Annotated in this window: 33 protein-coding genes and 1 tRNA gene; 29 read left to right on the top strand and 5 right to left on the bottom strand. The window is 35.7% G+C overall.

Annotated features, from left to right (window positions below; translation table 11 throughout):
- Positions 1-34: 34 nt before the first annotated feature.
- Together BD847_RS19780 and BD847_RS19775 are read right to left on the bottom strand one after the other, a co-directional pair.
- A complete protein-coding gene (locus BD847_RS19780; protein ID WP_208641818.1) occupies positions 35-1,366 on the bottom strand; it encodes an alpha-L-fucosidase in 1,332 nt (443 codons plus the stop codon).
- A gap of 282 nt (positions 1,367-1,648) precedes the next feature.
- The gene (locus BD847_RS19775; RefSeq protein WP_115890027.1) at positions 1,649-3,319 is read right to left on the bottom strand and encodes a GLPGLI family protein; all 1,671 of its coding nucleotides are present in this window, start codon (positions 3,317-3,319) and stop codon (positions 1,649-1,651) included.
- 430 nt (positions 3,320-3,749) lie between these two features.
- On the opposite strand from BD847_RS19775, the gene BD847_RS19770 reads away from it, so the two are divergent.
- From BD847_RS19770 to BD847_RS19665, 22 genes are all read left to right on the top strand, one after another.
- Positions 3,750-4,490 (top strand): GntR family transcriptional regulator, encoded by a 741-nt coding sequence (locus BD847_RS19770; protein WP_115890026.1) that lies wholly within the window; start codon positions 3,750-3,752, stop codon positions 4,488-4,490.
- 5 nt (positions 4,491-4,495) lie between these two features.
- Positions 4,496-7,159 (top strand): ROK family protein, encoded by a 2,664-nt coding sequence (locus tag BD847_RS19765; protein WP_115889974.1) that lies wholly within the window; start codon positions 4,496-4,498, stop codon positions 7,157-7,159.
- 103 nt (positions 7,160-7,262) lie between these two features.
- On the top strand, positions 7,263-8,693 hold the full coding sequence (locus tag BD847_RS19760) for a sugar porter family MFS transporter (protein WP_115889973.1): 1,431 nt from the start codon (positions 7,263-7,265) through the stop codon (positions 8,691-8,693).
- A gap of 42 nt (positions 8,694-8,735) precedes the next feature.
- Positions 8,736-10,250, top strand: coding sequence for a sulfatase family protein (locus BD847_RS19755; RefSeq protein ID WP_115889972.1), 1,515 nt, complete (start codon positions 8,736-8,738; stop codon positions 10,248-10,250).
- A 13-nt stretch (positions 10,251-10,263) separates the two neighbouring features.
- Positions 10,264-13,608, top strand: coding sequence for a glycoside hydrolase family 38 N-terminal domain-containing protein (locus BD847_RS19750; protein ID WP_115889971.1), 3,345 nt, complete (start codon positions 10,264-10,266; stop codon positions 13,606-13,608).
- 12 nt (positions 13,609-13,620) lie between these two features.
- The gene (locus BD847_RS19745) at positions 13,621-16,020 is read left to right on the top strand and encodes a GH92 family glycosyl hydrolase (protein ID WP_244201645.1); all 2,400 of its coding nucleotides are present in this window, start codon (positions 13,621-13,623) and stop codon (positions 16,018-16,020) included.
- An 85-nt stretch (positions 16,021-16,105) separates the two neighbouring features.
- Positions 16,106-17,395 carry a glucosidase family protein gene (locus tag BD847_RS19740; protein ID WP_115889970.1) on the top strand — a complete coding sequence of 430 codons (1,290 nt, stop codon included), beginning with the start codon at positions 16,106-16,108 and terminating at the stop codon, positions 17,393-17,395.
- Between the two features lie 127 nt (positions 17,396-17,522).
- A complete protein-coding gene (locus tag BD847_RS19735; RefSeq protein WP_115889969.1) occupies positions 17,523-20,699 on the top strand; it encodes a GH92 family glycosyl hydrolase in 3,177 nt (1,058 codons plus the stop codon).
- 337 nt (positions 20,700-21,036) lie between these two features.
- Positions 21,037-23,220: a glycoside hydrolase family 3 N-terminal domain-containing protein gene (locus BD847_RS19730; protein WP_208641817.1), complete on the top strand. Its 2,184-nt coding sequence runs from the start codon at positions 21,037-21,039 to the stop codon at positions 23,218-23,220.
- 71 nt (positions 23,221-23,291) lie between these two features.
- Positions 23,292-25,547 (top strand): GH92 family glycosyl hydrolase, encoded by a 2,256-nt coding sequence (locus tag BD847_RS19725; protein WP_115889967.1) that lies wholly within the window; start codon positions 23,292-23,294, stop codon positions 25,545-25,547.
- Positions 25,548-25,758: 211 nt separating this feature from the next.
- Positions 25,759-26,664 (top strand): metallophosphoesterase family protein, encoded by a 906-nt coding sequence (locus BD847_RS19720; RefSeq protein ID WP_115889966.1) that lies wholly within the window; start codon positions 25,759-25,761, stop codon positions 26,662-26,664.
- A 135-nt stretch (positions 26,665-26,799) separates the two neighbouring features.
- Complete coding sequence (gene fucP / locus BD847_RS19715) at positions 26,800-28,089, top strand: L-fucose:H+ symporter permease (RefSeq protein ID WP_115889965.1); 1,290 nt, start codon at positions 26,800-26,802, stop codon at positions 28,087-28,089.
- A gap of 52 nt (positions 28,090-28,141) precedes the next feature.
- Entirely contained in the window at positions 28,142-29,761 is a 1,620-nt protein-coding gene (locus BD847_RS19710) for a UxaA family hydrolase (protein WP_244201644.1), read from the top strand.
- 57 nt (positions 29,762-29,818) lie between these two features.
- Positions 29,819-30,583 carry an SDR family NAD(P)-dependent oxidoreductase gene (locus BD847_RS19705; protein ID WP_115889963.1) on the top strand — a complete coding sequence of 255 codons (765 nt, stop codon included), beginning with the start codon at positions 29,819-29,821 and terminating at the stop codon, positions 30,581-30,583.
- Between the two features lie 6 nt (positions 30,584-30,589).
- The gene (locus tag BD847_RS19700) at positions 30,590-31,330 is read left to right on the top strand and encodes a (Fe-S)-binding protein (RefSeq protein ID WP_115889962.1); all 741 of its coding nucleotides are present in this window, start codon (positions 30,590-30,592) and stop codon (positions 31,328-31,330) included.
- A 69-nt stretch (positions 31,331-31,399) separates the two neighbouring features.
- Positions 31,400-33,655: a glycoside hydrolase family 95 protein gene (locus BD847_RS19695; RefSeq protein ID WP_115889961.1), complete on the top strand. Its 2,256-nt coding sequence runs from the start codon at positions 31,400-31,402 to the stop codon at positions 33,653-33,655.
- Between the two features lie 2 nt (positions 33,656-33,657).
- Positions 33,658-35,031, top strand: a complete 1,374-nt coding sequence (locus BD847_RS19690; RefSeq protein WP_115889960.1) for a lactate utilization protein B — start codon at positions 33,658-33,660, stop codon at positions 35,029-35,031.
- Between the two features lie 20 nt (positions 35,032-35,051).
- Positions 35,052-35,636, top strand: a complete 585-nt coding sequence (locus BD847_RS19685; protein ID WP_115889959.1) for a LutC/YkgG family protein — start codon at positions 35,052-35,054, stop codon at positions 35,634-35,636.
- Between the two features lie 60 nt (positions 35,637-35,696).
- Complete coding sequence (locus BD847_RS19680) at positions 35,697-36,551, top strand: fumarylacetoacetate hydrolase family protein (protein WP_115889958.1); 855 nt, start codon at positions 35,697-35,699, stop codon at positions 36,549-36,551.
- A gap of 228 nt (positions 36,552-36,779) precedes the next feature.
- Positions 36,780-38,414: a beta-N-acetylhexosaminidase gene (locus BD847_RS19675; protein ID WP_115889957.1), complete on the top strand. Its 1,635-nt coding sequence runs from the start codon at positions 36,780-36,782 to the stop codon at positions 38,412-38,414.
- Between the two features lie 107 nt (positions 38,415-38,521).
- On the top strand, positions 38,522-40,837 hold the full coding sequence (locus BD847_RS19670) for a glycoside hydrolase family 20 protein (RefSeq protein ID WP_115889956.1): 2,316 nt from the start codon (positions 38,522-38,524) through the stop codon (positions 40,835-40,837).
- A 117-nt stretch (positions 40,838-40,954) separates the two neighbouring features.
- A complete protein-coding gene (locus BD847_RS19665) occupies positions 40,955-42,502 on the top strand; it encodes a sulfatase family protein (RefSeq protein WP_115889955.1) in 1,548 nt (515 codons plus the stop codon).
- A gap of 201 nt (positions 42,503-42,703) precedes the next feature.
- Here the strand turns inward: BD847_RS19665 and BD847_RS19660 are convergent, their stop codons facing one another.
- On the bottom strand, positions 42,704-43,333 hold the full coding sequence (locus BD847_RS19660) for a hypothetical protein (RefSeq protein ID WP_115889954.1): 630 nt from the start codon (positions 43,331-43,333) through the stop codon (positions 42,704-42,706).
- 605 nt (positions 43,334-43,938) lie between these two features.
- On the opposite strand from BD847_RS19660, the gene BD847_RS19650 reads away from it, so the two are divergent.
- The gene (locus BD847_RS19650; protein ID WP_115889952.1) at positions 43,939-45,663 is read left to right on the top strand and encodes a tetratricopeptide repeat protein; all 1,725 of its coding nucleotides are present in this window, start codon (positions 43,939-43,941) and stop codon (positions 45,661-45,663) included.
- 114 nt (positions 45,664-45,777) lie between these two features.
- Here BD847_RS19650 and BD847_RS19645 read toward each other — a convergent pair whose 3' ends face one another.
- Positions 45,778-46,701, bottom strand: a complete 924-nt coding sequence (locus tag BD847_RS19645) for a bifunctional helix-turn-helix transcriptional regulator/GNAT family N-acetyltransferase (RefSeq protein WP_115889951.1) — start codon at positions 46,699-46,701, stop codon at positions 45,778-45,780.
- Between the two features lie 471 nt (positions 46,702-47,172).
- Between BD847_RS19645 and BD847_RS19640 the strand changes: the two genes are divergently transcribed.
- The 5 genes from BD847_RS19640 to BD847_RS19620 all read left to right on the top strand — a co-directional run bounded on the left by BD847_RS19640 (position 47,173) and on the right by BD847_RS19620 (position 55,728).
- Positions 47,173-47,730 carry an RNA polymerase sigma-70 factor gene (locus tag BD847_RS19640; RefSeq protein WP_115889950.1) on the top strand — a complete coding sequence of 186 codons (558 nt, stop codon included), beginning with the start codon at positions 47,173-47,175 and terminating at the stop codon, positions 47,728-47,730.
- A gap of 113 nt (positions 47,731-47,843) precedes the next feature.
- Positions 47,844-48,764: a FecR family protein gene (locus tag BD847_RS19635; protein ID WP_115889949.1), complete on the top strand. Its 921-nt coding sequence runs from the start codon at positions 47,844-47,846 to the stop codon at positions 48,762-48,764.
- A 129-nt stretch (positions 48,765-48,893) separates the two neighbouring features.
- Entirely contained in the window at positions 48,894-52,211 is a 3,318-nt protein-coding gene (locus tag BD847_RS19630; protein ID WP_244201643.1) for a TonB-dependent receptor, read from the top strand.
- Positions 52,212-52,233: 22 nt separating this feature from the next.
- On the top strand, positions 52,234-53,769 hold the full coding sequence (locus BD847_RS19625) for a RagB/SusD family nutrient uptake outer membrane protein (RefSeq protein WP_115890024.1): 1,536 nt from the start codon (positions 52,234-52,236) through the stop codon (positions 53,767-53,769).
- Positions 53,770-53,910: 141 nt separating this feature from the next.
- Positions 53,911-55,728: an alkaline phosphatase gene (locus BD847_RS19620; RefSeq protein ID WP_115889947.1), complete on the top strand. Its 1,818-nt coding sequence runs from the start codon at positions 53,911-53,913 to the stop codon at positions 55,726-55,728.
- A gap of 155 nt (positions 55,729-55,883) precedes the next feature.
- On the opposite strand, the gene BD847_RS19615 is transcribed toward BD847_RS19620, so the two are convergent.
- A tRNA-Ser gene (locus BD847_RS19615) sits at positions 55,884-55,971 on the bottom strand.
- 650 nt (positions 55,972-56,621) lie between these two features.
- On the opposite strand from BD847_RS19615, the gene BD847_RS19610 reads away from it, so the two are divergent.
- Entirely contained in the window at positions 56,622-57,581 is a 960-nt protein-coding gene (locus BD847_RS19610) for a helix-turn-helix domain-containing protein (RefSeq protein WP_115889946.1), read from the top strand.
- Positions 57,582-57,671: the final 90 nt, after the last annotated feature.

The raw sequence follows: 57,671 nt of genomic DNA, 5'->3' as shown, positions 1-57,671 counted from the left end.
AATGAAAAGCCATAAAAATATGGCTTTTCAAAAATTATTGTATTTGCATTTCTATTATGGTGTCGATTTCGTCGATTTTTATCCCATTCAAATAAACAAAAGTTCCTTCTGGCTGTTGTTTGAATTTGACTTCTTTTTTGCTGTCCATCAAATAACATTTTTTGATTTTTTGCTTCATTTCAGGAATAAAAATATAGTCGGTTTGTGCTGGAGTTTTAATTATGTGTGCAAATAAAGTTTTGTCTTTTGCTGTAAATACACCCCAATCTTGTGGTTTTATTACGTTTCCTCTAGTTCCGTAAATACTGTTTCCGTTTTTATCCATCCAGGTTCCCATTTCTTTTAGGGTTTGAACAAATTCAGGTTGAATTGTTCCGTCTGCCATTGGACCAACATTCAATAAGAAATTAGCATTTAGACTTGCTGCATTTATCAAATAATGTAATAAATCTTTTGTCGATTTGTATTTTCGGTCATTGATATCGAATCCCCAGGAATTATTCATTGTTTCACAAGTTTCCAAAGGCAATTGAGAAACAGACTGTCCTCCAAATCCTGTGGTATTTCCGCCTGGCAAATCTTTTTCAAAAGCTTGAAAATCTTCTCCCTGAATTGGTAATAAATGATGATTATTCGAAATCAGACAGTCTGGCTGAAGCGAATGAATCAAAGTGTAAATTTCATCATAATGCCAGTTTACTTTTGAAGTTAATGTTTTATCAGTATCATTGTCCAATTGATCCCAATGACCGTCAAACCAAATTCCGCTGATTTTTCCATAATTGGTAAGCAATTCAGTCAATTGTCCTTTCATGAAACGAACGTAGCTGTTCCAGTCACTTTTTTGAGTTCTTCCGGTTCCTTTTCCTGTTTTTCCCGTTTCGTACTGATAGTCTGTTCTTGTCCAGTCTAAAAGTGAATAATAGCAGAATAATTTGATGCCTTCTTTATGACATTCGTCAGCCAATTCTTTTAGCAAATCTCTTTTGAAATGTGTATTTGTAATTTTCCAATCCGATAATTTGGTGTCAAAATTACTAAAGCCATCATGGTGACGCGTAGTAAAAGTAATGTACTTCATGCCGGCTGCTTTTGCGATTCCAACCCATTTTTTTGCGTCAAAATCCTGCGGATTAAAAACATTAATTAATCTTCCGTATTCTGTTACTTTGATGTTTTCGTTGTTCATGATCCATTCGCCATTACCAAGAACACTGTACGGTCCAAAGTGAATGAACATTCCGAATTTATCATCCTGAAATTCTTTACGACTTTTTAGATTTCCTTCAGTTGGAGTGTAGGTTTGAGCAATTATTGTCGTTAAGCTCATGGTGAAAAACAAAAGACAAAATGTGATTTTTTTCATTTTTTTTGATGTTTGATGGTTTGATAGTTAGTTTTTAATAGTGAAAAAATAAAATTAATTTGTTGAGTAAAATTTTTAGCACATAAAAACATAGTTCATGACTATTTTAAAAAGGCGTTTCTTTTTGTCTCCTTTTTTTGATATAAAATCGATGTTTCTATGTGTTTGTTTTTTTGTGAATTACATATAATCAACAAGTTAATTTTAGTTTTTTCAGAAATTTAAATATAGAAAGACTTCTGCTGAATCAATAAGTCGATTTTATCTAAATTTAATTATCAATTACCTTTCTCCAATCAAAAATCCCGAAACATTCCATGCGCTGCTGCTCGTTCCTTCCGGTTTCCCCATCGGGATAGAAACGCGAATAGTATGTTTTCCCGGGGAAAGATTTCCTAAATCAATTAAATTTGGATTAGTTGTCGTTCCCGGACACCAGTTAGAACGGCTCAAATCAGATGATGATAAACCATTGCCAAAGTTACCCGAAGCCGGATTACTCAAACGGTAAGAACCGCAATCAGTGCGCCATGGCGTAAATCCGAAAACTTCTTTTCCGTCAATATAAATGGTGTTTTTTTTCTGCAAAAATTCATCGCCATTTTCCCAGCCGCCGTGACCGGTTGTGGTATAACTTAGTTTGAAGTTTTTGTAACCTTCAGGAACTTCAAAAGATAGTTCAATTCCTTTCTCATTATCGAACATAGTGCCGTATTCCTGTCCGGCCATTTCCATCACATTCAGCGTGTTGAAAAGAGGCAGAATATAATCTGCTTTTGTATTGTTGTCTTCACCTTCGTGAATGCTTATGTTTAAACTTGCTTTATGTCCGCCAGCGTCATAATTTCCAATAAACATTCCGATATAAATTTCCTGATTACTCAATTTTGGTTGCAACAACGAAATATCCTGACGATAAAAAACGCTATCCTGCCAAACCTTATTTTTTAATTGCAGATAGTTGAAATGCTTTACACCAAAAGGAGTAAAAAAGCGCATCAATTCCAATAAAGGAGTATAGTCGTTTGTTGCTGCTACGCCCTGATATTTTTTGCCATTTCCATTTTCGTACACAGGTAATGTATTTGCACCATTTTTTAATCCGTCAAGAAAAGAAGTTTTTTTATCCATCGGAATCATAAATACCGATCCCGTTCTGTCATAGGCATCACCATTCGATTGTTGTGTAACATCAGCAAAAATGGCGCTTCCTTTTTTAATTTCCGGAAATTTTACTTTTCGGACAATAACTGTTCCGCTGGCAAATCTTAAGATGCTGTCGTTTGATTTTGCATCAGATATAAAGTGAATTTCTTCTTTGTTGAAAACAGGAATATTGATAAAACGGCTTTTCCACAATAAATCTTTATATGTTAATTGGTCAACAGTTTGTACAGCCGGAATTTTTAGAACGTAAGGAACGGTTTTTAAAATTTCGATTTTTGATGCCGTAACAACGCTGTTTCCGTTACGAATCGTTTCCAGCACTAAACCTAAATCTTGTCCTAAAGCTGCAGGTCCGCCTTTTAATCCTAAATCATTGGTGTACCAGATTTCGATTTTATTTGAGTTTACCGAAGTCGTGGCTTTTTTGCAGACATAATTCAGGATTTTTTTAGTCTCATTGCTAAACTCAAATTTTTGTTTTCCTAATGCTTCAGTGTCATTAGTAAGTATCGATTTGTTTTTAAGCTGTGCCCATTGCGAAATGGTTTTGGTGTTGAAATCAATAAAAGTTTGTTCGTACGGAAGTTCCGCTTTTTGCTGTAAAATTTTATCGGTTGTTGTCAGACTCAAATCTTTAGAAGCGTACAAAAGTAGCGGATCCGGATTTTCGACAAGTTTTCCGTTGTAACTTCTTTGGTAAGTAACTTTAATGGCTTTGGGATTTTTCTGGCCGAAAGATTGCGTGATTAAGCAAAAAGCAAGAAAGGCAAATAAAATTTTTTTCATGTTTGATTTGGTTTTGCTGTCACTCCAAAAATAGAATAACATAAAGTATTAAGTTAAAAGAATATATGATTTTGAATCAGTAGCTAAATCGATTTAATAAAAAACAATCGAGAAAGGGTAGAAACAATCAGAAAGTGTTTTTCATTAGTTATTTTAAAAATTTAAAAATGAGATTTATACTGGAGTTTCAGTATGATTTTGTAAAAAGCTAATATAGAAAATTTTCAGCTGTTATAGGAACATACGATTGTCTTTTTAATGTTAAAAATCAAATTTTAGATTTCATCTGCTGATAATCAGTGCTTTTTTCTATAACGTTTTAGTACTAAATAATTTTAGTAAAAATGTTTAGTAATCAGTATTTTATATTTTTTTGAAAATTGTTTTGTTCATTAATAAAAAAAACTACATTTGTCATATGTATGAACATATGAACAAAATACCGTTATTGGATCACGACAGTAAAATACCGTTGCATAAACAGGTAGAGGATTTGTTGCGTGAACTAATTAAACATCCCGATTTTAAAAGTGGGGAATTGTTTCCAAAGGAAGTTGATTTGGCAAAACGTTGGGGAATTTCCCGTAATACACTTCGTCAGGCAATTGCTGTTTTGGTAAATGAAAAATTACTGGTTCGAAAAAAAGGATCTGGAACTCGTGTTTCTCAAAATCGAATTACGACAAACCTGAATAACTGGATGAGTTTTACGCACGAAATGGAGGATATGGGTTTAGAGTTTAAAAACCTGTATCTGAATGTCGAAATTGTTCAGGCCAATGCCAAAATAGCCAAACATTTGCAAATAAATGAAGGTGATGATGTGCTTCTTTTACAGCGTACAAGAAGTATTGATGACAGTCCGATGGTGTATTTCGAATCGTATTTTCATCCGAGAATTGGTCTTTCAATTGATGAAAATTTCGAAGCGCCTTTATATGAAATTCTTGGAAACAAATACAATGTTGTTCCGGTTTACTCTCAGGAAGAACTTAAAGCTATTGCAGCCAGCAAACGAATTGCAGGAACTTTAAAAATCGAAAAAAATCAACCGGTTTTAGAAAGAAAAAGGGTAGTTCTGGATACTGCAAGAAGGCCAATCGAATACAATATTTGTTATTACCGAAACGACTGGTTTACCTATACAATTGAAATAAAACGCACGATTTAAAGAAGATGAAAATAGGAATTGATGTGGGCGGAAGTCACGTCACAGTGAGCGTTATTGAAAATAATGCAGTAAATGAAATACCGAAAAGGCTTCTTAGAAAGGAAATTAATTCAGAAGAAAAAGCAACAGCTATTATTGCGGCAATTGGAAGTTGTATCAATGAAATAGTGAACGAAAATGAAAGTGTTGAAGCAGTAGGAATTGCTTTTCCCGGCCCTTTCAATTATGATAAAGGTGTGAGTGAAATTGTGGGAGTTGGAGGGAAATTTGAAACCACTTTTGGAGTTCATTTGCAGCAGTCACTTCAGGATTTTACAAATCTGAAAAACGTGCCTTTTGTTTTTGCCAATGATGCCGATTGTTTTGCTGAAGGCGCATATTTCCGTCACAAATTAAAAAGTAAAAGAGCAGTTTTCCTGACTTTAGGAACTGGATTTGGTTCTGCTTTTATGGTAGACGGAAATGTTGTCAAACAGCATCTTGATATTCCGGAAACGGGCGCTTTTTACAATCAGCCTTTTCAGGGAAACCTTGCAGATGATTGTTTCTCTGTGCGATGGCTTTTGGCAGAATATAAGCATCTTTCTGGCGAAAAGGCTACTTCGGTTAAAGAAATTGCAAATTTAAATACTGAAGTTTCCAAAACTGTTTTTTACAATTTTGGTGCAAATATGGGCGAATTTCTTTTTCCCTGGTTGGAGAAATTTGGTTGTGAAGAATTGGTAATTGGCGGAAATATTTCTAAAGCAAAAGCTTTGTTTATGCCGGCTTTGGAAGAGAGATTAAAAGAATTAAAAAGAAATGTAAAAGTTATTTTCTGCGATGATGCCGAGCTCAGCATTCTTAGAGGAGCGGCAATTATTGCGGAAAAGAAAAATAAAATACAAATGGAAAAAGAGATTCATTCGAAAAGAAAAACTACACAGCCATTATTGCCTGTACAAGCAGTTGTAAAAGAGAATGGCGAATACAATGTGTTCCCGTCGTTTTCTGTTGCATCAGAAGTTTTTGTTGGGTTTGATGCTTTAGCGGATCAAATTGCAGGTCATAAAACTGTTGTTATTGATGGATTTGGAGGTGTTCTTTGGGAAAATTTCAGACAGTATCTGAATTCAGCTTTGCTGGAAAAAAACAAAAATGTGCTTTGGTACGATATTGATTCTTGTCTGAAATCTTCTGACGAAATCAACAAAATGATTGAGCCTAATTTAAACGGAGATGATCCGGTTTTCGGAAAGAAATATTTAGGCGAGCTTTCAGATTTTTTCGATGCTAAAAAATTAAAAATGCTTCAGCCTGACACTGACGCAGATATTTGTATTGTCTATGGAACAGGAGCTTCTTTAGCAAACTGGCAAGGACATTTGGTTTATGTGGATGTTCCTAAAAACGAAATCCAGTATCGTATGAGAGCGGGTTCAACCAAAAACTTGGGTTCTGCAGAAACTTTGCCTTATTCGCAAATTTACAAAAGAATGTATTTTATCGAATGGCCAATTTTGAATCTTCATAAAGAACGTTTGTTGCCAAAATTGGATGTGATTATAGACGAACAACGTATTGACGAAATTACCTGGATGAAGGGTTCGGATTTTAGAACTGCATTAGATTTAATGCTCGAAAGTCCGCTTCGTGCACGTCCTTGGTTTGAAGCCGGAGTTTGGGGCGGCGACTGGATGAAAAATCATATTCAGGATCTGAATCAGGATGAAGTAAATTATGCATGGTCTTTTGAATTGATAAGCCCTGAAAACGGAATTGTATTTGAAGGAAATAACCATTTATTGGAAGTTTCTTTTGACTTTCTGCTATTTCACAATAATAAAAAAGTGCTAGGTAAAGCTGCAAATCGTTTTGGAAATTATTTCCCGATTCGTTTTGATTATCTGGACACTTTCGACGGAGGAAATCTTTCGGTGCAATGTCATCCGCGACCTGATTATATCATGGAAAATTTTGGAGAACCTTTTACACAGGATGAAACCTATTATATTCTGGATTGTGAAGATGATGCAGAAGTATATCTTGGTTTCCAGGATGACATTAATCCCGATGAATTCAAAAATGCATTAATTGAATCTCAGGAAAAAGCAGAGGAAATTGACATTGTAAAATATGTTCAGAAATTCAAAGCAAACAAACACGATTTGTTTTTGATTCCAAACGGGACTATTCATGCTTCGGGCAAGAACAATATGGTTTTAGAAATTAGCAGTACGCCCTATATTTTCACTTTTAAAATGTACGATTGGGTACGCCCGGGATTAGATGGAAAACCGCGTCCGATAAACGTAGAACACGGATTTAAAAACGTTTATTTTGACAGAAAAGGCGAAAGAGTTGAAAAAGAGTTTATTTCGAAACCAAGCGTAAATAAAGAATTCAGCAACGGAAGAAAAATAAATTTGCCTACTCACGAAGAACATTTTTATGCCGTTGATCGCTATGAATTTACAGGCGAAATCGAAATTGAAACGCTTGGTCAATGTCATATTTGTATGTTGGTAGAAGGCGATATAGCTGAAGTTAGCGCAGGACAAAATTCTCAAAAATTCAAATACGCAGAAACTTTTGTAATTCCGGCAAATGTTCCGAAATACAAAATCAATCATATCGGCAGCAAAAAAGCTTTTGTAGTCGTTTCGTATGTAAAAGATAACTGGTGTTAAAACTATAGGGCAGCAAACTAAATGAACCACCATTTTGCCCTTTAGTTTTAGAACTAAAAGAATAAAGATTTACTATAACTACTATCTAAGACTCAAAAATATTATGAAAACCAAGGGAACAAATTATTTTATATCGCTCATAACGCTAATAGCAGCATTAGGAGGCTTTTTATTCGGTTTCGATATGGCCGTTGTCAGCGGTATTATTGAACCATTAAAATTGCAATATGGGTTATCATCGGCACAAGAAGGATTATTTGTTTCTTGCGCTTTACTAGGTTGTATTGTGGGTGTCGCTTTTTCAGGTTATTTAAGTGACAAAATTGGACGAAAAAAAGTATTGTTCGTCTCCGCTATTTTGTTTTTAATCAGCGCTGTAGGTTTTGCATTTTCAGAAGATTATTCGATACTCATCTTATTCCGTGTTCTTGCCGGAATGGGAGTGGGCGTAGCCTCGAATGTTTCACCGCTTTATATTTCAGAAGTAGCGCCTTCGCACAAACGCGGACAGTTGGTTGTGTTTTATCAACTTGCTATAACTATTGGAGTTTTGGCAGCTTATATTAGTAATTTTTTCCTTCAAAAATATGCAGTATCACATTCCGCAACAGGCCAAGGTTTGCTTCACTGGTTGTTTGTTGAAAATGTTTGGCGCGGAATGTTTATTGTTGGGGTAATTCCCGCAGCGGCATTTTGTTTGTTGTTGCTAATCGTTCCGGAAAGCCCGCGTTGGTTGGTGCAATTCGGACGCGATGAAGAGGCTTATGGAATATTAAATAAAATTAATGGAAGCGAAAAAGCGCAATCAGAATTGCATTCTATTAAAGAAATGGCAAGTCAACAATCAGGTGGCATACAAGAATTGCTTCGTTTGCCTTTACGAAAACTGCTGATTTTGGCGATGGTGCTTACGGCTTTGTCACAATTTAGCGGAATAAATGGTGTTATTTTTTACGGCCCGACAATTTTGAAATCGGCTGGAATTGTGACCAGTGATGCTTTGTTTTATCAGGTCATTTTAGGATCTGCTAATGTACTTTTTACCTTTATCGCAATTTCAAAAGTAGATACCTGGGGACGAAGACCGTTGTATATAATCGGTTCGTTATGTGCAGCTTTCGCATTGGCTTTAACCGGTTTCTGTTTCCTTATGAACATAACAGGTTGGTTAATGTTGTTTTGCATTATCTTATTTCTTTTGTTTTTTGCCTTCTCTCTTGGGCCATTAAAATTTGTTATTTCAACTGAAATTTTTCCAACACACATACGAGGAACTGCTTTATCTATCTGTATTATGACGATGTGGGTTTCAGACTGGCTGGTGAATTTGCTTTTTCCTATAATGAGAGATGGATTAGGAATCGCTGTCACATTTTTTATCTTCTCCTTTTTCTGTATTCTTTCTTTTGCCTACGCAAAAAAGAAATTATTTGAAACCAAAGGAAAAAGCCTTGAAGAAATTGAAAGATCTTGGAATTTAGATCTTGCGGCAGCAACAGAAAAAGAAACACTCAAAGAAACTGAAAAAGTATAAATCAGGAATGTTTTTATACGCTCATTTTATATTCTCAATAATATGAAAAAGATTTTCTTCCTGTCCGTAGCTTTCGTTTTTAACCTTGCGGTTTGGGCGCAGCAAAAGCCTAATATTATTATAATTTACGCAGATGACTTGGGTTATGGTGATTTAAGTTGCTACGGAATGTCCAAAATAAGTACTCCCAATATTGATAAATTGGCAAAGCAAGGATTGCAGTTTTCAAATGCACATTCTACTTCTGCTACATGTACGCCCTCACGATATGGATTACTCACAGGTAAATATCCGTGGAAACAAAAAGGAACCGGAATTGCTCCGGGCGATGCCTCATTGATTATCCCAACAAATAAAGCAACTCTTCCTTCAATGTTGCAAAAGGTGGGTTATACGACTGCAGTAATAGGAAAATGGCATTTAGGATTAGGAACCAATAGCATTGATTGGAATACTGAAATAAAGCCTGGTCCAAAAGAAGTCGGCTTCGATTATTCGTTTATTATGCCAGCAACTTTAGATAGAGTTCCGTGTGTGTATGTAGAAAACGGAAGGGTTGTAAATCTTGATCCAAAAGATCCAATTACAGTTAGTTATAAAGAAAAAGTAGGCAATGATCCAACGGGTCACGAAAATCCGGAGCAGTTGCGAATGAAACCTTATCCAAATCAAGGACATAATGAAACAATTGTAGACAGCATTAGCCGAATTGGATATATGAGCGGAGGTCATAGTGCTTATTGGAAAGATGCTGATATCGCTGGTGATATTACCAAAAAGGCCATCAGTTTTATATCAAAAAACACTTCAAATCCATTTTTCTTGTACTTCGCAACAGGCGATATTCATGTACCACGTTATCCGCACAGTAAATTTCGAGGTAAAAGCGGAATGGGCCTTAGAGGCGATGCCATTTTACAACTCGATTGGACAGTAGGCGAAATAGTAAAAGCATTAGATAGTCTAAAGCTTTCCAAAAATACACTAATAGTTTTTAGCAGTGATAACGGGCCAGTGGTGAATGACGGTTATATGGATAAAGCGGTTGAAATGTTAGGAAATCATAAACCGGCAGGATCATTTCGAGGAGGAAAATACAGTGCTTTTGAAGCAGGAACCAGAGTTCCATTTATTGTAAAATGGCCTGCAAATATTCAGCCGAATAAAAAGACATCCGTATTGTTGAGTCATGTCGATCTGTTTTCATCTTTTGCACAACTAACCGGACAATCATTGCAAAATGATGATGCTCCGGACAGTTTCAATATGTTACCGCAACTAACAGGTAAATCTAAAAAAGATCGCGAATATTTGATAGAGCAAGGCGGGCCATTATCTATTATTCAGGGAAAATGGAAATACATTGAACCATCAAAAGGACCGCGTATCGATCATGACGTAAATGTCGAATTAGGAAATGATCTGCAACCGCAATTATACGATTTGAGTAAAGATACAGGAGAGAAAATCAACCTTGCATCGCAAAATCCTGATGTTGTAGCAAATCTGTCAGCGTTGCTTAAATCCAGTAAAGAATTGGAAATCACAAGACCATAATTGATTAAAATATATGTACTTAAAAAAACAAAATATCAGCAAGTTATTCTTTTACTTTTCGATGCTTCTTATAACACAATCACTTTTTGCTCAAAAAGAAGTTCCTTTTTTTGGAAAAATAAATTGGATTAATGGTTTCGAAAAAGAAATTACAGGAGAAAATATCACGTATAATTCGGCTTTTCAGGATTATGCGACAACGGCGCTTTTAACCAGAACGACAGACGGAAATAAAGTTATTGAGTGGGAAACGGCTTCTGTGCCTAAAGTGGTAAAAGGCGATTATGTTTATTTCAGTTGGGTTGCAGGACATTCTACTGGCACAAGCAGCGGAGACAGAAATTTTGATTTATATGTGGATGATCAAAAGCTTTTGACTTTTACTACGGTTCCAAAAAATCAAAAACCGAATTGGATTTTCAAGGCTGAAGACGGATCGGCATTAGCTTTTCAGCAAATAAAATTAGATGGCGCAAATGATTCGCAAGGATATGCTTTTTTGCGTCTTCCTGCATCAAAGGTAAAATCGGGACAAAAACTTCGAATTGAAATTGTAGGTCAGAAACAAAATAGCAACGACTGGTTTATGACTTTTAAATTTGGATTTGAAGAAAATGTAAAAGTAACGCCAATGCCTTTTCTTTTAAAAAACGGAACACAGCCGATTGCGCTTACCGTTTTGCATTTTGGTAAAGATGTTACCGTAAATGTCAAAATTAATGATAAAGAAAACTTTACTTACACAGCCAAAGACGGAATAAATAGTTTTGATATTCCGGTTGCTGCGGTTCAAAAAGAAGAGAAAATAAAAGTCGAAGCGTCTATTGCAGGGAAGAAATATGTTGACGATTATTTTATTATAAAACCAGTTGTTTACAGAGAATTTCATTTGTTGCATCATTCGCATACTGATATTGGTTATTCGCATTTACAGCCTGAAGTTGTAAAAATTCACAATAAGAATATTGATGATGCACTCGAAATGATTGAGAAAACGAAGTCATATCCGCAAGAAGCAAAATTCAAATGGAATGTCGAATCGATCTGGGCAGTCGAAAATTATCTTAAAGAAGCTTCAGACGTTCAAAAAAAGAAATTTGTAGCCGCTGTAAAAAATGGCGATATTTTACTTTCGGCATTATATGTAAATATGTTAACGGGTTTGAGCCAGGCAGAAGAAATGTTTCATTACACAGATTACGCAGCCAAACTTCGCAAAGAATTCGGTTTCAATATCAATAGCGCCATGATTTCGGATGTTCCGGGATTTGCGTGGTCTACAGTTACTGCACTTTCAAAAGGTGGTGTAAAATATTTTTCGATTGGTTCTAATTTTATGGGAATAGATCATCCGTACAGAGGCGACAGAGCGGGGCATTTCTTGAAAAATTGGGGAGATAAACCGGTTTGGTGGACATCACCTTCAGGACAGGAAAAAGTATTGTTTTGGGCTGGAGCTAAAGGATATTCGTCGTGGCACGGAATGCAGCCGGGAAATATCTATGAAAGAGGAGCCAAGAAAATTGCCGATTATTTAAACGAATTGGCAGAAAACAATTATCCATACGATATGGTGCAATGGCGTTTTAATATTGTGGCAGACAATGCGCCAATTGAACCAAACGCTCCTGATTTTATAAAAAAATGGAATGAAAAATATGCTTCGCCAAAATTGATTCTCAATACAGCAGATAAAATGTTTGAAGCTTTTGAGAAAAAATACGGCTCTGTAATTCCGACTGTAAAAGGCGATTTGACTCCTTATTGGGAAGATGGAGCGGTTTCGACAGCTGCAGAAGAAGGAAAAAACAGAGAAAACAGTTTGCGTCTTCAGCAATTGACAACGCTTTACACCATGTTGAATCCGAAGAAATACGATCAGCAAAATTTTTATGATGCCTGGAGAAATATTATCATGTTTCATGAACATACTTGGGGAGCGCATAATAGTATAAGCGATCCAGATGCTTCGTTTGTAACGGAACAATGGAGAATTAAAAAACAGTTTATGCTTGATGCTGACCAAGAGATTAATGCTTTAGAGAAAAATTTATTTGGAAGTTGGAAGACTTCAAAATCGAATAAAATTGCGGTTTTCAATACTTCTTCATGGGCAAGAACAGGATTGGTTATTGTAGATGCAGAGGTGAATGGAAAATCGGTAAAAGATGCAAAAGGAAAAGTATATCCGCTACAGAAATTAAGCAACGGAAAATATGCTTTCATTGCTACGGAAGTACCTGCTTTTGGTGCTGCTGTTTATGAAATTAAAACAAAAGATGCTCCAAAAACTGCAAACTCATTTACTTTTTCGGATAATTCCTTATCAAATGGTAAAATTGAATTTAGCTGGGATAAAAGCAACGGAAGTATAACAAAACTGAATGCTGTTTCAGATTTCAATTATGCCGGAGATTTCAAAAAGCAAGGTTTAAATAGTTATTGGTATGTGCCGGGACTTAATCCGGAAGAAGCACAAACGAATGCAAATGTTGAGGTTAAAATTATAGAAAACGGTTCAGTGGTAACGGCAATTTCAATTGGTTCGAATGCTCCGGGAGCAAATAAATTAGAAAGAATTATTTCGCTTTATAGCGGAGGAAATACAGTTTTGATTCAAAATATTCTGGACAAGAAAGCAGTTCGAAATAAAGAAGCTGTTCATTTCGGATTCCCTTTCAACTCTCAATTTAAACAAACAACGCTTGATGCTGGATATGGAACGATAACGTTTTTAAAAGACCAATTACCTGGGTCAAACATGGATTTCTTGTACGGAAGAAGATGGGTAAATGTGTCCGATGGAAATAAAGGAATGCAGTGGATGCTGCTTGAAGCTCCTTTAGTTGAACCAAATAGTCTGGTTGACGAAAGAAAAGAGGTTGTGCCGAATCATAAGGAATGGAAAAAAACAGAACAACCTACTTCGACATGGTTTTCTTATGTGATGAACAATTATTGGCATACGAATTATAAAGCGGATCAGGAAGGAATCGTGAATTTTAAATACGCGCTTCGTCCTTATGCATCAACAAACAGCATTGATATCGAAAAAGAATCTCAGGAGTTTACGCAGCCATTAATCGGAATGATGATAAATGACGATGTAAAATTACCGTCAGGACTTTTCGAATTAAGCAATTCAAAAGTTGTAGTGACCAGTTTAACACCAACAGAAGGCGGCTCAATTTTGATGCGTCTGTTCAATCCGGAGCAATCAGAACAGCAAGTGAAATTTTTATGGAAATCTTTACAGCCAAAATCAATTATTGATAAAACAACGGGCGTTGAAAAAGCAAATTCAGCTGAAATAAAAATGGCAGCAATTGGTGTTTCAGAATATCTATTGAAATTCTAAAGAAAAAATCAAATGAGAACAAACAGTTATATGAAAACAGTTTTGAAAAAAATAATTCTTTTTGTGGCGGTATTGTCAATCTTTTCCTGTTCAGAGAAAAAAGACAATTTTAATCCGGCTGCCTGGGTTGATCCGCAAATCGGTTCGGTACACGGACGCTGGTTTTTTTACACGCCGGCTTCATTACCTTTCGGAATGGCAAAATTAGCACCGCATACAAATGCATACGGAAGCGGCGGAAGCTGGGCGCCATGCGGTTTTGACGACAGACATAATTCTATTGAAGGTTTTGGTCATTTTCATGAATTTCAAATTGGAGGTTTGGTTGCGATGCCAGTTACAGGAAAATTGCAAACTACTCCGGGAACTTTAGAAAAACCTGAAACGGGATACCGATCAACATTTGATAAAAAAGACGAGCATGCAGAACCAGGTTATTATTCGGTTTTCTTAAAAGAATATAGAATAAAAGCTGAATTAACAGCAACAGAAAGAGTTGGTTTTCACCGATATACTTTTCCAGAATCGGCAGAATCACGTATTATTTTCGACATCGGACATCGTCAGGGCGAAAGCAGTGGCGTTATCGAAGCAACAATGAAACTTTCTGGCAAAAACACTTTAGAAGGAACTATAGAAACCTATCCGGAATATTTGAAATTCTGCGATCCTGAAAAACGTGTAAAAATGTATTTCGTCATTCAATTGGGGAAAACTCCTGTGTCTTACGGTTCTTTTGTTGAGGATAAAACTTCTGACGGACAATCGGAAACAAAAGGAATTGGAAACGGAATGTATATCAATTTTGCTACTAAAAAAGGAGAAATTGTAGAAATGCAGGTAGGGCTTTCGTACACCAGTATTGAAAATGCAAAACTGAATTTAAAGACAGAAGCTACAGGACAAACTTTTGATGCAGTAAGAGCTGCAGCGCATGAAAAATGGAATGAAAAGTTGGGCCGAATCAAAGTGGAAACAAAAGATAGTATCAACAAAGTAAAATTCTACACGGGACTTTATCATGCTCTTTTAGGCCGCGGATTAGCGAGCGACGTAAACGGAAAATATCCAAGACATGATGGAAAAATTGGTCAAATTGCATTAGACGGCAACGGAAAACCAAAATACAATCATTACAATACAGACGGAATTTGGGGCGGATTTTGGAATTTAGGACAACTTTGGGCTTTAGCTTATCCGGATTATTTAAGCGAATATATTCAGTCGAATCTTGATTTTGCAAAAGAAACAGGCTGGTTGCATGACGGAGTAGCGGCCGGAGCACATTCAAACGGAGTACAAACAAATTGTTTCGGTTTAATGATTGCGGCGACGTACAATTCTGGAATTCGTGATTTTAATGTTGAAGAAGCCTACCAGATTGCTTACAAAAATGAAACGGGTTACAAAGATCGTCCATTTGGTTCGGGGAAATATGATTTGGCTTATTTTGTAAAAGAAGGCTATATTCCATCAAAAGATACGACTATCGCTAATGGATGGGTTTTTAATTTTGGAGCTTCACATACACTTGAGTTTGCGTACACTTCGTACGGAGTTTCACAATTTGCAAAAGCTTTAGGCAAAAAAGAAGATTATAAAAAACTGACCAAACAGGCAGGAAACTGGAAAAACATTTTTGATCCGGAAACTAAATTCATTCGTCCACGTTATCAGGACGGAAAGTTTATCGAAAACTTCAATCCAATGCAAGCGTGGAGAGGATTTCAGGAAGCCAATGCGTATCAATATACGTGGTATGTTCCTCAGGATCCAGCTGGGTTGATCAAAATTCTTGGCGTAGATTTATTCAATAAACGCTTGGAAACGACTTTTAATGAAAGTCAAAAATCAACTTTTGGTGGAGGGAACGGAATCGATAGTTTTTCAGGACTGGAAATGCTTTACAATCATGGAAACCAGCCTTGTCTGCATCATTCGTTTCTGTTTAATTATTCGGGGAAACCCTGGCTTACACAAAAATGGTCCCGTATGATTTGCGATGAATTCTACGGCGCAGAACCGCTTCATGGCTACGGATTTGGTCAGGATGAAGATCAGGGACAACTTGGTGCATGGTTCGTAATGGCTTCCATGGGATTATTTGATGTTCAGGGACATGCTGCGATGCATCCAACTTTTCAATTCGGAAGTCCGTTGTTTGATAAAGTAACCATCAAACTGGATAAAAAATACTATAAAGGCGATGAATTGGTTATTGAGACTAAAAATAATTCGAAGCAAAACAAGTATATACAATCGGCTTCCTTTAACGGTGAAAAAGTAGAAAATGCCTGGATCGATCGAAAAAAACTAACAGACGGAGGCGTTTTATTATTTGAAATGGGAGCAAAACCTAATACAAATTGGGGTGTAAAAACACCACCGCCATCAATGAGTACTAGCAAATAAATGAATTTGGAAGCTAAAAAAAAAATTAAAAAGAATAACTGAAACAAATCTATTGAGATTTATCATAGATGAAATTTAAATAAGTATGAAAAAAATATTTTTGTCAGTAGCAGCATTTGCGTTTGCACTGACTTTATCAGCACAGCAACAAACAATTGACAAGAAATTGTCTGAAAAGATTAAGAATGATCCTAATATGTCTTTTGTAAAAAGTAAAGCGCTGGAAGTAATGAAAACGGGAGTTAATGCCGGTGACGGTTACAGAGAAGTTTGGATTCGCGATTACAATACTTTTATAGAATTGGCGGCACAAGTGACTAAAAAAGAAGATATAAAAGAAAATCTTTTAGTATTCTTTAGAATGCAGGGCGAAGACGGAAACATCATTGACGGTTACACGCCAAAAGAACAAATTGGAGCCGGAGAAACCGATTTTTCGTATTCGAAATTAGAGCCAAGATATGCGGCACACAAAAATACGGTAGAAACAGATCAGGAAACTTCGTTGGTTCAGGCAGTTTATAAATACATTCAGTTAACCGGTGATAAATCTATTTTGGCAGAAAAAGTAGGTGATAAAACTGTAGCACAAAGACTGGAATGGGCAATGGATTTTTTAATGAAAAATCGCTATTCAAAAAAATACGGCTTGATTACAGGAGCAACAACAGCAGATTGGGGCGATGTACAACCTGAACACGGATGGGGCGTAGATTTAGATAAAAACACACATTTTGCTATTGATATTTATGACAATGCCATGTTTATAGTAGCATTAAATAACTTGATGGAAATGCTACCTTCTACAAAAAATAAATGGGAAAAAACCAGAAAAGAGGTGGCAAAAAATACCCGCACTTATCTTTGGGATACTAAAAAACAAAAGTTTATTCCGCATTTATATTTAAACGGATCACCATTTCCTGCCGATTTTGATGAAAATAATATCTTTTATTTTGGAGGTACAACGGTAGCGATGGAAGCCGGTTTACTTAGCAGAGAAGAAGTAAAAGCTTCATTAGACGAAATGGTAAAAAGAGTAAAAGAAGCGGGTGCGCCTTCTATTGGTCTTACACTTTATCCTCCGTATCCAAACGGTTATTTTGTTAATAAAATAATGAATCCGGAATACAGTTATCAAAACGGAGGTGACTGGACTTGGTTTGGAGCAAGAACCATTCAGCAATTAATCAAATACGGTTATGTAGAAGAGGCTTATAGAGAAGTACAACCAATGCTGAAACGTGTAAGAGATAATAATGGTTTCTACGAATGGTATTCGATAAAAAATGAACCAAGAGGATCAGGAACTTTCAGAGGCGAAGCGGGAGTTTTGTACACTGCGATCGTAATGTTTGAAAAGCTGAATAAATAGATTTTAATAATATAACTCGGTGGGCGTAATTATTTTAACAGATAGTACTGATTGTTATCGGGACTATCTGTTAATTTTTTTGCGATTACTTTCTAATTCATATCGAATATACAAGACCTTATAAAACATGAAAAAAGCGGTAATATCTTTAGTCTTATGTTTTTTTTCGTTATCAGTTTTTTGTCAAAATACGCTTTGGCAAATAGGAAAAAAAGACAATAGCGCAGCCGAATTTGCTTTGGCACCAAACGGGAAAGATAAGTATTTGGCAAATTTCGGTGGAGAAAAAAATGTCTATTCTATAGGGTATTCCTCTCCGGAAGAAGATTGGGCATATGTATTACCGGGACCTTTGGATGCTTGGGCTGGTGGAGGTTACTGGGCTGGATTTTATCCGCGTCATTTTCCGAGAATTGTTTTTAATGCGAAACATTTTGATGCAAAAGCGACTTATAAACTGGTTTTGGATTTTGTAGATGTAAATAAAAGCAATTCACCAAGATTAAGAATTGAAGTCAACGGTCACCGTCAGGAAATTCAATTACCTAAAGGAAACGGAAAGGCTTTAACAGAAAAAGAATCAGATGGAAAAAGTGCATCCGTATCTGTTGACATTAAAGGGGAATGGCTCAATAAAGGCGTAAATACGATTCAAATGGGTATCGTCGAAGGCAATTGGGCTGTATTTGACGCTATCCGATTAGAGGGGAAAATACTCGATTTACAAAAGGGAAATTCTACATTAATTCTTTCGGCGAAAGTTGCTCCTTTTGAATTAAAAAAAGGAAAATCACAAATCCAACCGCTTTTAATTGATGTTATCCAAATGGATAAAGAAGCGGTAATTGAGGTAAATGTAAAAGGTGAGGCAGCCATTTCGAAAAAGATAGAAAAAGGACATAGTATCATTGAAATTCCTATGCCGGCAATAGCAGATCGAAAGCAAAAAGTTTTAACTTCTGTAGTGATAAAGTCAGGAAATCAGGAAGTTTTTTCTGGAAATGTAACACGATCGAAACAAGATTTACAAACCCTTTCCGATTATGTTGATGGATTAATCGGAACAGGAAATTCACGTTGGATGTTTAAGCCCGGACCTTCTTTGCCTTTGGCTATGGTTCAGATTGCTCCTGATAATCAGGATGAAACATGGAAAGCAGGTTATGAATATACGGTAGAAAATATTACAGGATTTAGTCATTTTTCTGATTGGACAATGTGTGGATTACTTACTATGCCAACAACTGGAAAATTACAAGTGAACACGGGAACAGAGAAGAATCCGGATTCTGGTTATCGAGCCAGAATTGATAAAAAAACAGAATCGGCAAAAATTGGTAAGTATAGTGTCTATATGACGGATACAAAAATTAAAGCTGAAATTACTGCGACACGTCGTGCCTCTTTGCAACGTTATACTTTTCCACAATCAGATTCGGCGCGAATTATGGTCGATATGTTCACGCCAAATGAATATCCACATAATTTAACAGCTGCTAAAATTACTAAAGTTTCAAGTACACAAATCGAGGGCTATGCGACTTACTATAATGCTTTTACAGGTTATTCTTTAGAGCAATCTTACACCGTTTATTTTGTGATGCAATTTAGTAAACCGTTTGACTCGATGGGAAGTTGGACCAATAATGAAGTTCCTCCCGTAACAGGTTATATTGGCGAATGGAAACGAACACATGAATTTGCAACCGAACCTTCGATCATACAAAATACAAGTTTGGTGGAAGGAAAAGGTGATTTGGGTGTTTTTCTGAATTTCAAAACAAAAAAAGGCGAAACAATTGAGGTGCGTACTGGTGTTTCTCTAGTTGATTTGGACGGAGCCAAAAATAATCTTCAAAAGGAAATTGAAATACCTTTTAATTGGAATTTTGAAAAAGTAGTCGAGAATGCAAGAAATATTTGGGATGAATATTTAGGACGTGTCACAATAGAAACAGACGATTATTTGCAAAAAGTAAAATTCTTTACCAATATGTACAGAGCCTTATCGGCAAAAGCCATGTGGACCGATATTGATGGAAGGTATGTTGACGAAAATGAAAAGATTTGCCAATTTAAAAATCCTGATGATTGTGTAGTAAGTGGCGAGTATTGGAATACCTTTTGGAACAATCAGCAATTATTTAATTTGATTGCACCAGAAATTTCTTCAAAATGGGCGCGGTCGGCAATCGATTTATACAAAAACAGCGGTTGGATGAATACAGATCCTGCAGGCGTAGAACATACAGGAGTCATGGTGGCAATGCATGGAGTTTCGCAGGTTATGGGAGCATGGCAGAGTGGAATCCGCGATTTTGATTTGAATATTGCTTATGAAGGATTCAAAAAAATGCTGACCACTAGTCCTCAAAATTACGAAGGTGGCGGAACTGTTGGTGTAGAAGATATCGATCCTTATATGAAATATGGATATATTCCTTTAAATATGGGAAGTGTGTCGAACACTATGGAATATGCTTATGATGATTTTTGTTTGTCGCAAATGGCATTGACTTTGAATAAAAAGGACGATTATAATTACTTTTTGAAACGATCTGAAAATTGGAAAAATACCTTTGATAAAGAAAGCGGTTTTGCAAGGCCAAAAGACAAAGATGGCAATTGGATGACTCCTTTTGATCCGTATCACACTCCCGGATTTGTTGAAGGAAATTCATTCAACTATACTTGGTTTGTACCTCACGATCCAAAGGGATTGGTAGCTGAAATGGGAAAAGAACGTTTTGTGACGCGATTGAATGAGGCGATGGAAAAGTCAGCTTTGGCTAATTTTAATGCTTCTGGGGATAATTTTTCGGCCTTTCCAATCAATCATGGAAACGAACCGGCTATGGAGGTTTCGTATTTGTTTAATTGGGCAGGAAAACCTTGGCTCACTCAAAAATGGGTTCGAGCGATTCAGGAACAATATTACGGAACAACAGCTTATGATGCTTATCCCGGAGACGAAGATTTAGGACAAATGAGTAGTTGGTATATAATGAGTGCTATCGGATTGTTTCAGATGGATGGTGGTTGTTCAACAACTCCTATTTATGAAATTGGAAGTCCAAGATTCGAGAAAACAATAATTTCTTTGGGAGGCAGATACAATCGCGGAGCTGAATTTGTTATCGAAGCTCGAAATGCGTCGAAAGAAAATAAATACATTCAGTCAGTAAAATTGAACGGAAAAACGATTTCCGATTTCCGAATTTTACAATCGGATGTTCTGAAAGGTGGTAAGTTGGAATTAGAAATGGGGAATCTACCTAATGAAAGTTGGGGAGTCGAACGCTAAATAAGAAAAGGTAAAATTAGTTTCGCTTTATTATAATAGTACTGAAAGAAAGAGATAATGTATTATGCATTATCTCTTTCTTTTTATAATTTTTGCAAAGGTAATTGCTACTTAAATTTAGATAAAATTGAATTATTATATAAAAAAAAGATATTTTATCTTTAAATTTCCGAAATTACGCAACTTAATTAATTAGCTAAAATTTTTACTATTTGTTTCATAGATAGTTATGTTTTGTAAAGTTGATCTATTTAAGTTTTCGACTTTTCTTTTCGTTTTAATTGGTAAAACGTTTTAGTAAAGAAATTAGGATTTTGAAATTTTAAAAACAACCATAATGAATTGTTCCAGAACTTACCGATTTGCAATGTTTTTTTGTATTTGTATAGGAGTTGCAAATGCGCAGCAAAAGACTCCGGCTTACAAAAATCAAGATTTACCAATAGAAAAAAGGGTAGATGATTTATTAAAACAATTGACCACTGAAGAAAAGATTTCTTTACTAGGTTTTGAAAGCAAAGCGGTAAAACGATTGGATATTCCGCAATACAATTGGTGGAGTGAATCGCTTCATGGTGTGGCTAGAGCAGGAAAAGCAACTGTTTTCCCTCAGGCTTTAGGAATGGCAGCTACCTTTAACGATCCTTTGCTTAACGAAGTAGCAAATGCAATTTCAACCGAAGCCAGAGCTAAAAATAATATGGCTGTAGCCAAAGATCGCCGCCTGCAATATATGGGGTTGAATTTTTGGTCTCCAAATATTAATATTTTCAGAGATCCTCGCTGGGGAAGAGGTCAGGAAACATACGGAGAAGATCCTTTTCTGACGGGAAAAATGGGAACTGCCTATGTAAAAGGATTGCAGGGAAATGATCCTAAATACATGAAAACGGCAGCTTGCGCTAAACATTTTGCTGTACACAGCGGACCGGAAAAAACAAGACATTCTATTGATGTTATTGTAGACGAAAAAGATTTAAGAGAAACGTATTTGTATGCGTTTAAAAAATTGGTTGATGCTAAAGTAGAAACTGTTATGTGCGCGTATAACCGTGTAAACTCAGAACCTTGTTGTACAGGCAAAACTTTATTACAGGATATTTTAAGAAAAGAATGGAAATTTGGCGGACATGTAGTAACCGATTGTTGGGCATTACAGGATATTTATGAAGGACATAAAACGTTGCCAAACAGTGTAGTTGTAGCAGCCGAAGCGATTAAACGTGGAGTAAATATGGATTGCAGCGGATTGTTGCAAAAAGATGCCATCAACGCTTTGAATCAAAAACTGATTACGACGAAAGATATTGATAATGCATTGGCGCCGACTTTGAGAACCCAATTCAAATTAGGATTTTACGACAAAGCAGAGGATAATCCGTATAGAAAATATGGTATTGATAGTATAGCTAATAAGTACCACAGAAATCTTAGTTTAAAAATGGCAGAACAAGGAATGGTTTTGCTGAAAAATGGTGAAGTTGGCGATCAGAAAACAAAAGTATTGCCTCTTAAAAAAGAAGATTGCAAATCAATTATGATTGTTGGACCAAATGCCGCTTCGTTAGATGCGTTGTTAGGAAATTATCACGGAATTAGCGATAAGGCAGTGAACTTTGTAGAAGGAATTGCCGGTGCCGTAGATCCAGATACACGCGTAGAATATGACATGGGTTGCGATTTTACCAATACAACTGATTTTGGTGGAGTTTGGGCAGCATCAATGGCAAATGTTACGATCGCCGTTATTGGTTTTACGCCAGTTTATGAAGGTGAAGAAGGTGATGCATTTTTGGCTGATGGTAAAGGAGACAGAAAAAATATGGATCTTCCTGCGTCTCATATTGCGTACATAAAAGCACTTCGTAAAGGAACAAAAACACCACTTATTGCAGTGGTTACCGGAGGAAGTGCTGTCGATATTTCAGCAATTGAGCCTTATGTAGATGCTATCGTTTTTGCCTGGTATCCGGGTGAGCAAGGCGGAACGGCTCTGGCTAATCTTCTTTTCGGAAAAGTTTCTCCTTCAGGACATTTACCGGTTAGTTTTTACAAATCTTTCAGCGATTTACCGGACTATAATAGCTATGCAATGGCCGGAAGAACGTATCGTTATTTTGATAAAGAAGTACAATATCCTTTTGGTTTCGGATTAAGCTATAGCACTTTTGGTTACAATTGGGTTCAAAAACCGGAAAGTGTAAAATCGACGTCAGATAAAATTTCGATGCAAATCAAAATTGATAACACAGGACAATACAATGCTGATGAAGTGGCGCAGGCATATGTTGAATATCCAAGCGGAGACAGAATGCCATTGAAAGAACTGAAAGCATTCAAACGTGTTTCTTTGGTTAAAGGAAATTCTCAAACCGTTACTTTAGAAATTCCATTAGAAGAACTTAAAAAATGGGATGATACAAAAAAACAATTCAAAATTTACGAAGGAAAATACAATGTAAAAATTGGTTCGAATTCACGAGATACAGCTTTGGAAGCCAGTTTTGAAATTTCAAAGTAAGATAAAAACAAAAAACAATAAGCAAAAAACAGCGACTTGATGATTCTTGTCGCAAAAACAAAAAACCAAAAATGAATAAAAATTTAAAAACCGCATTTTTTGCACTTTTAGGACTTTGTTGTCTGCAAATGCAAAGTCAGACTAAACAAAATTTAACGCAATATGTAGATCCTTTTATCGGAACAGGATTTCATGGACACGTATTTATGGGAGCGAATGTTCCTTTTGGAGGCGTTCAGCTTGGACCTGTAAATATTTCACAAGGCTGGGACTGGTGTTCGGGTTATCATTATTCTGATCCTACAATTATTGGATTTTCGCATACACATTTGAGCGGAACCGGAATTGGTGATCTTGGAGATTTCCTTTTTATGCCGGCAATTGGTAAAGTGAATCTGAAAAAAGGAACGGCAAAAGACATGGCAAACGGATACATTTCAGGTTTTGACCATAAAGATGAGGTGGCGAAACCGGGCTATTATTCGGTTATCCTAAAGAAAAATAAAATCAAAGCCGAAATGACCGCTACAGAAAGAGTAGGTTTTCAAAAATATACTTTTCCGGCTTCAGATCAATCGCATATTGTTTTGGATTTAGTAGAAGGAATTGGCTGGGATAGAGCTGTAGATACTTACATTAAAGTTAAAAATGACACACTAATTGAAGGGTATCGTTTTTCAAAAGGATGGGCTGCAGATCAACGAATTTATTTTGCGGCAATTTTATCTAAACCGGCAAAAAAAATCCAGTTGTATGACAATACAAAAGAGATGATCAATAAAGTAGTTTCGGGAGACAGTGCAAAAGCGGTTATTCATTTTGCGACTTCAAAAGATGAGGTAATTAAAATTAAAGTGGGAATTTCGCCCGTTAGTACTGAAAATGCTTTAATGAATATTAAAAAAGAAATTTCAGGTTGGGATTTCGAAAAAGTAGCAGCTCAGGCAGATGAAAAATGGAATAAAGAGTTAGGTAAAATTGCAGTAAAATCTGCAGATCCAGCTAAAATGAAAATCTTCTATACGGCTTTGTACCACACTATGATTGCGCCTTCTATTTTTAATGATAGCAATGGCGATTATTACGGTACAGACAAACAGGTACATAGAGCGGCAGGATTTACTAATTTGACAACTTTCTCGTTATGGGATACTTATAGAGGAGCAAATCCATTATTTACGTTAACGCAACCGGAAAAAGTTTCAGACATGATCAATTCGATGTTGGCGATTTATAAAGAATCTGGACATCTTCCGGTTTGGCATTTAATGGGGAATGAAACGTATTGTATGCCTGGAAACAGTGGTATTCAGATCGTAGCCGATGCGTATTTAAAAGGTATAAAAGGAATTGACGGCGAATTGGCTTTCGAAGCTATGAAAGCAACAGCGATGCAGGATGACCGCGGAGTTAATTTTGTGAAAAAGTTAGGCTATATTCCTGGAGATAGTTTGAGAGAATCGGTTTCTTACGGATTAGAATATGCGATTTCTGACGGTGCTATTGCGATGGTGGCAAAAAAAATGGGAAAAACAGAAGACTATAATTACTTCTTAAACCGTTCAAAAGCCTATAAAAAATATTATGATCCTTCAGTTGGTTTTGTGCGTGCAAAGTTAAGCGATACAGCATGGAGAACGCCTTTTGATCCGTTTAAATCAATACACGAAAAAGGTGATTTCTCTGAAGGAAATGCTTGGCAATATACTTGGTTAGTGCCTCAGGATGTTGAAGGACTTATTGCCTTGTTGGGCGGTGAAAAACCATTTACAAAAAAACTAGATACTTTGTTTACCATTTCTGGTGATATGGGTGCTGAAGCATCAAGCGATATTACAGGTTTGATTGGACAGTATGCACACGGAAACGAACCGAGTCACCACATTACTTATTTATACAATTTCGTTGGTCAGCCTTGGAAAACAGCTGAGAAAGTACGCTACATTGTGGACAATTTATACAGCGATAAAACAGACGGATTGTGTGGAAATGAAGATGTTGGACAAATGTCGGCATGGTACGTTTGGAACGCTATGGGAATGTACTCTGCAAATCCTTACAACGGAGTTTATTGCATCGGAAGTCCTTCAATGGATGAATCAGTTCTAAAACTGGCGGATGGAAAAACGTTTACAGTAAAAGCCTTAAACAATAGTCCGAAAAACATCTACATTCAAAAAGCGACATTAAACGGAAAAGAATATTCAAAAAGTTATATTCTACATGCTGATGTTATGAATGGTGGAGAATTGGTATTTACGATGGGAGACAAACCTTCAAAATCTTGGGGAGTTGCTGCGAAAGACAGACCTTATTCTGCAAAATAGTGTATCCGACTTAACAGGTTTTTAAAACCTGTTAGGTCTAAAGATATCAAACAAGAAAATGAAAAGAATGATAGCGTCCAGCTTTAGCTGGGTGTAAGTAGTATAATATAGATTTAGGGCTTTAGCCAAAATTCTTAATTTGGCTAAAGCCCATTTATTTAAAATAGTATAAATAAATCTGCTCAATCTGGGTAAAAAAATAGAACTAGAAATGAAAAGAAGGGAATTACTAAAGTATCTTGGTCTTACGGCCGGAACCGTTGCATTAAGCGGTTCGGCATCGATTCTTTCACCATCGGAACAAAACACTAAAAAGAAAAGAGTTTTGCGTATTGCGCACATTACTGACGTTCATATACGACCGGAAGAAAATGCACCAGAGCGATTTGTAAAATGTCTTGAAGAAATAAAAAAACATAAAGTAGATTTTTTTCTGAATGGAGGAGATTCGATTTATGCTGCAGACTACGATAATATTACGAGAGAAAGAGTTAATGAATTATGGAAAGTCTGGAAAGATACCACCCATTCAATAAGTGATTTTGAAATGCACAGTTGTCTTGGTAATCATGATATGTGGTGGGCGGCACCGGACAAAAAAGACCCCATGTATGGTAAAGATTATGTCGTTAAGCAATTAGGAATTTCAAACCGTTATTATAGTTTTGACAAAAAAGGTTGGCATTTCGTTATTCTGGACAGTAATAATGGTGGCGGTTCTTTAGATGAAGAACAGCGCGTTTGGTTAGAAAAGGATTTAAAAAGCATTCCTGCCGGAACTCCTGTTGTCTGTATGAGTCATTATCCTATTTTGGCTGTTTGTACACATGTTGATGGAGGAAACCATACCGATTCGAAATACATCAGCGATCTTTTTTATCAACACAAAGACAAAAAAACAACCTGCTTAAGCGGACATATTCATTTATTGGACGAAGCCGTTTATAACAATGTACATTATTATTGCAATGGCGCTTTAAGCGGATTTTGGTGGGAGCCGGGCGATAAAGAATCGGCTGGAAAAAGCTTTTACAAACAAACGCCTCCGGGCTATGCTATTATTGATTTATATGAAGACGGACTAGTTGATAATCAATATTTTCCGCATTCTTTTTAGATATCAGTATTTTTTATTGGATTTTTTTTAGAATTGACAATTACTAATTAATTAAGGGTAATATTGAATTAATAAATATACCTCAGATATAGTAATTTTATACTTCTAAAAAAGTATAATTTTAATAAAAAACATATGGCATTAATAACTGAATTGGATGTACAAAAAAATGTAGCTTCTAGAGAAAATAAGAAATGGTTGTTTCCTTTTATATTGGTTACCAGCCTTTTCTTTTTCTGGGGTTTTGTACACAACTTAGATCCAATACTTATTCCTCATTTAAGAAAAGCATTTAATCTTACCGATTTAGAATCATCATTAATCGATTCATCTGTATTTGTGGCTTATTTTGTAATGGCTTTGCCGGCAGGATATATAATGAGGAAATACGGTTATAAATCCGGAATCATGATCGGATTAGTTTTGTTTGGTATTGGCTCAATTTTGTTTGTACCAGCAGCTAATTCACTGCAATATATTTACTTTTTGGGCGCTTTGTTTGTTATTGCCTGCGGACTTACTTTTTTAGAAACAGCAGCAAATCCGTACGTTACCATCTTAGGACCGTCAGAAACAGCAACCAAAAGACTTAATTTCTCACAATCATTTAACGGACTTGCCGCTTTTATTGCTCCTGCCTATGTGGGACCAATGATTTTATCTGGTAAAAATTTGACACAGGCAGAAATGGATGCAATGGCTCCGGCTGATTTGCATGCGTATATTTTAGAAGAAGCTGCAAGTGTAAAAATGCCTTATTTAATTTTAGGTTTAATTATTCTTGCCGTAGCATTGATTTTCTATTTTACGAATATGCCCGATGTAAAAGACGAAGACAAAGAAGGAGCTGAAGGAGCAAGTTTTGCTGGCGCCTTAAAGTCAATACGTTTACGTTGGGGAATTTTAGCGCAGTTTTTTTACGTTGGTGCGCAGGTTTGCGTTGGTAGTTTTTTTATAAAAATGGCGACGACTTCTGCAGGACTTGCGGAAGGTGTTGCAGCTAAATATTTAGGATTCTTTGGTCTGGCATTTATGTTAGGGCGTTTTGCAGGGACTTTTTTCATGCAATACATACAACCAAGAAAATTATTAATCATTTATGCGATCATTAATATTTGCTTATCCATTGTTGCCATTGTTGGATCAGGAATGGTTGTGGTTTATACTTTAATAGCAATTGCCTTTTTTATGAGTATTATGTTTCCAACGATTTTCTCAATGGGAATCGACGGACTTGGACATAATACCAAAATAGGATCTTCATTGATTGTGATGTCTATTGTTGGAGGTGCTTTACTGCCTCCGGTTTTAGGATTGATTTCAGATATTACAGGAAGCATTCAATACGGTTATGTAGTGCCGTTAACTTGTTTTTCGGTGATACTATTGTTTGCATTTAACGGACATAAAACAAATAAAGCATAAATTCTATTTATATAATATGTTAGAAAACGGAGTTAAAAGATTGGTGATAAAAATGCACCCGAATGATAATGTGTTGGTTGCCCTGACTGATTTGGCGAAAGGAGAAACTGTGACTTTTGAAGGACAGGATTATATTCTTGCCGATACGATTAAGGCAAAGCATAAATTTTATACAGCTGATTTGAAGCAAGGTTCTGAAATCACGATGTATGGGGTTTTGGTGGGCAAGGTGCAAAGTGATATTGCAAAAGGAAGCCTGATGACCACCGATAATCTTAAACATGCTGCAGAACCGTATCAATATCGTGATGTTGATTTTACATGGCAGGCGCCGGATGTTTCCAAATATAAAAACAGGACTTTTAATGGATATAAAAGAAGTGACGGTCGTGTTGGAACAGCAAATTACTGGTTATTTATACCAACAGTATTTTGCGAAAACCGAAATCTGGATGTCATTCGTGAAGCGCTTCATAATGAGTTGGGATATTCAGTGAGTGACAAGTATACACAATACACGCATTATTTACTTGAGGCTTATAAAAACGGAGAAGATCTGGATTCAATTGACGTTCAATTGACGCCGGATCAAAATTCAAACCGAGTATTTAAAAATGTTGATGGTATCAAATTCTTGAATCATCAAGGAGGTTGTGGCGGTACACGTCAGGATGCTTCGACTTTGAGCGCTTTGTTGGCTTCTTATGCAAATCATCCAAACGTTGCCGGAATTACGGTTTTAAGTTTAGGATGTCAGCATTTGCAGATTCAGGATTTTATAACTGATGTTAAAAAACAAAATCCGGCATTCGACAAACCTTTATTGGTTTTTGAACAACAACAGGCAAAAAGTGAAGAACAATTGGTTGCAGATGCAATCAAGAAAACTTTTGAAGGATTAGTTGAAATAAACAAATACGAAAGAACTCCAGCGCCTTTAAGCGAATTATGTTTGGGAGTAAAATGTGGTGGAAGTGATGGTTTTAGCGGAGTTTCTGCAAATCCGGCTGTTGGTTATACTTCTGATTTGCTTGTAGGTTTAGGCGGAAAAGTGCTTTTGGCTGAATTTCCTGAATTATGCGGTGTAGAGCAAAATCTTATCGATCGTTGCACAAGCGAAGCTGTAGCGACAAAATTCATTGATTTAATGCAGTCTTACGATGCGTTGGCACATAAAGTGGGTTCAGGTTTTCATATGAATCCATCACCTGGAAATATCAAAGACGGATTAATTACAGATGCTATAAAAAGTGCAGGAGCTGCCAAAAAAGGAGGAACAGCACCAGTTGTAGATGTATTGGATTACACTGAACAGGCAACAAAACCTGGTTTAAGTTTGGTTTGTACACCAGGAAATGATGTTGAGGCAACAACGGGTAAAGCAGCATCTGGAGCGACATTAATATTATTTACGACAGGATTAGGAACGCCAACAGGAAACCCAATTTGCCCGGTTATTAAAGTGGCAACCAATTCGGTGTTGGCTAAAAAAATGAGTGATATTATTGATATTGACTGTGGTCCGATTATTAGCGGAGAAAAATCAATTGAAGAAATGGGAGAGGATATTTTGGAATATTGTATCAAAGCGGCAAGCGGTGAAATTATTCCAAAAGCGGTTTCTTTAAATCAGGATGATTTTATTCCGTGGAAACGTGGAGTATCATTGTAATATTTATAGTTCTCAAAACTAAAAGTTATTAATCTAAAGATCTAAAAATCTAATTATATGTTTTCATTACAAAATAAAAAAGCAGTAGTTACAGGCGGTGGAAGTGGAATTGGAAAAGCAATCTCTGCCTTATTTGCAAAACAGGGAGCTGAAGTTCATATTATTGAATTAACTGAAGAAAGTGCTAAAGCTGCCGTTGAAGAAATTGAAGCAGCAGGAGGAAAAGTATTTTCTCATGCTTGTAATGTTGCGAATCAACAAGAGCTTTCAGCAACATTTGAAAAAATCGGAGCTATTAATATTTTGGTAAACAATGCAGGAATTGCTCACGTTGGAAAAGTAGAAACGACTCCAGAAGCCGATTTTGATCGAATTATGAATGTGAATGTAAAAGGCGTTTACAATTGTTTGTATGCTGCAGTACCGAATTTAAGAGCTTCTGGCGGTGGTGTTATTTTAAATATGGCATCAATCGCTGCGTGGGTTGGTATTCCCGACAGATTTGCTTATTCAACAGCTAAAGGAGCTGTAATGGCAATGACGCTTTCAGTTGCCAAAGATTATATGGCAGAAAATATTCGTTGTAATTCTATTTCACCTGCAAGGGTTCACACGCCTTTTGTGGATGGATTTATTGCAAAAAATTATCCAGGGAAAGAAGCTGAAATGTTCGAAAAATTATCAAAGTCGCAACCAATTGGTCGTATGGCTAAACCGGAAGAAGTAGCAGCTTTGGCCTTGTTTTTATGCAGCGACGAATCTGGTTTTGTAACCGGTTGTGATTATCCGTTGGATGGTGGTTTTATTAAATTAAACAACTAAAATAAAATGAAGATTGCCTTATTCATTCCCTGCTATATAGATCAGTTTTATCCCAACGTGGGTATTGCTACTTTGCAGTTATTGGAAAAGTTGGGTTGTGATGTTGCTTTTCCTTTGGAACAAACCTGTTGTGGTCAGCCTATGGCGAATAGCGGTTTTACAAGTCTGAGTAAAGGTTGTGATCTAAATTTTGTTAGAAATTTTTCGGGATTTGATTACATAGTGGCGCCGTCAGGAAGTTGTGTTTTGCATGTAAAAGAACATTTGAAAGATGATGAAAACCCAATTGAAGCAGCTCGTATCCGTAATAATGTTTATGAACTGACAGAGTTTCTTACCGATATTTTAAAAATAAAAAGTTTGAATGCTAATTTTCCTTATAAAGTAGGATTACATAATAGCTGCCACGGACAAAGAGGTTTGCACCTTTCGTCAATGACGGAAAGAATGTTGCCTGAATTTTCGAAACCGGAGCAATTGCTAAATATGGTTGGTGGAATTGAACTCAGAAAGCCAAAACGTAATGATGAATGTTGTGGTTTTGGAGGAACTTTTTGCGTTTTTGAGGAAGCTGTAAGCGTAAAAATGGGTAAAGATCGCGTAAAGGAACATGAAGATAATGATGTTGATTACATTACTGGTGGAGATACCAGTTGTTTGATGCACCTCAACGGTATATTAAGACGACAAGGAAGTAAAGTCAAAACGATTCATATTGCCGAAATATTGAATAATAGTTTACAATAAGTAAGAAGTTTTCCTGAAATAGTTCGAAAAAGAGATGATACAATCATCATTAATTGCATATTCAGAATAATGAACAAAATTAAAATTTTTGCGTTTTTATCCATTGCATTATTTGTTGGCTCTGTTTGTTTGGCACAAAAGAATCAGCCAATACAATTATGGTACAAACAGCCAGCCGTAAAATGGTCTGCTGAAGCTTTACCTATCGGAAATGGAAGGTTGGGAGCCATGTTTTTTGGTGGAGTTGAACAGGAAGTTATTCAGTTCAACGAGCAAAGTCTTTGGTCGGGCGACAACAACTGGGATGGTGAATACGAAACAGGTGATCACGGATTTGGTTCGTACCGTAACTTTGGAGAAATCACAATTGATTTTACAGACAAAAGTGCTTATTCTAATTATTCCCGTTCGCTTGATATTTCGACTGGAATTCATCAAACTAATTTTACTCAGAATAATATAAAAATTAGCCGTGAAGGTTTTGCGAGTTATCCGGATCAGGTAATGGTTTTTGAATATAAAGCCAATGTAAAAAAAGGTTTCTCAGGAACAATTTCGCTTCATTCGGCTCAAGGCGCAATAAGCAAAGCTGATTTAAACAGCGTAAGTTTTATTGGAGAAATGCCAAATAAACTGAAATATGCGGCCAAGCTTTTGGTACAAAACAAAGGAGGAAAAATACGTTTTGAAGGCGAAAAATTGATCTTTGAAAATTGTAATGCATTGACATTGATTTTAGATGCAAGAACAAATTATAAACCTGATTTTAAATCAGATTGGCGAGGAGAAGATCCGATGCCGCTTATTGAAAAAGAATTAGCTGCAGCTAAAGCCAAAGGTTATGAAAAACTTAAAGCTGCACACATAAAAGATTTGAGTTCCTTGCTTTCGCGAGTATACCTCAATATTGGAAATGCGGATGCTACAACTGCTGTTTTACCAACAGATGAGCGCTTAAAAAAATACGCAGCCGGTGGAGTTGATCCCGATTTAGAAGAAACAATGTTTCAGTATGGGCGCTATTTATTAGCAGGCAGTTCTCGTCGTGGAGGTTTGCCAGCCAATTTGCAAGGTTTATGGAATGACAGTAATACACCTGCATGGGCAAGTGATTACCATAATAATATCAATATTCAAATGAATTATTGGGGAGTCGAATCGACCAATTTATCTGAATGTCATTTGCCATTGATCGATTTCATCGTTGCCGCTCAGGAACCTTGTCGTATTGCTACGCGCAAAGCTTTTGGAGAAAAAACTCGTGGTTGGACAGCACGAACAAGTCAAAATATATTTGGTGGAAATGGCTGGGAATGGAACATCCCTGCAAGTGCGTGGTATGCACAACATGTATACGAACATTGGGCATTTACTAAAGACAATGATTATTTGCGTCAAACGGCATATCCCATTATTAAAGAAGTTTGCGAATATTGGGAAGATAATTTAAAAACAATGCCAAATGGACAATTAATGGTTCCGAATGGCTGGTCGCCGGAACATGGTCCGCGCGAAGATGGCGTAATGATGGATCAACAGTTGGTTTGGGATTTATTTCAAAATTATCTAGATGCAGCAAAAGCGCTTAATATTGATGCTGATTATCAGAAGAAAGTATTCGATATGCAATCTCGTTTAGCTCCAAATAAAATTGGAAAATGGGGACAATTGCAAGAATGGCAAGTTGATCGTGATGATCCAAATGATGAACACCGCCATACATCGCATCTTTTTGCGGTATATCCTGGGCGTCAAATTAGTAGCTCTGTAACGCCGGAACTTGCTAAAGGAGCGATTCTTTCATTACGCAGCCGAAGCGGGAATTTCGGAAAAAATGAAAATACACCGTTTACAGTTGAATCTACAGTTGGAGATAGTCGCCGTTCCTGGACTTGGCCTTGGCGTTGTGCACTTTGGGCACGTTTGGGCGAAGGAGATCGCGCAGAAATTATGATCCGCGGATTGTTAACTTACAATACATTACCAAATTTATTTTGCAATCATCCACCGTTTCAACTCGATGGTAATTTTGGAATTACCGCTGCAATGGCGGAAATACTTCTTCAAAGCCAAACGGAGAAAATTCAATTGCTTCCTGCACTTCCAAAAACATGGAAAAATGGTGAAGTAAAAGGTTTATGCGCCAGAGGCGGATTTGAAGTAGACATGAAATGGGAAGAAGGAAAGTTGGTGAGTGCAAAAGTAATATCAAAAGTTGGAGGAGTTTGTAAATTGCAAAACGGTACTAACACTATTGAAATAATGACTCAGCCTGGAAAAAGTTATACTTTCAATACTGAATTAAAAGAGATTCTTAAGAAGTAATTATGAAAACAACGCACGCTGATTTAGCGGGAAAGTTTATAGAAGACGAGCCTAGAACCAATTGGCACGACGAAACTTTGTGGTTTGTTCGTGAAAAACGAGACAAAGCGGCTCATGGTTTGCCAGAGTGGGAGCAGCTTCGCGAATGGGGATCTCAGATTAAAAATGCTACACTTTCAAATCTTTCTAATTATTTGAAAGAGTTTGAAGAAAATGCTTTAGCAAATGGAGTTAAAGTACATTGGGCTTCAGATGCAAAAGAACATAATGAGATAGTTCATAAAATTATCAAAAAGCACAATATTCAGAAGATTGTGAAAAGCAAAAGCATGCTGACGGAAGAATGTCATTTAAATGAATATTTGCACGAGCATGGTATAGAAGTAGTCGATACAGATCTTGGAGAGCGTATTGTTCAGTTTAGAAAAGAGCCTCCAAGTCATATTGTTTTGCCTGCAATACATTTGAAAAAAGAAGATGTAAGTGCCACTTTTCATGAGCATTTACAAACAGAAAAAGGAAATAATGATCCTCAATATTTAACTGAAGCTGCTAGACAGCACTTGCGTAATAAGTTCGTAGAATCAGATTTAGCGATTACGGGAGTTAATTTTGCTATTGCAGAAACGGGTGGTTTTGTAGTTTGTACCAATGAAGGAAACGCTGACATGGGTGCGCATACCGCCGCAGTGCATATTGCCTGTATGGGATTCGAAAAATTGATTCCGAAAGCTGAACATTTATCTGTATTTTTGAGATTATTGGCACGAAGTGCTACAGGTCAGCCTATTACAACTTATTCGAGTCATTTTCATAAACCAAGACCTAATCAGGAAATGCATATTGTTATCGTAGATAATGGTCGAAGCAAGCAATTAGGGAGAGAAGATTTTAGAAATTCATTAAAATGCATTCGTTGTGCAGCTTGTTTTAATACCTGTCCGGTTTATCGCAGAAGCGGTGGTCACAGTTATCATACGGCTGTTGCGGGGCCAATTGGTTCTATTCTAAATCCAAATTTAGATATGAAAGCCAATGCCGATTTGCCTTTTGCATCGACTTTATGTGGCAGCTGCAGTAATGTTTGTCCCGTGAAAATCAATATTCATGAGCAATTATGGAAATGGAGACAAGTAATTGTTTCTGAAGGTTATGTCGCAGCGAGCAAAAAAATAAGCATGAAAGGAATGAATTTCGTGTTCTCGAATCCTAAAATCTATCGTTTGATGGGGAAGATAGGGCGTAAGAGCATGCAGTTATTCCCTTTTATAGTAAATAACAAACTGAATATTTGGTTTAAACAAAGAGAAATGCCAGTTCCTCCAAAGGAATCCTTTAGAGATTGGTATTTAAAAAATAAGAAAAGCCAAAATTAAAATATCAGATATTAGAAAGAATGAGTGCAAGAGATAACATATTGAAAACCATAGCAATGAATCAGCCTGAATTTCTGGAGATTCCTGTTATTGATACTAGTGTTGTAATTCAATATGATGACGTATACACACAGTTTAAAACGGTTTTGCAAGGCATTGGCGGTAAAACAGAATTAATCTCAGATATTGCGGTGATACAAGAGCAATTAGCTGCAGATAAAAAGAATTTAAGTTTTGTCGTAAATACAATTCCCGCGCTTGGTGATGTAGATGAGCAAGTGGCTTTTTTAGCTGCAGCTGAATTAGAAAGAGTAGTAAAAGCATATGTAAAAGGAACATTAGGAGTTGCAGAGAATGGTGCTGTTTGGGTTTACGAAAGTCAAATGATCAACAGATTGGTTCCGTTTATTTGCCAGCATTTGGTTTTAGTAATTGAGAAAGAAAATCTTGTAGATACTTTACATCAGGCATATCAGAAATTAGATGTATCAAAAGAAGGATTTGGCGCCTTTATAGCCGGACCTTCTAAAACTGCCGATATAGAGCAATCGTTAGTTATAGGGGCGCACGGAGCAAGAAGCGCTGTGATTTATGTTTTGGAATAATAGACAAGAATAATTATTTGAATAGATAAGACGAAGTATAATATATTAAATAAGAATAAAATGAAACTAATACGATTTGGAGAAGCCGGTAAAGAAAAACCAGGTATTTTAATAGATGATAAAAGATTCGATGTGTCTTCAATAGTAACAGATTATAACGAAGCATTCTTTGAAGAAAACGGATTAGAGAAATTAAAAAAAGCATTAGAAAGCAATCCAACATTGCCGGAAGTTGACGCAAGTGTACGTTTGGGTTCTCCGGTGGCAAGACCTTCAAAAATAATTTGTATTGGATTAAATTATGTAGATCACTGTTTAGAAACCAATGCACCAATTCCGACAGAGCCAATTATCTTTTTTAAATCAACAACATCACTTTGCGGACCAAATGATAATTTGATTATCCCAAAAAACAGTGAAAAAACAGATTGGGAAATCGAGTTGGCTTTTGTAGTAGGAAAAAAAGCAAGTTATGTAGAAGAAGCTGAAGCTTTAGACTATGTTGCTGGTTATGCTTTGCTAAATGATTACAGCGAAAGAGCTTTTCAGATCGAGCGTGGAGGACAATGGGCAAAAGGAAAAGGAAGCGACACATTTGCTCCACTTGGACCCTTTTTGGCAACGCAGGACGAAATAGCCGATGTGAATAATATACCAATGTGGTTAACTGTAAATGGAAAAACATTCCAAAACAGTAACACTTCAAATTTAGTATTTAAAATTCCGTTTTTAGTACATTATTTGAGTCAGTTTATGACTTTGCTTCCTGGCGATATCATTAGTACAGGAACTCCTCCGGGTGTAGGTTTAGGTATTAAGCCAGATCCAATTTACATTAAACCTGGAGATGTTATTGAATTAGGAATGGATGGTTTAGGCAGCAGTAAACAAGTTGCTGTAGCGTATACAAAATAAATCAGCGTAACCCAATTAGGGGAGTAAGTTGATCAACATATAGAAATATAGCTTTGTGCATTTAGAAAATAAATGTACAAAGCTAATTTTTCGAAAAGAAATAGTTTTTAAGCTTAAAAATCTATATTTCTGTCTATTAGAAAAAAATATTAGTATTTTAGCTTAAAGTGTTATCGTACACACCTTCGATTTTAGAGTTTTTAACAATAATTAATTAAAATAATAAATATGGTTAAGTCATTTCTCTTTTCGCTTCTGCTATGCTGCACACTATCGTTTGCGCAGGAAGTAAATATTATCCCTCAACCGGTAAAAGTGGTTAAAAACACCGGAAATTTTGTGATTAATTCACAAACCAGTTTGGTTGTTGCAAATGCAGAAGATAATGCTACTGCAGCTTTTTTAAATAAATATTTATCTGATTATTATGGTTTTACTTTGCCAATATCTAAAAAAGCTGGTAAAAGTTCTATTAAGCTAATAAGCAAGAAAAATATCAATGGCTTAAAAGGTGAAGGTTATACTTTAAAATCAGATAAAAATGGTGTCGAGATAACAGGAAATTCCGCTATTGGTACTTTCTACGGAATGCAGACACTTATACAATTATTACCAGTAGAAAAAAGCAACAGCCTTGCAATTGCTGCTGTAGAAGTAAGCGATGAGCCTCGTTTTGCTTACAGAGGAGCGATGTTGGATGTTGGACGTCATTTCTTTCCGGTTTCATTTGTTAAAAAATATATCGATTATTTGGCTTTACATAAACTGAATTATTTCCATTGGCATTTGACAGAAGACCAAGGCTGGAGAATTGAAATCAAAAAATACCCAAAACTTACAGAAATTGGTTCAAAAAGAAACGGAAGTATTATTGGAAGATATCCTGGTAAAGGAAGTGACAATACTGTAGAACAAGGTTTTTATACACAAGAAGAAGTAAAAGAAATTGTAAAATATGCTTCAGATCGTTTTATAACTGTTATTCCTGAAATAGAAATGCCGGGACACAGTGGCGCTGCAATTGCGGCTTATCCTGAATTAAGTTGTTTTCCAAATGAGAAAACAAATCTTCCTGATAACATGATTTCAGATAAGAGTAAACAGGAAATGGCAAACGGAAGAAACAAAGTTGTTCAGGAAACTTGGGGCGTTCACGCAGATATATTTGTTCCGACAGAAAACACTTTTAAATTTTTAGAAGATGTTTTGGATGAAGTAGTGGCGTTGTTTCCGGCAAAATATATTCATATTGGAGGTGATGAAGCGCCTAAAGATGCCTGGAAAAAAAGTGAATTTTGCCAGCAGATGATCAAAGAAAAAGGATTGAAGGACGAACACGGTCTTCAGAGTTATTTTATTCAGCGCATCGAAAAATATCTTAACGGAAAAGGAAGAACTATAATAGGTTGGGATGAAATTTTAGAAGGAGGTTTGGCACCAAATGCTATCGTAATGAGCTGGCAGGGTGAAGCAGGTGGAATCGCTGCAGCAAAAGAAAATCATCAAGTGATTATGACACCGGGAAGCCATGTTTATTTGGATCATTCTCAAACTAAAAATGAAAAAGAAGTTACCATTGGCGGATTTTTACCATTAGAAAAAGTGTACAGTTACGAACCAATTCCTAAAGAATTGAACGAACAGCAGGCAAAATACGTTTTGGGTGCTCAGGGTAATGTTTGGACAGAATATATGGCGAATCCTGCCAAAGTTGAATACATGATTTTCCCACGTTTGAGTGCTTTAAGTGAAGTGTTATGGTCTCCAAAAGAAAGCAAAGACTGGTCTCAATTTCAAACAAAAATTGAAACTATGAAAAAGCGTTACACGATTTGGGGTGCAAATTATTTCAAGGAGCAATAAAAATAAGCGACTATAATAAGGCAGCTCAGTTTGAGCTGTCTTTTTTTATATCCTCAATTTAAACGGCGTTCGAAATACGATTCTTATCAACTAATTTTTAGCAAAAAATGAAAACCACAAAAAGATTTTTATTAGTACTACTTCTTTTTTCTGCTTTGTTGCAGGCACAGGAAGGTACGCATATTATACCGCAACCTGTTAGTTTACAAATGAAAAATGGCAGTTTTACGCTTGATAACACAACAGGAATAAAAGTTCAAAACGGAGATAAAGAAACGGAGAAAGTAATCCATTTTTTTTCAGAATACGTAAACCGCGTCACCGGATTTAAATTGGAAAATGGGAAAAACAAAGGAAAAAGTATCGTTTTCAGTATTGGGAAAATTGCCGAAATTGGAGAGGAAGGATATTTGATATCAGTCAATCCACAAGAGATTTTTGTTAAAGCAAATACGTCAAAAGGATTGTTTTATGGAGTACAATCTTTATTGCAAACTATGCCTTTTTCCAGAACAAATAATTTGGTGCAGATTCCTGCCATGGAAATAAAAGATTATCCACGTTTTCAGTGGAGAGGAATGATGCTTGATGTCAGCCGTCATTTTTTCTCTCCTGAACTGGTTAAAGAATTTATCGATTTGTTGGCGGCTTATAAAATGAATGTTTTTCATTGGCATTTAGTTGATGGAGCAGGATGGCGTCTTGAAATAAAAAAATACCCTAAACTTACTGAGCAAGCCGCTTGGCGTGTTGATGACTGGGGAAAATCATGGAATTGGTCTGAGGTAGAATTTAATGCCGACAGAAGCAAAGCAACTTACGGAGGATATTATACACAAGAACAGGTAAAAGATATTGTGGCTTACGCCAAAGTAAGAAACATAACTGTAGTGCCTGAAATCGAAATGCCGGGACATTCTGAAGCTGCTATGGCTGCTTATCCGGAACTTTCCTGTAATTCTAAAAATAATTTCAGTCAGTCAGGAAATTTCCTTGCAAGTAAAGTCGAGAGTGATTATTGCCCGGGAAATGACAAGGCTTTTGCTTTTTTAGAAGATGTACTTACGGAGGTAATGGCGCTTTTTCCTTCAAAATATATTCATATTGGCGGAGATGAGGTCGACAAAACAAGTTGGATTCATTGCCCAAAATGTCAGGCAAGAATGAAAGCAGAAAACCTGAAAGATGAAAAAGAACTGCAAAGTTATTTTATTCGCAGAATGGAAAAGTTTTTGGTTGCACATAACCGAAAAATGATTGGTTGGGATGAAATTCTGGAAGGCGGATTAGCTCCAGAAGCAACCGTAATGAGCTGGCGTGGTGAAGCGGGCGGAATTGAAGCTGCCAAAATGGGACATGACGTAGTGATGACGCCTGGAAATCCTTGCTATTTTGACCATTATCAAGGAGATCCTGAAACAGAACCAATAGCTATTGGCGGATTTAACACTTTGAAAAAAGTATACAATTATGAACCAATTCCGGTGGAATTAACTGCGGAAGAAGGCAAACGAGTTTTAGGATCGCAAGCTAATTTGTGGACAGAATATATCACGACAGCAGAACATGTAGAGTATATGATTCTTCCTCGTATGCCAGCGTTGGCAGAAGTTTTATGGTCGACAAAAGAACAACGCAACTGGAAGAGTTTTACAGAAAGACTTCAGCCGCATTTAGTTGGTTTTGAGCAAAGAGCAATTCGTTATTCCAAAGGGAATTTCAAAGTTGAGATTCAGCCTGTTGTGGAGAATAATAAGCTTTATATAAAACTGGACACAGATAATCCGGAAGCTGCAATTTATTACACAACAGACGGAAGCATTCCAACTATTCAAAGTACAAAATACGAAAAGCCATTTGTGGTAAACACTTCAATGACTGTCAAAGCAATTATGGTGTTGAACAATAAAGTTTTGAGTGCAAAACCAGCTGAACAGTCTTTTACGTTCAACAAGGCGACAGGAAAAGTAATATCCTATGCAAATCCATCGAGTACGCATTATCGTGCAAATGGAGCAAACACGCTTATTGACGGATTTAGAGGTACAAAAGATATCGGAAAACAATGGCACGGATTCAATGAAAATGATTTAGTAGCAACGATTGATTTGGGTTCAAATACAACAATTAGCAGTATTACATTGGGTTGTATTCAGAATTATAGTCAATGGATATTTTTGCCACAATGGGTAAAATTTGAAGTATCACAAGATGGAATTACTTTCAAAGAAGTACAAACTGTAAAAAACTCAATTTCTGCTTCAGAAAAAGAAATTCAGATAAAAGATTTCACAGCAAAGTTCGCAGAACAAAAAGCAAAATTCGTTCGAGTTACAGCCAAAAATTTAGTGAAATGTCCAGCCGGTCATCCCGGAGAAGGGCAATCGGCATGGTTGTTTGTTGATGAAATCATGGTTGAATAAAGTGTTTTATTCATTTTTATATTATAAATATTGTTCTTAATTTTTCATTAAATTATAGACTGACAGCTTTTCTATTCTTAAAAAAAATATTCTGGTAATTAATTTTTAAAATAAAATATGGCAAAACAAATTGTATTAAAATGTTTATTATTCTTTCTAGGTATTTTTCCTAGCATGGCTCAAGAGGCTTTAGTTCAGCAAAAGAATGGATCTTTAAAGTTGGAAAAAGTGAATGGTGTAAAACCACGAAATATTATTTTTATACTCGCAGATGATCATAGATATGATGCAATGAGTTTTTTAAAGGGTGGTAAGGCACAAGCATTCATTAGTACGCCCAATATGGATATGATGGCTGCTCAAGGTGCCTATATGCAAAATGCTTTTGTAACCACTTCTTTATGTTCGCCATCAAGAGCATCAATACTTACCGGCCTTTATGCTCACAAACATAAGGTGGTTGATAATAACAATCCAGTATCTGATAATCTTATTTTTTACCCCCAATATCTACAGAATATAGGTTATCAAACGGCAATGATAGGAAAGTGGCATATGGGAGGCGAGTATGATAATCCGCAGCGTGGATTTAATTATTGGGTTTCTTTTAAAGGTCAGGGAACCTATTTACCTAATCCAAATGGTTTAAATGTTAATGGTAAAAAGGTCCCGCAGAAAGGATATATCACAGAGGAATTAACAGCGTATGCTGTCGATTTTCTTAAGACTCGTAAAAAAGACAAACCTTTTATGCTTTATCTCTCGCACAAAGGGGTACATGACAATTTTACACCAGCAGAAAAAGATAAAGGAAAGTCCAAGGATTTCGCTTTTGTTCCTCCGCCAAATATGGAAGCAAATTTGCATAAAAATGCACCAATGTGGCTGAGGAATCAGCGTAACTCCTGGCATGGGATAGAATTTCCGTATCACAGCAATCTAGACATTGGAGAATACTATAAACGTTATGCCGAAACTTTGCGTGGAGTTGACGAATCAATAGGTGCGGTTATGGCCTATTTAAAAGAAGAGGGATTGTTAGAATCTACCTTAATCATTTATATGGGTGATAATGGTTTTCAATTTGGAGAACATGGACTTATTGATAAACGTGTTGCTTATGAGGCTAGTATGCGCGTACCAATGCTTGCTTTTTGTCCGGAGATCATAAAGCCTGGAACAGTAATAACAGACGTTGTTGCTAACATTGATATTGCTCCAACTTTGTTGGAGGCGGCAGGTGTAAAGTCTCCATCTTATATGGATGGAATGAGTTTTTATAGCCAACTCAAAGGCCATAAAGCTGAAAATTGGCGCACAGGATTACTTTATGAATATTATTGGGAACGTAATTTTCCACAAACTCCTACCATGCATGCATTGAGAGGTGATCGCTATAAATATATTCATTATAACGGAATATGGGATACCGACGAATTATATGACCTTCAGCAGGATCCATATGAATTGGATAATCTTATTGATGATGTTAAAAAACAAGATGTAGTAAAGCAAATGAATGCACAGCTATTTGATATATTAAAGGAAACAGGAGGTATGTATATTCCGTTATTTAAAGATAACGGCACACCTTTGAATCAGCGATATGAGTTTGGTTCTGGTAGCGCAGAATTTCCGTCAAACTTAAAAAAGACAATGAAGTAAAATAAATATCAGAAAGTTCTGGAACATTTGTTTTAAGTCGATTTTTGATGGAATGTTTTATTGCTTAAATTGTTCAATACAGGAAAAAAGTCTCAACATAAATTGTTGGGGCTTTTTATTTTTTGGATAAATTTTAAAAGTGATAATTTGTTGTTTTTTGTCAATTTATTTTAGGCGAGACAGGGGAACAGAATTTTTTTATTAACTTTTAGTTTTTTGAAATTCTTCCCACAATTCATTTGTCTTTTCTTGATTTGGAATTCCTCCACTTCCTCCATTTCTTTCGCATACAGAATCAATATAATCTAAGAAATCATGATCTAATGACGGTAATCTAAAATCTGTTTTCTTTTTAATTGCAGTTATATCGTCTATTGTAATTGTTCGTATATCAGATTTATTAACGAAGTGGCCTCTTAAATATAAGGCTTTAATGGGAGCATATGGATCTGGTAATTTGTCAAAATTTTCAAATGTTAAATGGTTTTTAAATAAATCCCAACAGAATAGCGCATGAATTAAACCTGCGTCAAGCCCTCTAGCACTAGACAAATTAAATGTATCTCCTTTTTGCGGATCGTTTCTTCTAAAATCATTTAAAGAAATTACATTTTTCAATAAATCTGGCGCTATTAATTCAACAATATTCAAAAAATGATGTTGCATGCTGATTTTATTTACCCAATTTTCAGTAAAACCAAATGTAACATTCCATTCTTCCATTTTTGATAAAAAATCTTTAAACAATAATATTCCAGAAGTATCGGTTTGTATTTTTCTTCTTTTTATTTGACTTTTAAACTCATTGAGTTTTTCTTGAAAATTTTCCATTTTTTATTCTAATTTATAAAAATTTATAAGTTGATTTAAAATTTCATCCAGATTATCTAAATTTTGACTAGGTAAAGGCGGTATACGTACTTGTAATCTTCCTAAAGTAGCATAGGGTGCAAATTCATAATTAATTTGGTTAACACTTAGATGATGAGCTCCTACATCATAACTAAGCATATTTTCCGGATCAATAAGACTCTTATAGGGCATATGTCTCTCCATAAGACCCCCGATCGCGCAGATTTACTCCCCCGCTGGCGCGAGCGTCTCGCTCGTGCACGTACAGTTGTCTCGTCCTGAAAAAAGTTTACATATTTATACTTAATCCTAAAATATATTTACATTTTAAATTTAGTCCAAAATCGATTTACAATAGTAGAATTTTTGCATAATAATTTTTCAATAGGTTCTCTTTTTTTGTTTTTTTAGATAAATTTTAAAATAGTTTATTTTGTTATCTATTTGCAATACAGTCAATTGGATCTTGTTTTTTTTATAACTTTGAAAGAGATAAATGTTTTTTATTCCTCTCAAAAATAAAACACTATTTCTTCATTTAAGAAGTTTTTGCACTGATTTATTAAATACAAATAATCTTGACTATGAAACATTATTATTTACTATTTACCTTTTTTCTGTTCTTGGCTTGCAATAAAAATAAGAATATTGAAACGAAACCTGCAAAAGCCACCTCTACACAAGGCTGTTACACTCCCAAAACGACAGATAAAGACTGGTATTCATTAAACAAAAAGGCGCCAAAGCTTGAAGGTCTTGAAGGAATCGATTTTAAAATTTCTACTAACAATCAGGAAGTACAGCGTTATTTTAATCAGGGAATGATGCTGGCTTATGGTTTTAATCATGCGGAGGCTGCAAGATCATTTTATGAAGCTTCCCGTTTGGATGCCAATTGCGCTATGGCACATTGGGGATTTGCTTACGTTTTAGGGCCAAATTATAATGCCGGAATGGAAGAAGATAATTTTCAGCGGGCTTATGATGCCATTCAAAAAGCTAAAAAACTTTCGGCAAATTGTTCTCCAAAAGAAATTGCACTTATAGAAGCATTGGCAACACGATATGCTCAAAAACCGCCTTCCGACCGAAAACCGTTGGATATTGCATACGCTGCTGCGATGAAAAAAGTGTATACAAAATTCCCATCCGATCCTGATATTGGAGCGCTTTATGCCGAATCACTTATGAATCTTCATCCCTGGGATTTGTATGAAAAAAAGACCGGAGCTGCAAAAGAGTGGACTCCGGAAATAGTAAAAGTTTTAGAAGGACTGATGGCTAAAAATCCGAAACATCCTGGCGCTCATCATTTTTATATACATGCACAAGAAGCTTCTGCCACTCCTGAAAAAGCGTTAAGCAGCGCAAAATTACTAGAAACTTTGGTTCCAGGTTCTGGACATCTGCTACATATGCCGTCGCATATTTACATTCGTACGGGCGATTATCATCAAGGTTCACTTTCAAATATTGAAGCCGTAAAAGTAGATAGTCTTTATACTACGGTATGTCATGCGCAAGGTGCATATCCGCTGGCTTATTATCCGCACAATTATCATTTTTTAGCTGCAACTGCAGCTTTAGAAGGAAATTCTAAACTGGCCTGGAGTACAGCAAAAAAACTTCAGGAGCATACTTCTGCCGAAATTATGCGTCAGCCCGGATGGGGAACTCTGCAGCATTATTATACCATTCCGTATTATATAGCTGTAAAATTTTCTATGTGGGATACCATTTTAGCGCTTCCTAAACCGGAAAAAGATCTTGTTTATCCGCAATTGATTTGGCATTATGCAAGAGGAATGGCGTACCTCGGAAAACATAATCTGAAAGAGGCAGAAAAGGAACTTTCGTCTCTAAATCAACTTTCAAAAAATAATGCACTGAAAGACATAACGGTTTGGAATATTAATACGACTTCAGATCTTGCTCAGATTGCTTCAAAAGTACTTGCTGCGGGAATTGCTACACAACAAAATGATTTAAATAAAGCAATTTCATTATTTAAGGAAGCAGTAACAATCGAAGATAGCCTTAATTATAATGAACCGCCGGATTGGTTTTTTTCGGTACGACATTATTTAGGAGTAGTATTACTCAAAGCAGGAAAATATAGTGATGCAGAAAAAATCTATCGCGAAGATTTGAAAGTCTGGCCAAAAAATGGCTACGCGCTTATCGGACTTTATAATTCGTTATTAAAACAGAAGAAAGAAACAGAAGCTTTGAAAACTAAAACAGCTTTTGACAATGCATGGCCATATGCCGATTTTAAAATTACATCTTCGTCTTCTATTACTGAGTAAAGATTTTTTATTATTCATCTTTAAAGCGTTTCGTCTCCAAAACATTTTGCTCCTAATTATAGGTTCTGTTATTTGGAGACGAAGCTTTTTTATTTTCCGAACAATAAAAAAAAATTATTTCGAAAGTTTTAGATCATAACGCTCTTCATAAAATGTTTTCCCCCATTCCTCAACTTTTTCAGATTGAGTAAGTTTAAATCCAATCATTTTATACATTTGAAGCGCTTTGTCTTGCATGCTGGTGGTAAGAAGAAACACGTTTTTAAAGTTTTTCTCTTTGCAGAAATCTACTGCATCGGTCAATAATCTTTTGCCAATTCCCAAACCTCTAAACGCAGGATCAAGAAGAAACCATCGCAGCTGAGCTTCTCCGTCAGGCTGATGCACAATCGCAACACATCCCACAATTTTATTATTATGCTCGGCCATCCAAATGCGATCCTTTTCTGGGGAATATTTTTCTAAGAAATCGTAAAATGTCTTGATGACATATTTTTCAAAATCACTCGAAAAATGGTATTCTTTGCCATAAATTGCTCCATGCAAATAAATAATATAGCCTACATCTCCGGGAGTTATCTCATGACGATACGTTATATCTTCACGCGCTATTTTATTTTCTGTCAATAGATTCCGTACAGTATTCATTGAATCGACTAAGATTTCTTTTTCGGAAGTGTTTAATTTTTCAATTTTACCTTCAATCTTGTTTTCAGACTTAGTATTTAAAATACTTAATAATTCATTTCCGGTATCTGAAAGTTTAATATTGAAGGCGCGTTTGTCTTCCGCAGAAGCGACTTTCACAATTAAATTTTCTTTTAAAAAACGCTTTAGAATTCGGCTTAAATAACCTTTGTCCAAATTTAAAATTTCAGTGATTTTCTGGGCCGTTATTATTTTGCTTTCGCTGATTTCATAAAGAATCCGAATTTCTGTTAAAGAATATTCGCTGTCTAAATAATGCTGACTTAATATATCTAAGTGCGCGGTATAGAATCTGTTGAAACTTCTGATTTTTGAAGTTGTCGTGCTCATGATCTTAAAATTGTATTGTGAATTACAAATATATAAAATTAGTTGCTTTTGTCAACTAATTTTGATTTTTATTTCATTTTGAAAAGAATTTTGAAATATTTGAAGTTTATCTAAAGACATAATCATTAATTTTTTGTTAAGCACTTTTGCGATCAAATTCTCCTATTTATAAGAGAAAGATTGTTATTCAAGACATAACTTTTTGTTTATTAATTAAAATATCCAAAAGCTTATTTTACAGTTGCTCTTTTCCTTCAAATGTTAATAATATGTTTCGTTTTAAGGAGGCTTTATTAATATAACCGTAACCTGTTCGACCTACCCCCAGGTTTAATTTTACAGACATATAATAAGAACTCAATACTTTGTATATGTCATTTTTTGAACAACACGAACATTATCAGCACGAAATCAGGAAAGATGTTTCAGCCGAAACTTTTCATTTGATTAATCCTTCGAAAATAATGTATCATGTATAAAAAGTTAACCGACGAAGAACTTGTCGAACTATTAAAATCAGGCAAGGATAAAGCTTTTGATGAACTTTATTTTAGATATCGCGACGTACTTGTTCGATTTGTTTATCTGAGAATGAAATCAATCGCAATTGCTGAAGAAATTGTTCAGGAAGTTTTTACCTCTATCTGGGAACGACGCAAGACGATTACTATTCAGAAAAGTTTTGCGGCTTATATCTACACCTCGGTGCGCTATATGACTTTAGATTATATAAAATCGCATGCCGTTACCGATCAGTATATTCAGGAAGTTTTAGATAAAAATGAGGTTTTATATAATAGTCATAACGCCACAGAAGATGCTATTTTTTATGATGAATTACAAAAAGCAGTTGATGAGGCTGCAATGTTGCTTCCTAAGAAATCAAAAGAGGTTTTTATTCTAAGCCGCGTTAAAAATTACACCAATAAAGAAATCGCCGAAGAACTGAATGTTTCCATTGAAACGGTAAAATATCATATTACCTATTCGCTGAAATTTATGCGCACTTATTTGGGCGAATTCAATTGAATGTAAAATCCAAATTAAGAATTCGGTTTTTTTCTTAACAGAAGCGTAACCTTTCGCACCTACCTGAAAATGCAATTCCCAAGACATACTATTAAAGACATAAAGAAATTATAATGCCTGAAAATTCAAATAACGAAATCAAAAATTTTTTAGACGGAAAGTATTCTCCGAAAGGACAAGAAATGTGGAATAAATGGTACGATCGTACCGATGATTTTTTTGACAATATGGAAGTGATTCAATCCGATCGCTCTAAACTAAAAAAAGAATTGCAACATATAAAGAACACAAATAAAGTAATTGCTCTTCAATATAAAAATTGGGCAATTGCAGCATCATTGGTTTTCCTATTAGGATTGTCTCTGTTTTTTTACCAGACATCAACAAATATTGAAAGCAAGCAAATTACAGTAAAACTGGGAGAACATGCTCAAATAAAATTAAGCGACGGAACGCAGATTTGGCTAAATGCCGGAAGTGTTCTTAAATATCCAAAAGAATTTAAAGGAGACACCAGAGAAGTGTATTTAAGTGGTGAAGCTTTTTTTGATGTAACCAAAGACAAAAAACATCCTTTTATTATTCACACCAATAAAATGGACACAAAAGTGCTTGGAACAAGTTTTAATGTTCAGGCTTATCCGGATCAAATTACACAAGAAGTTTCGGTTTTAACCGGAAGGGTCAATGTAAAATCGACAGTGACCGAAGAGAATGTATATGTAACGCCGGGACAAAAAGCAGTTTTTAAATCACGCGATAATAAACTTCATGCTTTTAAGGATATTCCGTTAAGCACAATTTCGCTTTGGCGAAAAAATATTATGGTTTTTGAAGAGACGCCACTTCCGGAAGTGGTGGCCACTATAAACCGCAATTATAATGTGGCGATCGAAATCAAAAATAAAAATCTAAATGCCTTAAAAATAAGCGCCTATTTTAAAGAATTGCCTGCTGATCAGGTAATTGGTTTGGTGTGCAATATCATCAATGCTAATTATAAAATAGATTCGGGAGTATATAAAATAGAGTAATTCTTTGGCATTAAAAATAAAACTACGTAGCAAACTAATAAACAAAAACAATTAAACTAAATCTTAAAAATTATGAATGAAAAACAAATGCGGTATGCCGTAAAGTGTCAGAGCATAAAGGCAATTGGGATGAAATTATTCCTCTTTATGACTTTGTTTTTTACGACGCTGACAGTAAACGCCGGGAATGTTGACATTAACAAAAGAGTGACCTTAAAAGTTGAAAATGAAAGCATAAGAAATATATTTCAGAAAATTGAAAATCAGGTTGATGTGCATTTTATGTATGAAAGCAGCCAGATCAATACGAATCAGAAATTAAGTTTAAAACTGAATAATGTAACGCTAGAACAAGCGTTGGATAAAATTTGTGGTGCTGCACTTCGATATGAAATTGTGAGCAACAATATCGTAATCAAGAAAAATCAAAAAGTAGCCGATCAAAACAAAATTATTATTTCCGGAACTGTTTTCGGAGGAGATGATAATATGCCATTGCCAGGAGTTGGAATTAAAGATAAAACTTCTGAAGCAAGTGCAACAACCGATTTTGATGGAACATTTAAAATGGAAATCAATGCGCCGGAAGCGACACTTATTTTCTCTTATGTAGGTTATGTTACACAAGAAGTAAAAGTGACAAGTTCACAAACGATTTCTGTAAAATTGGCTGCCGATGTAAAACAGCTTCAGGAAGTTATCGTAATGGGATACGGAAGTGTAAAAAAGAATGAAGTTTTAGGAGCTGTAGGTTCTGTTTCTATGAAAGAGACTTCTAGTAGAACTTATAATAATGCGGGCGAATTATTGCAGGGAACTGTTGCCGGTGTTACGGTTATCAACGACGGAGGTGATCCAACAGCGTCACCAACAATCAATATTCGTGGTATTGGATCTTTGAATGCTGAAACGCCTTTAATCGTTTTAGACGGAATTATTTACAGCGGATCTTTAAATACTTTAAATCCAAATGATATTGCTTCGATCAGTGTCTTGAAAGATGCGGCTTCGGCGGCGATTTATGGTGCGAGAGCTTCTGGTGGGGTAATTTTAATTACGTCTAAAAAAGGAATTTCAGATCGTATTAATGTAAATGTAAACTATCAGGGAGGTTTTCAGAATGTAGCCAAAAAATTAGGTGTTTTAAATGCTGCAGAATATGCTGATGCTATGAACACGGCCAGAGATAACGCAGGTTTACCAAGAATTCCTGCTTTTGATACGGCATACGAACCAACGGCAAGAACGACAAAAACAAACTGGATGGATGAAATTTTCCGTACAGGAGAAATTCAGGATTTGTCTCTTTCTATTAATGGAAAAACAGAAAAATCGAATTTCTTTCTTTCAGGAAGTTATAGAAAAAATGAAGGTATTTTGTTAAATACATATGGAGAACGTTATACCGTACGAGCTAATTCTTCTTTTAAACTGGCGCCAAACTTTACAATTGGAGAAAACATTTCGTACTCTTTAACGGATGGTCAGACGGCAAATACATCAAGTTCTTATACAGGAGCAATTCAGGCAGCAATTTTATATCCACCAAACGCGACAATTTATAGAGAAGATGGTTCAGGTCAATTTGGTGGAGTTCCTGAAAAATATATTGGTTCTTATGGAGACGTTATCAATCCGGTGGCGTATTTGAAAAGATTAGACAACAAGAATCCTATTTCTACTATTTTGATCAATCCTTACGCAGAATGGGAAATTGTTGAAGGGTTAAAAGTAAAATCAAATTGGGGTTACACCAGAATTCAGGATAACGCAACAGATTTTACGGTAAAAGTTACCGAGCCAGGAAAAATATTTGATTTCAACAGATTGACACTGAAAAATATAACAGTTACCGATTTATTGAGCGAGCAGACTATTTCTTATGAAAAATCATTCGGAAAACATAATCTGAAAGCTTTAGCAGGATATACGTATCAGGAAACGAAAAGAGATTTTTATACCGTTGAAGGAACAGGTTTTGACAATGAAGATCCGTCACAACGTTATTTGCTGAATGCAAAATTAATTCAGCAGACAGCTGCAGGACAATCAGATGAAATTATTTCGTCTTATGTAGGAAGAATTAATTACGATTTCAATCAGAAATATTTGCTTTCTGGAATTGTTCGTCGCGACGGAACTTCAAAATTATTAGAAGATAACCGTTGGAAAGTATATCCGTCAGTTTCTGCGGGTTGGTTAATTTCTGAAGAAGGTTTTATGAAAGGAATTGAACCAATCATCAGCACTTTGAAACTTCGCGCAAGCTGGGGACAAATTGGAAACTTAGGAAATCTTGGACCTTATCAGTTTAGTGTGCCTTTAACGCAGACTCAGGCTTTAATTGGAGCTACTCCGTCGATTAATTTTGGTTACGCAGAAAGCGAATTATCAAATCCAAATTTGAAATGGGAAAGTTCAGAGCAAACTAATATTGGTTTAGATTTTACAATGTTGAATAACAGTTTGGTAGGATCTGTTGATGCTTATGTGAAAAAGAACAAAGACATGTTGGTTCGTGACCAATTGCCAGGAGTTTCGGGAACACCACAAGGAAGAATCGTAAACTCTGGAGATGTTGAAAATAAAGGTATCGAGGTTAGTTTGACGTATCAAAAAACACGTGGAGATTTTAAATTTGATGTTACGGCAAACGCTGGATTCTTAAGCAATAAAATTGTTTCGATTAAAGATGATTTAAGTTCTCTGGAGCCGCTAGGCTTAAGCCGAGTTCGTAGTTTGCCTTTAGCCAATATTTATCAGGTCGGAAGTCCGGTTGGTGCTTTCTACGGATATGCTACGGACGGACTATTTCAAAGTGATGCTGAAGCAAAAGCGTATGTAAATGCTAATGGTGTTGCGTATCAACCAAATGCTGTTGCAGGTGATATTAGATTTAAAGATGAAAACGGAGACGGTGTAATTAACAACAGCGACAGAGTAATATTAGGAAGTCCTTTCCCTAAAACGACTTATAGTTTGAATGCGAATTTCAAATATAAAGGTTTTGATATGAACATCTTTTTTACCGGAGCTGCAGGAAACAGTGTTTTCAATGCTGTAAAACACACCGGTTTAAATGCTTCTTTCCCTGGATACAATTTGTTAGCCGATTCGAAAGATGCGTGGTCGCCAACAAATACAGACACTAATATTCCGGTTCTTTCTTCAACAGATAACAACAACAACTTCGGACGTATTTCTGACTTGTATATCGAAGATGCTTCTTTCTTGAGATTGAAAAACGTTTCTATTGGATATTCTATTAAAGAAAGCTGGTTGAACGGAAAAGCAAAATTGAGATTCTTCATCTCTGGACAAAACTTGTTTACCATCACGAAATATTCCGGAATGGATCCTGAGGTTGGTCTTAGAAATTTCGGAATGGATTTAGGACGTTACCCACTTTCTCGTATTTATATGACAGGTGTTAACGCAACTTTTTAAAAAAATAAAAAACACAATTGAAATGAAAAAAATAAGTCTTTTAGTATTGAGTTTTGTGCTTTTAGTTGGCACTTCGGCTTGCGAAAGCGAACTTGATGTTATTCCGCAAGGTGCACCGTCAAGCGGAAATTTCTGGAAAACACCAGCAGATGCAAAAGCAGGAGTAAACGCAATTTATGCTTTGTATTCAGATGATAATATGTACGGTCGTGGTTTCTTCTGGCTGAATAATGCCAGCGATGATATCGGAACAAAACCAAGACAAAATGCAGAACGTATCAAAAATTTTATTGTAGACGGAGCAGAATCTGATACAAAGGATATTTGGAGAATTCACTACGAAATCATGAAACGTTGTAATGACGTGATTCGTAACATTCCGAATATTCCATTGGATGAAAAAACAAAAAACGGAATGTTGGGAGAAGCTTATTTTAACCATGCCGTTATGCATTTAGAATTGGCTTACCATTATGGAGACGATCGTGCGGGAATTCCAATTCAGGATAGAGAAAATTATACTAATGTATACGTTCCGCGTGCTAAAAATGTTGCTGAAAATTATGCCTACATCGCTGCCGATTTAATAAAAGCTGCTGATTTATTGCCATACTTTAATGAGCTTTCTCCAGATAATTATGGACGCGCTCACAAAACGGCTGCCTGGGCTTATTTGGTTCGTACGTATTTGTATGCTAAAGATTGGGATAACGCTATAAAATATGCCAATATGATTGTAGCAAGTGGAAAACACAAACTGCTTGATAATTTTGAAGATGTATTTAAAATCAGCAATAACTGGTCTACAGAATATATTTGGGCGGTAACTTCAAGTTCGCAAAACACTTCTTTAGGTTCAATTTTTCCTGGAGTTTGTTTAGAAGATAAAGGTTGGGGAGTGTACAATGGATGGGGAAATTTCTATCCGACAAAAGAATTATTTGATACTTACGCTCCAGACGATAAAAGACGTAGTGCTACAATTTTACAAAAAGGAGACAAGTTTGTTTATTTCGGACAAGAAGTAACTTTCAACGAAGGAAGTCATGTAGTAAGTTCAAGTAACAGAACAGGTTATCAGTTCAAAAAATATATGGAGCCATTCAGTTATCCGAAAACGACATCTGGAGCTGTTGATATTCGTTATGTAAATGCAAATGGAGACAAACCTTCAACTGCTTTGAATGTTCCTCTTTTGCGTTATGCCGATGTGATTTTGATGTTAGCGGAAGCGAAATTAATGAAAGGCCAAAACGCCGATACAGAAATCAATATGATTCGTCACCGTGCAGGCTTAAAAGATATTTCGGGCGCTACAATGGTAGATTTGAAAAGAGAAAGAAGATGCGAATTAGCAGGTGAGTGGACCGATCGCCATTTTGATTTGGTACGTTGGGGAGATGCAAAAGAAACTTATGCAAAACCATTACACCATTATGACGGAAGTGTGATTTATCCGGCTCGTAATTTCAATCCGTTGATTCACCATGTTTGGCCAATACCACCAGATGAAATCGCTGTGAGCAAAGGTGCTTTGTCTCAAAACGAGGGCTGGTAACAAAAAATTTCAATGTGTTGTTTTAGTTATTTTACGCTGCAGTATTGTTGAGGTACTGCAGCCGTAAAATTAATTACGCCACTTCATGTTTCAATATAGCAAAAAGTAACCTACGACTTTTTGCTATTTAATTTATTTCTGATGAAAAAAATAATCACCCTTTTTTGCCTTCAATTTTTTCTGTTCTCTCAGGCACAGGAATACACTTCTTCCAACATCCATTCGCATAACGATTACGAAAGTAAATTGCCTTTTTATGGCGCATATTCTAATGAAACCGGCGTTATCGAAGCCGATGTTTTTTTAGTAAATAATGAGTTGTTTGTTGCGCATACTTCTAAAGAAATTGCATCACACAATACACTTAAAAGTATGTATTTGGAACCACTTTCTTCTAAGTTAAAAACGTTAGGAAGAAAGGCTTATCCAAGTGGTAAACCTCTAATTTTAATGATCGACATTAAATCTGATGCCGATTCGACTTTAAAGACTCTTATAGAACAATTAAAAACGTTTCCTGATATTGTTTCGAATAAAAATATAAAAATTGTCATTTCCGGAAACAGACCAGCAATAACACTTTGGACGACATTTCCTGATTTTATTTATTTTGATGGAAGGTTGAATGAAAATTATACAGCAGATCAATTGGCACGTGTAGAAATGGTCAGCGAAGATTTGCATGAAATCACAGTTTGGAATGGGAAAGGTGTTTTGACACAGCCAGATTCAGAAAAAATTCAGGCTATTATTAAAAAAGTTCACGATCAGAATAAGAAAATAAGATTTTGGGCAACCCAAGATAATGTGAATACGTATATGACTTTGATGAATTTGAAAGTCGATTTTATAGGAACTGATAAAGTTGGTGAGGTAACAGAATTCATCAATAATATTAAAACAACATTTTATCAGAATACCGAATTTCATCAGGCTTATGTTCCTAAGAATTCTTTCAAAAACAAACGTCCCAAAAACGTTATTCTTTTAATAGGAGACGGAATGGGATTAGCACAAATCTATTCAGGTTACACGGCAAATAAAGGACAATTGAGTTTGTTTAATATTCCAACTCAGGGATTTTCTATAACAAAAGCTTCGGATAGTTATATTACCGATTCAGCTGCGGGAGCAACTGCAATGGCAACGGGACATAAAACCAACAATCGTTTTATAAGTGTTGATGAACAGGGAAAACCGCTTCAGACAATTGCAGAACAATTGGCGAAGAAAAATTATAAAACAGCGATTATTTCTGCAGGAAATATTACAGACGCAACGCCGGCAGCTTTTTATGCGCATCAGCCGGAGAGAAGTTTGAGCGAACCAATTGCAAATGATTTTCTTTCAAATCCTTCAGATATTCTAATTGGCGGAGGACAAAAAGAATTTATTTCCAGAAAAGATGGTAAGGATTTGTCTAAAGTTCTGAAAGAAAAAGGATATTCGTTCTCTGATAAATTTGCAAGTTTGGATACGATCAAAAACAACCGATTTGTGGTTTTAGAAGATGCAGCTGTAGTTTCTATAAAAAATGGAAGAGGAGATTTTCTAACAAAATCTTTAGCGAAAGCGACTGGCACTTTTTCAAAAACTAAAAACCCGTTTTTCATTATGGCAGAAGGCGCTCAAATCGATTACGGCGGACACCAAAATAATGTGGAATATGTAGTTCGTGAAATGCTTGATTTTGACAAATTGGTTGGTCAGGCGATGAAATTTGTAGATGAAAATCCTGAAACTTTATTAATAGTAACCGCTGACCACGAAACTGGCGGATTATCCTTAATAGACGGAAGTATAGAAAAAGGTTACGTTCACGGAAGTTTCAGCACAAACGATCATACAGCAATTCCGGTTCCGGTTTTTACCTACGGTCCGGGATCTGATAAGTTCAAGGGTGTTTATCAGAATACAGCGATCTATGATAAAATTATGGAATTGATTTCTAGCAAGTAATTTTTGATGTTTGATTTTTTTATTTAAAGAGCCGCAATTTTAGAATTGCGGCTTTTTTTATTTGGACACCTTTTAAGATAAAGGTTAAAAGAAAAAGCCTTTAAACGTTAATGTTTAAAGGCTTTTGATTTTTAAAGTTTTTTTGAAACTTCATCTGGCGGAGAAAGAGGGATTCGAACCCCCGGACCTGTTACAGTCAACAGTTTTCAAGACTGCCGCATTCGACCGCTCTGCCATTTCTCCAGTATGTCGCGATCATTTTCTGATTGCGAGTGCAAATATAAGTTGTTTTTTCGATTGTGAAAATTTTTTTCGAACTATTTGTAAAGAAAATTATATAATGTAAAAAAAGGAAACCCTTAAGAAAAGTTAAGGATTTCAAGTTCAGCTGAGAAAAAGGAATTTGAACAAAAACCGTCGCATCTCGCTTTTATGTTCCGTTCAAATATTTTTTCGTTGTTTTGCCATGATCATGTCATGGAAATTTTCACTGTTTTTATCAATACTGAAACTTTCAGATTGGTTTGAATTCGTTTAAATTTATGTTGTAATTTGTAATTAATTGAAATACAAAGGTGTAGTTTTTTTATGACGACCAATAATTAGTATTTTGCAACTTTTCAAGTGAGAGCAGGATTCTAATCTTGAGCTCGAAACCCAAGTGGTTTCTGCATTTGTCTATCAAGTATTCTTTTTTGTTATTTCTTAAGCCAAATAAAAGATTTATAAAACAAAAGTATTAAGGATATTGTTTTTGAAATTTTTGTAGGAAGACTTAAACTTATACATAAATTTTTTCTTAAGTTTATATATAATTGGTTAACATATTCATTAAAATAAGACTCTGAAGATGTAGTATTAATTCATTTGAAGTTGTAAAGTAAAATTCAATTGTGATAACTATTAAACACTCGTATGGTGCGGATCTGGATTGGATCGAAAGTTTTGCCAAAGATTTTGGTGGCAGCACGTATGGGAATTTTATATACACTGATAAAAATATTAGTACTGGCACTACGTATTTTCTCAATACAGGTGAAGAAGATGTAGTTCTACTGTATATTGATGTTACCTATAATGCTGATGTTCATATCATTCAATCGCATGAAAAACAAGATTTTATTGGCCTATACTTCAATTTGACCAAGGGCCAGATATTGAAAACAGCAACAGATCTTTCTTATGACATCGGGATGTTAGGATATGATGTGTCAATTATCGACAGTTTGCTTGAAACTCAATACTATATAAGCTCAGGTACAAAAATTTATGGCATTTGCATTTTCATCAAAAAAATGAAAATTGAAAATTTCGCTAGAACAAATGAAAATTTTTCTGCCAATATTGATAAAATTATGGATGCTAAAAAAAACACATTCATAAAGTTTGATCATATGTCGCCGGAAACTTTCAAAGTTTTAAGTGATTTACGTAAAATGAAAGTAGGAGGAGAATTATTTAATATCAATTTAATGGCAACCGGATATCATTTAGTTTCAAATTATATAGACCAAATACTTAATAATGATGCCATTAAAAAAGTAACAAAAAATGATCTTTTGAAAATAATAAACATTCAGAAAGACCTGATTAATAATCTTAAAGAGCCCTTTCCTTCTGTAAGAACAATTGCTGATAAAGCACACATGTCTGAAACCAAATTCAAAAAATTATTCAGGAAAGTAACAGGTATGACACCAAATAATTTCTACCTAACCCATAAACTTGAAAAAGCAAAGGAACTTCTTGAAAAGAAGACATATAGTATAAACGAAGTATGTGATCAACTCCAATTTTCAAGCTATACTTATTTTATTTTTCAGTTTAGAAAATATTTTGGTGTATCGCTGTAAAACTCAGTGATATTGACCACCTGATTACAATTTAAAGTGACCACCTTGTTTTGGTTTAAAGTGACCATCTAATTCCGGTGCAAAGTGAGC

The sequence above is a fragment of the Flavobacterium cutihirudinis genome (genome assembly GCF_003385895.1).
GTDB classification, from domain to species: Bacteria; Bacteroidota; Bacteroidia; order Flavobacteriales; family Flavobacteriaceae; genus Flavobacterium; species Flavobacterium cutihirudinis.
This window is presented reverse-complemented; position numbering and strand designations above follow the sequence as displayed.

Coding starts and splice junctions, on each gene's coding strand:
- BD847_RS19780 (WP_208641818.1), bottom strand. CDS start 1,366: ATGAAAAAAATCACATTTTGTCTTTTGTTTTTCACCATGAGCTTAACG.
- BD847_RS19775 (WP_115890027.1), bottom strand. CDS start 3,319: ATGAAAAAAATTTTATTTGCCTTTCTTGCTTTTTGCTTAATCACGCAA.
- BD847_RS19770 (WP_115890026.1), top strand. CDS start 3,750: ATGAACAAAATACCGTTATTGGATCACGACAGTAAAATACCGTTGCAT.
- BD847_RS19765 (WP_115889974.1), top strand. CDS start 4,496: ATGAAAATAGGAATTGATGTGGGCGGAAGTCACGTCACAGTGAGCGTT.
- BD847_RS19760 (WP_115889973.1), top strand. CDS start 7,263: ATGAAAACCAAGGGAACAAATTATTTTATATCGCTCATAACGCTAATA.
- BD847_RS19755 (WP_115889972.1), top strand. CDS start 8,736: ATGAAAAAGATTTTCTTCCTGTCCGTAGCTTTCGTTTTTAACCTTGCG.
- BD847_RS19750 (WP_115889971.1), top strand. CDS start 10,264: ATGTACTTAAAAAAACAAAATATCAGCAAGTTATTCTTTTACTTTTCG.
- BD847_RS19745 (WP_244201645.1), top strand. CDS start 13,621: ATGAGAACAAACAGTTATATGAAAACAGTTTTGAAAAAAATAATTCTT.
- BD847_RS19740 (WP_115889970.1), top strand. CDS start 16,106: ATGAAAAAAATATTTTTGTCAGTAGCAGCATTTGCGTTTGCACTGACT.
- BD847_RS19735 (WP_115889969.1), top strand. CDS start 17,523: ATGAAAAAAGCGGTAATATCTTTAGTCTTATGTTTTTTTTCGTTATCA.
- BD847_RS19730 (WP_208641817.1), top strand. CDS start 21,037: ATGAATTGTTCCAGAACTTACCGATTTGCAATGTTTTTTTGTATTTGT.
- BD847_RS19725 (WP_115889967.1), top strand. CDS start 23,292: ATGAATAAAAATTTAAAAACCGCATTTTTTGCACTTTTAGGACTTTGT.
- BD847_RS19720 (WP_115889966.1), top strand. CDS start 25,759: ATGAAAAGAAGGGAATTACTAAAGTATCTTGGTCTTACGGCCGGAACC.
- fucP (WP_115889965.1), top strand. CDS start 26,800: ATGGCATTAATAACTGAATTGGATGTACAAAAAAATGTAGCTTCTAGA.
- BD847_RS19710 (WP_244201644.1), top strand. CDS start 28,142: ATGCACCCGAATGATAATGTGTTGGTTGCCCTGACTGATTTGGCGAAA.
- BD847_RS19705 (WP_115889963.1), top strand. CDS start 29,819: ATGTTTTCATTACAAAATAAAAAAGCAGTAGTTACAGGCGGTGGAAGT.
- BD847_RS19700 (WP_115889962.1), top strand. CDS start 30,590: ATGAAGATTGCCTTATTCATTCCCTGCTATATAGATCAGTTTTATCCC.
- BD847_RS19695 (WP_115889961.1), top strand. CDS start 31,400: ATGAACAAAATTAAAATTTTTGCGTTTTTATCCATTGCATTATTTGTT.
- BD847_RS19690 (WP_115889960.1), top strand. CDS start 33,658: ATGAAAACAACGCACGCTGATTTAGCGGGAAAGTTTATAGAAGACGAG.
- BD847_RS19685 (WP_115889959.1), top strand. CDS start 35,052: ATGAGTGCAAGAGATAACATATTGAAAACCATAGCAATGAATCAGCCT.
- BD847_RS19680 (WP_115889958.1), top strand. CDS start 35,697: ATGAAACTAATACGATTTGGAGAAGCCGGTAAAGAAAAACCAGGTATT.
- BD847_RS19675 (WP_115889957.1), top strand. CDS start 36,780: ATGGTTAAGTCATTTCTCTTTTCGCTTCTGCTATGCTGCACACTATCG.
- BD847_RS19670 (WP_115889956.1), top strand. CDS start 38,522: ATGAAAACCACAAAAAGATTTTTATTAGTACTACTTCTTTTTTCTGCT.
- BD847_RS19665 (WP_115889955.1), top strand. CDS start 40,955: ATGGCAAAACAAATTGTATTAAAATGTTTATTATTCTTTCTAGGTATT.
- BD847_RS19660 (WP_115889954.1), bottom strand. CDS start 43,333: ATGGAAAATTTTCAAGAAAAACTCAATGAGTTTAAAAGTCAAATAAAA.
- BD847_RS19650 (WP_115889952.1), top strand. CDS start 43,939: ATGAAACATTATTATTTACTATTTACCTTTTTTCTGTTCTTGGCTTGC.
- BD847_RS19645 (WP_115889951.1), bottom strand. CDS start 46,701: ATGAGCACGACAACTTCAAAAATCAGAAGTTTCAACAGATTCTATACC.
- BD847_RS19640 (WP_115889950.1), top strand. CDS start 47,173: ATGTATAAAAAGTTAACCGACGAAGAACTTGTCGAACTATTAAAATCA.
- BD847_RS19635 (WP_115889949.1), top strand. CDS start 47,844: ATGCCTGAAAATTCAAATAACGAAATCAAAAATTTTTTAGACGGAAAG.
- BD847_RS19630 (WP_244201643.1), top strand. CDS start 48,894: ATGAAATTATTCCTCTTTATGACTTTGTTTTTTACGACGCTGACAGTA.
- BD847_RS19625 (WP_115890024.1), top strand. CDS start 52,234: ATGAAAAAAATAAGTCTTTTAGTATTGAGTTTTGTGCTTTTAGTTGGC.
- BD847_RS19620 (WP_115889947.1), top strand. CDS start 53,911: ATGAAAAAAATAATCACCCTTTTTTGCCTTCAATTTTTTCTGTTCTCT.